This window comes from Trabulsiella guamensis ATCC 49490, assembly GCF_000734965.1.
GTDB lineage: Bacteria > Pseudomonadota > Gammaproteobacteria > Enterobacterales > Enterobacteriaceae > Trabulsiella > Trabulsiella guamensis.
In genome coordinates this window covers 57,672-108,428 of sequence record NZ_JMTB01000111.1, presented here as the reverse complement: position 1 = coordinate 108,428, position 50,757 = coordinate 57,672, and the positions used below count along the sequence as shown (strand labels likewise).

51 protein-coding genes and 1 tRNA gene (1 of these 52 cut by a window edge) are annotated in these 50,757 nt (G+C 54.1%); 22 read left to right on the top strand and 30 right to left on the bottom strand.

Annotation, left to right across the window (positions count from 1 at the left end; genetic code table 11):
• Nucleotides 1–523 precede the first annotated feature (523 nt).
• Genes phsC through phsA form a run of 3 tightly spaced genes read right to left on the bottom strand, consistent with a single transcriptional unit; the run spans nucleotide 524 to nucleotide 4,148 of the window.
• On the bottom strand, nucleotides 524–1,282 hold the full coding sequence (gene phsC / locus GTGU_RS19170) for a thiosulfate reductase cytochrome B subunit (protein WP_038160936.1): 759 nt from the start codon (nucleotides 1,280–1,282) through the stop codon (nucleotides 524–526).
• A complete protein-coding gene (locus GTGU_RS19165) occupies nucleotides 1,279–1,857 on the bottom strand; it encodes a 4Fe-4S dicluster domain-containing protein (protein WP_038160932.1) in 579 nt (192 codons plus the stop codon). The genes phsC and GTGU_RS19165 overlap by 4 nt, the downstream gene beginning before the upstream one ends.
• Nucleotides 1,858–1,871: 14 nt before the next feature.
• Nucleotides 1,872–4,148, bottom strand: a complete 2,277-nt coding sequence (gene phsA, locus GTGU_RS19160; RefSeq protein WP_038160929.1) for a thiosulfate reductase PhsA — start codon at nucleotides 4,146–4,148, stop codon at nucleotides 1,872–1,874.
• 526 nt (nucleotides 4,149–4,674) lie between these two features.
• On the opposite strand from phsA, the gene GTGU_RS19155 reads away from it, so the two are divergent.
• Nucleotides 4,675–6,147 carry a DASS family sodium-coupled anion symporter gene (locus tag GTGU_RS19155; RefSeq protein ID WP_038160926.1) on the top strand — a complete coding sequence of 491 codons (1,473 nt, stop codon included), beginning with the start codon at nucleotides 4,675–4,677 and terminating at the stop codon, nucleotides 6,145–6,147.
• A 169-nt stretch (nucleotides 6,148–6,316) separates the two neighbouring features.
• Here the strand turns inward: GTGU_RS19155 and GTGU_RS26145 are convergent, their stop codons facing one another.
• Nucleotides 6,317–6,484: a hypothetical protein gene (locus GTGU_RS26145; protein ID WP_169741188.1), complete on the bottom strand. Its 168-nt coding sequence runs from the start codon at nucleotides 6,482–6,484 to the stop codon at nucleotides 6,317–6,319.
• Nucleotides 6,485–6,726: 242 nt separating this feature from the next.
• Here GTGU_RS26145 and GTGU_RS19150 point away from each other — a divergent pair, with 242 nt between their 5' ends.
• The 4 genes from GTGU_RS19150 to GTGU_RS19135 are packed head-to-tail and all read left to right on the top strand — an operon-like array spanning nucleotide 6,727 to nucleotide 9,829.
• On the top strand, nucleotides 6,727–7,557 hold the full coding sequence (locus tag GTGU_RS19150) for an ABC transporter substrate-binding protein (RefSeq protein WP_425427498.1): 831 nt from the start codon (nucleotides 6,727–6,729) through the stop codon (nucleotides 7,555–7,557).
• 1 nt (nucleotide 7,558) lies between these two features.
• The gene (locus tag GTGU_RS19145; protein ID WP_038160923.1) at nucleotides 7,559–8,374 is read left to right on the top strand and encodes an amino acid ABC transporter ATP-binding protein; all 816 of its coding nucleotides are present in this window, start codon (nucleotides 7,559–7,561) and stop codon (nucleotides 8,372–8,374) included.
• Nucleotides 8,374–9,150, top strand: a complete 777-nt coding sequence (locus GTGU_RS19140; RefSeq protein ID WP_038160920.1) for an amino acid ABC transporter permease — start codon at nucleotides 8,374–8,376, stop codon at nucleotides 9,148–9,150. The genes GTGU_RS19145 and GTGU_RS19140 overlap by 1 nt, the downstream gene beginning before the upstream one ends.
• A complete protein-coding gene (locus tag GTGU_RS19135; protein WP_038160917.1) occupies nucleotides 9,134–9,829 on the top strand; it encodes an amino acid ABC transporter permease in 696 nt (231 codons plus the stop codon). The genes GTGU_RS19140 and GTGU_RS19135 overlap by 17 nt, the downstream gene beginning before the upstream one ends.
• Nucleotides 9,830–9,929: 100 nt before the next feature.
• Here GTGU_RS19135 and GTGU_RS19130 read toward each other — a convergent pair.
• The 6 genes from GTGU_RS19130 to rlmE form a co-directional block, all read right to left on the bottom strand.
• Nucleotides 9,930–10,016 (bottom strand) — tRNA-Leu (locus tag GTGU_RS19130).
• 9 nt (nucleotides 10,017–10,025) lie between these two features.
• The gene (secG, locus tag GTGU_RS19125) at nucleotides 10,026–10,358 is read right to left on the bottom strand and encodes a preprotein translocase subunit SecG (RefSeq protein ID WP_038160915.1); all 333 of its coding nucleotides are present in this window, start codon (nucleotides 10,356–10,358) and stop codon (nucleotides 10,026–10,028) included.
• 229 nt (nucleotides 10,359–10,587) lie between these two features.
• Nucleotides 10,588–11,925, bottom strand: coding sequence for a phosphoglucosamine mutase (glmM, locus tag GTGU_RS19120; RefSeq protein ID WP_038160912.1), 1,338 nt, complete (start codon nucleotides 11,923–11,925; stop codon nucleotides 10,588–10,590).
• On the bottom strand, nucleotides 11,918–12,766 hold the full coding sequence (gene folP, locus GTGU_RS19115) for a dihydropteroate synthase (RefSeq protein WP_038160910.1): 849 nt from the start codon (nucleotides 12,764–12,766) through the stop codon (nucleotides 11,918–11,920). The genes glmM and folP overlap by 8 nt, the downstream gene beginning before the upstream one ends.
• 98 nt (nucleotides 12,767–12,864) lie before the next feature.
• A complete protein-coding gene (ftsH, locus tag GTGU_RS19110) occupies nucleotides 12,865–14,799 on the bottom strand; it encodes an ATP-dependent zinc metalloprotease FtsH (protein ID WP_038160907.1) in 1,935 nt (644 codons plus the stop codon).
• Nucleotides 14,800–14,898: 99 nt separating this feature from the next.
• Nucleotides 14,899–15,528: a 23S rRNA (uridine(2552)-2'-O)-methyltransferase RlmE gene (gene rlmE / locus GTGU_RS19105; RefSeq protein ID WP_038160905.1), complete on the bottom strand. Its 630-nt coding sequence runs from the start codon at nucleotides 15,526–15,528 to the stop codon at nucleotides 14,899–14,901.
• A gap of 122 nt (nucleotides 15,529–15,650) precedes the next feature.
• On the opposite strand from rlmE, the gene yhbY reads away from it, so the two are divergent.
• Nucleotides 15,651–15,944: a ribosome assembly RNA-binding protein YhbY gene (yhbY, locus tag GTGU_RS19100; protein WP_038160901.1), complete on the top strand. Its 294-nt coding sequence runs from the start codon at nucleotides 15,651–15,653 to the stop codon at nucleotides 15,942–15,944.
• 151 nt (nucleotides 15,945–16,095) lie between these two features.
• On the opposite strand, the gene greA is transcribed toward yhbY, so the two are convergent.
• The gene (greA, locus tag GTGU_RS19095) at nucleotides 16,096–16,572 is read right to left on the bottom strand and encodes a transcription elongation factor GreA (RefSeq protein ID WP_038160898.1); all 477 of its coding nucleotides are present in this window, start codon (nucleotides 16,570–16,572) and stop codon (nucleotides 16,096–16,098) included.
• Between the two features lie 237 nt (nucleotides 16,573–16,809).
• On the opposite strand from greA, the gene dacB reads away from it, so the two are divergent.
• Nucleotides 16,810–18,243 (top strand): serine-type D-Ala-D-Ala carboxypeptidase, encoded by a 1,434-nt coding sequence (gene dacB / locus GTGU_RS19090; protein WP_038160895.1) that lies wholly within the window; start codon nucleotides 16,810–16,812, stop codon nucleotides 18,241–18,243.
• 32 nt (nucleotides 18,244–18,275) lie between these two features.
• On the opposite strand, the gene cgtA is transcribed toward dacB, so the two are convergent.
• The 4 genes from cgtA to rplU form a co-directional block, all read right to left on the bottom strand.
• A complete protein-coding gene (cgtA, locus tag GTGU_RS19085) occupies nucleotides 18,276–19,448 on the bottom strand; it encodes an Obg family GTPase CgtA (RefSeq protein WP_038160892.1) in 1,173 nt (390 codons plus the stop codon).
• A gap of 15 nt (nucleotides 19,449–19,463) precedes the next feature.
• Nucleotides 19,464–20,429, bottom strand: coding sequence for a DMT family transporter (locus GTGU_RS19080; protein WP_038160890.1), 966 nt, complete (start codon nucleotides 20,427–20,429; stop codon nucleotides 19,464–19,466).
• 98 nt (nucleotides 20,430–20,527) lie between these two features.
• The gene (rpmA, locus tag GTGU_RS19075; RefSeq protein ID WP_003861831.1) at nucleotides 20,528–20,785 is read right to left on the bottom strand and encodes a 50S ribosomal protein L27; all 258 of its coding nucleotides are present in this window, start codon (nucleotides 20,783–20,785) and stop codon (nucleotides 20,528–20,530) included.
• 19 nt (nucleotides 20,786–20,804) lie between these two features.
• Nucleotides 20,805–21,116, bottom strand: coding sequence for a 50S ribosomal protein L21 (gene rplU / locus GTGU_RS19070; RefSeq protein ID WP_003025032.1), 312 nt, complete (start codon nucleotides 21,114–21,116; stop codon nucleotides 20,805–20,807).
• A 257-nt stretch (nucleotides 21,117–21,373) separates the two neighbouring features.
• Here rplU and ispB point away from each other — a divergent pair, with 257 nt between their 5' ends.
• Both ispB and sfsB read left to right on the top strand, forming a co-directional pair.
• Nucleotides 21,374–22,345, top strand: a complete 972-nt coding sequence (gene ispB, locus GTGU_RS19065) for an octaprenyl diphosphate synthase (RefSeq protein ID WP_038160882.1) — start codon at nucleotides 21,374–21,376, stop codon at nucleotides 22,343–22,345.
• A 200-nt stretch (nucleotides 22,346–22,545) separates the two neighbouring features.
• Nucleotides 22,546–22,812 (top strand): DNA-binding transcriptional regulator SfsB, encoded by a 267-nt coding sequence (gene sfsB, locus GTGU_RS19060; RefSeq protein ID WP_038160878.1) that lies wholly within the window; start codon nucleotides 22,546–22,548, stop codon nucleotides 22,810–22,812.
• 60 nt (nucleotides 22,813–22,872) lie between these two features.
• Here the strand turns inward: sfsB and murA are convergent, their stop codons facing one another.
• From murA to mlaF, 7 genes are all read right to left on the bottom strand, one after another.
• A complete protein-coding gene (gene murA, locus GTGU_RS19055; RefSeq protein WP_038160875.1) occupies nucleotides 22,873–24,132 on the bottom strand; it encodes a UDP-N-acetylglucosamine 1-carboxyvinyltransferase in 1,260 nt (419 codons plus the stop codon).
• A gap of 53 nt (nucleotides 24,133–24,185) precedes the next feature.
• Nucleotides 24,186–24,440, bottom strand: a complete 255-nt coding sequence (gene ibaG, locus GTGU_RS19050; RefSeq protein WP_038160952.1) for a BolA family iron metabolism protein IbaG — start codon at nucleotides 24,438–24,440, stop codon at nucleotides 24,186–24,188.
• 126 nt (nucleotides 24,441–24,566) lie between these two features.
• A complete protein-coding gene (gene mlaB, locus GTGU_RS19045; protein WP_038160872.1) occupies nucleotides 24,567–24,857 on the bottom strand; it encodes a lipid asymmetry maintenance protein MlaB in 291 nt (96 codons plus the stop codon).
• The gene (mlaC, locus tag GTGU_RS19040) at nucleotides 24,857–25,492 is read right to left on the bottom strand and encodes a phospholipid-binding protein MlaC (protein WP_038160869.1); all 636 of its coding nucleotides are present in this window, start codon (nucleotides 25,490–25,492) and stop codon (nucleotides 24,857–24,859) included. Before mlaC ends, mlaB begins: the two co-directional genes overlap by 1 nt.
• 18 nt (nucleotides 25,493–25,510) lie before the next feature.
• On the bottom strand, nucleotides 25,511–26,065 hold the full coding sequence (gene mlaD, locus GTGU_RS19035) for an outer membrane lipid asymmetry maintenance protein MlaD (protein ID WP_038160867.1): 555 nt from the start codon (nucleotides 26,063–26,065) through the stop codon (nucleotides 25,511–25,513).
• A 4-nt stretch (nucleotides 26,066–26,069) separates the two neighbouring features.
• Entirely contained in the window at nucleotides 26,070–26,852 is a 783-nt protein-coding gene (gene mlaE / locus GTGU_RS19030; RefSeq protein WP_038160866.1) for a lipid asymmetry maintenance ABC transporter permease subunit MlaE, read from the bottom strand.
• Nucleotides 26,853–26,859: 7 nt separating this feature from the next.
• Nucleotides 26,860–27,675 carry a phospholipid ABC transporter ATP-binding protein MlaF gene (gene mlaF / locus GTGU_RS19025; protein ID WP_038160864.1) on the bottom strand — a complete coding sequence of 272 codons (816 nt, stop codon included), beginning with the start codon at nucleotides 27,673–27,675 and terminating at the stop codon, nucleotides 26,860–26,862.
• Nucleotides 27,676–27,887: 212 nt separating this feature from the next.
• On the opposite strand from mlaF, the gene GTGU_RS19020 reads away from it, so the two are divergent.
• The 11 genes from GTGU_RS19020 to npr are packed head-to-tail and all read left to right on the top strand — an operon-like array spanning nucleotide 27,888 to nucleotide 35,778.
• Entirely contained in the window at nucleotides 27,888–28,865 is a 978-nt protein-coding gene (locus GTGU_RS19020) for a calcium/sodium antiporter (RefSeq protein ID WP_038160863.1), read from the top strand.
• A gap of 14 nt (nucleotides 28,866–28,879) precedes the next feature.
• Nucleotides 28,880–29,866 (top strand): arabinose-5-phosphate isomerase KdsD, encoded by a 987-nt coding sequence (kdsD, locus tag GTGU_RS19015; protein ID WP_038160949.1) that lies wholly within the window; start codon nucleotides 28,880–28,882, stop codon nucleotides 29,864–29,866.
• Nucleotides 29,867–29,880: 14 nt separating this feature from the next.
• Nucleotides 29,881–30,447 carry a 3-deoxy-manno-octulosonate-8-phosphatase KdsC gene (gene kdsC, locus GTGU_RS19010; RefSeq protein WP_038160861.1) on the top strand — a complete coding sequence of 189 codons (567 nt, stop codon included), beginning with the start codon at nucleotides 29,881–29,883 and terminating at the stop codon, nucleotides 30,445–30,447.
• Complete coding sequence (gene lptC / locus GTGU_RS19005; protein WP_038160859.1) at nucleotides 30,444–31,019, top strand: LPS export ABC transporter periplasmic protein LptC; 576 nt, start codon at nucleotides 30,444–30,446, stop codon at nucleotides 31,017–31,019. Before kdsC ends, lptC begins: the two co-directional genes overlap by 4 nt.
• On the top strand, nucleotides 30,988–31,542 hold the full coding sequence (lptA, locus tag GTGU_RS19000; protein WP_038160856.1) for a lipopolysaccharide ABC transporter substrate-binding protein LptA: 555 nt from the start codon (nucleotides 30,988–30,990) through the stop codon (nucleotides 31,540–31,542). The genes lptC and lptA overlap by 32 nt, the downstream gene beginning before the upstream one ends.
• Nucleotides 31,543–31,548: 6 nt before the next feature.
• Nucleotides 31,549–32,274, top strand: a complete 726-nt coding sequence (gene lptB / locus GTGU_RS18995) for an LPS export ABC transporter ATP-binding protein (protein WP_038160853.1) — start codon at nucleotides 31,549–31,551, stop codon at nucleotides 32,272–32,274.
• 45 nt (nucleotides 32,275–32,319) lie between these two features.
• Nucleotides 32,320–33,753, top strand: a complete 1,434-nt coding sequence (rpoN, locus tag GTGU_RS18990; protein ID WP_038160850.1) for an RNA polymerase factor sigma-54 — start codon at nucleotides 32,320–32,322, stop codon at nucleotides 33,751–33,753.
• Nucleotides 33,754–33,775: 22 nt separating this feature from the next.
• Nucleotides 33,776–34,063, top strand: coding sequence for a ribosome hibernation promoting factor (gene hpf, locus GTGU_RS18985; protein ID WP_038160848.1), 288 nt, complete (start codon nucleotides 33,776–33,778; stop codon nucleotides 34,061–34,063).
• A gap of 57 nt (nucleotides 34,064–34,120) precedes the next feature.
• Entirely contained in the window at nucleotides 34,121–34,609 is a 489-nt protein-coding gene (gene ptsN, locus GTGU_RS18980; protein ID WP_038160845.1) for a PTS IIA-like nitrogen regulatory protein PtsN, read from the top strand.
• Between the two features lie 45 nt (nucleotides 34,610–34,654).
• Nucleotides 34,655–35,509 (top strand): RNase adapter RapZ, encoded by an 855-nt coding sequence (gene rapZ / locus GTGU_RS18975; RefSeq protein WP_038160842.1) that lies wholly within the window; start codon nucleotides 34,655–34,657, stop codon nucleotides 35,507–35,509.
• Nucleotides 35,506–35,778, top strand: coding sequence for a PTS phosphocarrier protein NPr (gene npr / locus GTGU_RS18970; RefSeq protein ID WP_038160839.1), 273 nt, complete (start codon nucleotides 35,506–35,508; stop codon nucleotides 35,776–35,778). Before rapZ ends, npr begins: the two co-directional genes overlap by 4 nt.
• A gap of 1 nt (nucleotide 35,779) precedes the next feature.
• On the opposite strand, the gene mtgA is transcribed toward npr, so the two are convergent.
• The 4 genes from mtgA to mnmL form a co-directional block, all read right to left on the bottom strand.
• Nucleotides 35,780–36,505, bottom strand: coding sequence for a monofunctional biosynthetic peptidoglycan transglycosylase (mtgA, locus tag GTGU_RS18965; RefSeq protein ID WP_038160836.1), 726 nt, complete (start codon nucleotides 36,503–36,505; stop codon nucleotides 35,780–35,782).
• Nucleotides 36,502–37,155: an isoprenoid biosynthesis glyoxalase ElbB gene (gene elbB / locus GTGU_RS18960; protein WP_038160834.1), complete on the bottom strand. Its 654-nt coding sequence runs from the start codon at nucleotides 37,153–37,155 to the stop codon at nucleotides 36,502–36,504. The genes mtgA and elbB overlap by 4 nt, the downstream gene beginning before the upstream one ends.
• Nucleotides 37,156–37,389: 234 nt before the next feature.
• A complete protein-coding gene (arcB, locus tag GTGU_RS18955) occupies nucleotides 37,390–39,726 on the bottom strand; it encodes an aerobic respiration two-component sensor histidine kinase ArcB (RefSeq protein ID WP_038160830.1) in 2,337 nt (778 codons plus the stop codon).
• Between the two features lie 93 nt (nucleotides 39,727–39,819).
• Nucleotides 39,820–40,743 (bottom strand): tRNA modification radical SAM protein MnmL/YtqA, encoded by a 924-nt coding sequence (gene mnmL / locus GTGU_RS18950; RefSeq protein WP_038160826.1) that lies wholly within the window; start codon nucleotides 40,741–40,743, stop codon nucleotides 39,820–39,822.
• A gap of 680 nt (nucleotides 40,744–41,423) precedes the next feature.
• Between mnmL and gltB the strand changes: the two genes are divergently transcribed.
• Nucleotides 41,424–45,884 carry a glutamate synthase large subunit gene (gene gltB, locus GTGU_RS18945; protein WP_038160823.1) on the top strand — a complete coding sequence of 1,487 codons (4,461 nt, stop codon included), beginning with the start codon at nucleotides 41,424–41,426 and terminating at the stop codon, nucleotides 45,882–45,884.
• Nucleotides 45,885–45,893: 9 nt separating this feature from the next.
• Complete coding sequence (locus GTGU_RS18940) at nucleotides 45,894–47,312, top strand: glutamate synthase small subunit (protein ID WP_038160821.1); 1,419 nt, start codon at nucleotides 45,894–45,896, stop codon at nucleotides 47,310–47,312.
• A 35-nt stretch (nucleotides 47,313–47,347) separates the two neighbouring features.
• Here GTGU_RS18940 and nanQ read toward each other — a convergent pair whose 3' ends face one another.
• The 4 genes in view from nanQ to nanA are tightly spaced (at most 32 nt apart) and all read right to left on the bottom strand, a layout consistent with a single transcriptional unit that may run on beyond the window.
• Nucleotides 47,348–47,815, bottom strand: a complete 468-nt coding sequence (gene nanQ, locus GTGU_RS18935) for an N-acetylneuraminate anomerase (RefSeq protein ID WP_038160818.1) — start codon at nucleotides 47,813–47,815, stop codon at nucleotides 47,348–47,350.
• The gene (nanK, locus tag GTGU_RS18930; protein ID WP_038160815.1) at nucleotides 47,812–48,687 is read right to left on the bottom strand and encodes an N-acetylmannosamine kinase; all 876 of its coding nucleotides are present in this window, start codon (nucleotides 48,685–48,687) and stop codon (nucleotides 47,812–47,814) included. Before nanK ends, nanQ begins: the two co-directional genes overlap by 4 nt.
• Entirely contained in the window at nucleotides 48,684–50,171 is a 1,488-nt protein-coding gene (locus GTGU_RS18925) for an MFS transporter (RefSeq protein ID WP_038160813.1), read from the bottom strand. Before GTGU_RS18925 ends, nanK begins: the two co-directional genes overlap by 4 nt.
• A 32-nt stretch (nucleotides 50,172–50,203) precedes the next feature.
• On the bottom strand, nucleotides 50,204–50,757 hold the 3' portion of the coding sequence (gene nanA, locus GTGU_RS18920; protein WP_038160810.1) for an N-acetylneuraminate lyase. The gene runs 355 nt beyond the window's last position; 554 of the gene's 909 nt are visible here — the last part of the coding sequence; the start codon falls outside the window, past its right edge; it ends in the stop codon at nucleotides 50,204–50,206.

Genomic DNA, 50,757 nt, shown 5'->3' with positions numbered 1-50,757 from the left:
TATATGACTCCAGATGTCATGCTATGAAACGTTCCACTCGAACAGGAAGTATGACCTTCCTTCTTTAAGCTGTTAAAGATGAGATATAAAAATTAATATTCAATGAGTTAATAAAGCACGCATCAGGACCACTTTACATAATTGCATGCCATATAAAGCATTAGCGCTTATAGCAAAGAAACAGCCAAATAAACACCATTCCAATAAAAAATAAGCATTATAGAGAAAAAATAATCAACCCCGTAATAGAAAATACGAACACCACCAGGGTTAAAAATTTATTTTGAAAATTATCCCTTCCAAATCACCATGAATAAATATAGGTATATGCAGATATATAATTTATCAAGTATCGGATGTTTATTTTTATAAAAACAAAACTCGCTTTATTGCCATGGTCGATTACATCGTAATCATTCATTACAATAAAAATACCCGCGTAGCCACCAGGGATATTACTCCCCAGCGACAGCGGGCATTGTTAACATAAGCTACAACAGCGTATTGCTATGCTTACTTGTTGCTACCGTTCTTGTCTTTCATGACTGCGGTGCCGATGGTAACCATCGATCATGCTGCGAAAAATTTGTGCTGGCGTATCTCCCAGGGTACAGAGATAGATGTGAACACAGATAAACATCAGCCCTGCGATGCCCAGCGCAAAATGCAACATCAGCATCATTGGCCCACCAAAACCCGCAACTGGCCAGAGACACAGCAGGCCAGTAATGATTAATAACGGCACCAGTAAATACATAATCGCCAGATACCCGAGCTGCTGCAGGGGGTTGAATTTTTGCGTTTCAGTGGCCTCAAACGGGTGCGGTTCCCCTTTCATAATGCCGTACAGATAATAACGAATCTGCAGAAAACAGCGAGAAATCATTCCGGCCAGACGTACCCGGTAATGTTGTCCGTTGCGACTGAACAGATTAATCAGGACAAAGACGAACCAGAAAGCCACTAACACAAACCCGCATATTCGGTGTACCTCCACCATAAAAGGCACCGACCCGACGGTAAAATGCCCCGCAAGGCCAGTCAGCAACAAAAGAATAAACAGCAAGGCATTTCCCCAGTGCCAGCAGCGGACGTAGAGAGGATAAAGATACTCGCGCACTTCAATTCCATCTTCCGCAGCTTTCGGCGCCAGAAAGCGACGTAATAAGGCATGTAATAGCAACCCGGCAATAAACAACAGGACGATGATCCCGGCATAAACGAGCCATAGTGGCCAGTAATCCGGTGCATAGTTTAGTTCCGCTCCCCAAATAGTATTCATTTGCGCACCTCCTGATGAACTTCTTTGTGCCGGAACAGGCTCACATCCCCACTTTGTTCATTCTGCTGACGATAAATATCGTTACGGGCTATCCAGCGCTGGATAGCCGGTTCATTCAGTTTTCCGAAAGTCAGAGCATCGGTCGGACAAACGGAGACACACGCCGGAGCCTCCCCTTCTGCAAGGCGAGTATCCGAACAGAAATTACATTTATCCGCAATACCGGTCCGGGGGTTAAGGTAACGCACATGGAACGGGCAGGCGGCCACACAATAATCGCATCCGATGCACTGCGATTTATCCACCTGGACAATGCCATTTTCGTCACGGAACGACGCTCCGGTCGGGCAAACGCTAACGCAGGGTGCATCTGCGCAATGCTGGCATGAAACCCTGACAAACTTGAAATGCGAGGAAGGGTTCTCTTCGGACTGTGGATGGAGGATCTGCACCTGCACGCGGCTGTATCCTTCCGGGATATCGTTCAGCACTTTACAGGCAACGGTACAGGCCTGACAGCCGATACACCGCTGCTCATCGTGTAACATAACATACTGATTATCTGAAGAATTCATCGTGAACTCCTTTTTCATACACGACGCAGGGTGACACCAGACGTATGCACAACCGTGCCGGTGACCGGACTCGTTACGTTTGGCAGCAAATTACCGCAGTGGATACCGTGAACCGTCGCGGCCGTTTTCGCACCCGCTTTTGAGCCAAACCCCATATAGACAAAGAGGGTGTCCTGGCGGATCGCGGAGGTAATAAGCGCCCTGCCTTTCTCTTTACCCGTACTGTTTTCCAGCCAGACCTCATCTCCGTTGCGAATGCCTCTTTGATTCGCAGTCTGGGGGTGGATCCAGACTGCGTTATCCCACATTAATTCGCTGAGCAGCGGCACATATTGCGTTGCGCCATTGGTATGAACGGCTACTTTGCCCTGAATAAAGTAGAGCTCTTCGTCATTTTTCAGCGCCAGAAGTCTTGCCCGTGGGATCCCATAGTCAGGCAGTAATTTTTCAAGTTGATCGGAGTAGAGCTCAATTTTTCCACTCGGCGTTTTAAACTTCAGTTGGTTGCCGTAAGTCCCGTCACCGTCAGCCATCACTGCGGAGGGGTACTTCTTCATGAAATTGCGGACGGACTCGGCCTCGCGATATAACAACGGAACGCCCCAGTTCAGATAGCCTTTCTCGTGGAGCGTGTTATATAAGCCATGATCGCCATTCAGTTGATGAAGTTGCCGTGTCTGCATATCCTGCCAGGGGTAATACTGTCCAAGACCAAGTTCCACGGCCAGCTCTTTCCAGATCTGCCAGCTCGGGCGGGCCTCCCCGACGGGGTCCACCACCTGCTGACGCAGCGCGTAAGCAGGGTTCAGGCCTGACATGTCCGTCACTTCTTCGTCACGCTCGAGGTAAGTACATTCTGGCAGCAAATAATCCGCATACGCCGCACTTTCACTCAGATAGACATCGCAACTGACCACCAGATCCATCTGTTCCAGTGTTTTGACCAGGTCGGGACGACAGGTCACCGTCTGCAGCGGGTTGTGGCGGGACATAATCCATCCTTTAAGGGGATAGGGTTTTTGGGTCAGCGAGGCATTAATGATACTCTGCAAAACCCCACCGCCAGCGGCGATAAACTTGTACTGAGGCTCGACCAGGTCGATACGCTTCGCCGCGATCTTCGCTACGTTACTGACGTCCGGACTGGCGAGCACTGGCGCAACCTTCACGCCCGCCAGCTTGTTATAGGTTCCGGCACCTTTTTTCTGATACATCCCACCTTCTTTCTCAATATTTCCCAGCAGGACGTTCAGGACAAAAATCATCCTGCGCATATCAATCTCTTCCTGGGAATACGTTGCCCGGTGTCCGGGGCTAACCAGTGCATGAGGGGCTTTTGCGGCGATTTCTCTTGTTATGCGAAAAATGACATCAGCAGGAACATCAGAATGCATCTCCGCCCAGGCCGGGGTGGTCTGGCTGACAGCATCACTCAGTGCGTCAAACCCGGTGGTATACTTTTCAACGAAAGAAGCGTCATACAATTTCTCAGTAATCATGACGTGACACATCGCCATCAGTACTGGCAAGTCGCCGCCGGGACGGATGGCGTACCATTCATCGGCCTTACTGGAGAGCACAGACAGTCGCGGATCAAAACTGACCAGCTTCGCCCCTTTAGCCTGTGCGTTCATCAGTTCATGGGTTTCAGCCACTTCGATGCCTTCGTACAGGTTGTGGCCAAACGAGAGGATATACTGCGAATTTGCGAGATCCATCGCCAGATCTCCTCCCGCCATGATCGTTGCGGCCACCGCTTTTCCGGCAGGGCAAGTGGATGCATGTGTGAAGGTATTTGGCGATCCAAAGACTTTTGCCAGATAGAACAGATGCCCGGCAAGCGAACCAGACTTCGAAGTAAAAGCGATGCTTTCGGCGCCGTACTGTGTTTTGATCGCCTTCATTTTCCCGGCGATTTCCTGATACGCCTGCTGCCAGCTGATGACCTGCCACTCTCCGCTGCCGCGTGGACCAGATCGTTTCATGGGTTTTACAATTCGATTCGGGTCATTGACGAGGCTGATACCGCTTCCGCCGCGGGCGCATACCCGGGTTCCCTGCAAGGGGGCCTCAGTATTTCCCTGTATAAATACCGCTTTGTTGCTGATGGTTTTTGCCTGAATTGGACAGCGATAGGAACACATCTCGCATAAACTTGGCGTAAATGTGGTTTTCCCGGTAATGGCTAACTGGGGATTACGGGCCAGCGCGCCGGGTGGAAAATTCCCGACAGCACAGACAGAACAGCCGATACCGATCCCCTGTAGAAAAGAACGACGACTAATGCCCATATAACCTCCAGCTATTTGAATATACCCACAAAGAATAAGTCTTTAAAAGTAAAAAAACATAGCGCCAATCACAAATTGAATATAAAGAATTTTACTAAATCACATTCCTGAAAATCATTAATCTTCACTTTCACTAAAAAAAGAAATAAATTCTTATCGCAGGGTCATTTTATCGCTTGATATTTATGCACGACGAAATCGACAGGAAATTTGAAACTGACTCACAGAAAAAATTACAGAAAATGATGTGACTCTAAGGCGACAGCAGAAATTACTGGAAAGGCAGGTAGCACGCGAGTTCACGTTAAGCGAATTCAGAAACTTTTTTAACTGATTATTATTTGGTGGTATTTTCTTCCAAATAAAAACGGCACAAACCGCAGAGAAAATATGACATTAAATCCTATCAACATGATTACAACTGATGATTTTTTGGTTTTGTGAGAGGACGGTGCGTTTTACCCTTACGAAGGGCCGATAGTATTAAAAGCGCATATTCATGTGCAGGAAACTCAAGGATTGATCCATGGAAAGATTAACCCCCATTCGCTCTCGGCCAGCCATCGTCTCAATTGTTATTACTCTGACCATCTGGTATGTCATCCCTTGCCCTGCGGACGTGACCTTGCAGGCATGGCATCTGCTGGCGCTGTTCATCGGCACTATCGCGGCCATTATCGGTAAAGCCATGCCCATTGGGGCGATTGCAATTGTGGCCATCATGCTGGTGGCTATTACCGGCGTGACGAACCCCGGTAAACCGTCTGCAGCGCTTAACGACGCGCTAAGCGGTTTTTCCAATCAGTTGATCTGGCTCATTGGCTTATCGATCATGCTGTCGCAGAGCCTGTTGAAAACGGGACTCGGTGCGCGCATTGGTTACGGTTTCATTGCGATGTTTGGCAAGAGAACCTTAGGTATTGCGTGGGCATTAACACTTGCCGAAACGCTGATTGCCCCCGTCACGCCAAGCAATACCGCGCGTGGTGGCGGGATTATCCACCCGGTCATGCGCGCGATAGCGGACAGTCTCGGCTCTCCGCCGGGTCATACTGAAAAAGGTTCAACGGGACGTTATCTGGCGCTGGTGAATTACAACATTAACCCAATCAGCTCGGCGATGTTTATCACTGCAACAGCGCCAAACCCACTGATTGTCAGCTTTCTGACAAAGGGGACGGATGGCGTACTGAATATGACCTGGGGAATGTGGGCGATTGCCGCACTCCTTCCCGCCGTGGTCTCGCTGATGGTGATGCCCGTCGTCATCTGGTGGCTCTATCCGCCAGCGATTACCCGTACGCCAGATGCACCACAATTCGCCCGGCAGAAACTGGATGCGCTTGGTCCCCTGTCGTTAGCTGAGAAGATAACGCTGGGGGTTTTCATTCTGCTGCTCTGTCTGTGGGCAGGCGTCCCTGCGATGATCATGGGTAACAGCTGGACCGTTAACCCAACCAGCGCGGCGCTCATCGGGTTATCGATTCTGTTGCTCACGGGTGTATTAACCTGGGAGGACATTCTTAAGTGTCGTGGCGCCTGGGATACCATCGTCTGGTTTGCGGCACTGGTGATGATGGCCGATTTTCTTAGCAAACTGGGGCTGGTGAGTTGGCTGGCAATGAGCATTGGAACGGCGATCGATCATCTTGGTGTTCACTGGAGTATCGCAACACTGCTGTTGATTCTGCTGTATGTCTATTCCCACTACTTTTTCGCCAGTACGACGGCACATATCACGGCCATGTTCTCTGCCTTTTTCATCGCAGGATTAGGCCTTGGCGCGCCGCCCGCCCTGCTTGGCCTGATGCTCGGCTTCGCATCCTCGCTGATGATGTCACTTACCCACTATGGCACAGGCACTGCGCCGATTATTTTTGGCTCTGGCTATGTCACGCTTGCGGAATGGTGGAAGACAGGGCTGGTGATGAGTGTGGTGAACCTGACAATCTGGGCTGTGACCGGGGCTTTCTGGTGGCACTTGCTGGGATACTGGTAACCCGGCGAGAGACAGGCACAGATTAAGCCTTACCGAAGTATGGAACCCGATGTGGCGTGTGCAACTTCATGCCACATTACGCTCCCAAAAAACAAGGCGGCACTGAGATGTTCAGAGGAGCAATGCAATGCACAGCTCATTCCAGTACATTTCACGCGTGCGGCGCAGTTCAGCGTGGCGTTTTATCATGGAACCACTCCGGATCAATGTTGGCTATATCCACACCATACAGGCTGGCGACAGGGAGTATTGACTCAAGAACACGTTGCGCGCTGTTCTCCGTATTCACTGGTCGGGTCGCAAAAAACCGCCGTAACGTGCTTATCCACTTTTTCATCGTCTTTACCCTCTCACTCAACCTGCTCTAAGTTAAATACCCAAAACCCGTGCAGGGGAAATATCAATATCGACTGTCGATGTGCAGGATTTGCAAATAGCCGCCCGTTTTTTTACCTGCTCTTAACACATTGTTCACTAATGCTTTTTTGCTAATAACAAAGAACGATTTCTTATTTGTCGATAGCTTTCGCTTATGGGAGCGTAACGGAACAAAACAAAAACACGGGATGATCAATGACTATGGCAGCAAACATGAAATGGTTTAAAAAACGGGCACTGGTGCTGGGATTACTGGCAGCTGGCAGCCTGCTTTCAACCCAGGCACAGGCTGATCAACTGGCTGATATTAAGGCTGCAGGAGTGGTAAAAGTCGCTACTTTTGATGCTAACCCGCCGTTTGGTTCAATAGATGCAAAAACCCATGAGATCGAGGGTTACGATGTGGACTTCGCCAAAGCACTGGCAAAAGCGCTTGGCGTGAAACTGGAACTGGTCGCCACCAACCCGGCTAACCGCATTCCATTGTTGCAGTCCGGAAAAGCTGATTTGATCGTGGCGGATATCACCATTACTCCGGAACGGGCGCAGGTGATTGATTTTTCCACCCCTTACTTCGTCACAGGCCAACAATTCCTGGTTCCGGCAAAATCACCGGATAAGCTTGATGACTATAGCCGGGCGCGAATCGGCGCGGTTAAAGGAACGACGGGCGAACAGGCGCTGCACCAGCGTTTTCCGCAATCCCGCGTGCTCTCTTATGACGACATTCCACTGGCGCTAACAGCGCTGCGCAATGGTAATGTGCAGGCAATCACCCAGGACAGCACGATTCTGGCAGGTCTTCTGGCACAGGCGCCGGATAAAGCGAACTTTAAAATCTTGCCCGATCTGCTCAGTAAAGAAGAGATTGGCGTTGGGGTGAAAAAAGGCGAAACGGCACTGCTAAAAGCGGTCAACAATGAGCTGGTCAATCTTGAGAAGAATGGTCAGGCGGCAAAAATCTACGATGTCTGGTTTGGTCCGGACACGCCTTCTCCACAACCTCGCGCCTTTAAAATAGAAGCCCAGTAATATGTTCTCAGCTTTATTTTCACACTCCGCGGCCAGTACCGCGGATTTTTCACATCTGGAACAGGCCAGCGTCGAATTTCGTGATGTAAACAAACGCTACGGTGACCATCAGGTTTTAAACGACATTAACCTCACCATTACGCCTGGTGAAGTGGTTGCCATCCTCGGCCCTTCGGGTTCCGGTAAATCCACCCTGATTCGTCTTATCAACCAGCTTGAAAACCTGAGTGGCGGGGAGATCCTGGTCGACAACAAGCCTACCGGGCGGCTTTCCGGTAACGGGCTACGTCAGTTGCGTAGCCGGGTCGGGTTTGTGTTCCAGCAATTCAATCTTTATGCCCACCTCACCGCCAGTCAGAACATCACTCTGGCGCTGGAGCATGTTCACGGCTGGAAGCCCCGGCCAGCTCAGGAGCGCGCGCTGACACTGCTGGAAAACGTCGGGATGCTGGAAAAAGCCCACCATTTCCCCGCTGAGCTTTCCGGCGGCCAGCAACAGCGGGTCGCAATTGCCCGTGCCCTGGCCTCATCGCCGCAAATCATTCTGTTCGATGAACCCACCTCTGCGCTGGATCCGGAGATGATTGGTGAAGTACTGTTGGTGATGAAAGCCCTCGCCCATAGTGGGATCACTATGATTGTGGTTACCCATGAGATGCAGTTTGCCCGGGAAATCGCCGACCGAATTGTTTTTATCGATGGTGGACAAATTCTTGAAACCGCACCGCCGGAGCAATTTTTCAGGCAACCATCACATCCACGTGCGCAACGGTTTCTGCAAAAAGTCCTGAACCCGTTGCATCAGGAGCTTCTGTAATGCCCGCCCTCGACTGGCAGGGCGTGCTGACCGGGCAGCCTCTGCAATGGATTTTATCCGGTTTTCTCACCACCCTGTGGGTTACGCTCGCCGGGGCGCTCCTGGCAAGCCTGCTTGCACTGCTTTTTCTTCTTCTGCGCCTCTCAGGCAGACGCTTCGGCAGCACGGTTGTCAATGGCTGGGTCTCGCTGTTTCGCAATACCCCGCTGTTGGTGCAACTGCTGTTCTGGTATTTCGCCGCCTGGAACTGGCTGCCCCAGGTGTTCAGAGATGTGGTGAATGCGGATCACAACTGGTCGATTTTGCCCGGTAGCGTCTGGTGGTTTACTCCCGAGTTTCTATGTTCTGCCTGGGGATTAGGGGTATTCATCTCGGCATTTTTAATTGAGGAGGTGGAGTCAGGATTACGTTCTGTCCCTGCCGGACAACGAGAAGCGGCACTCGCGCAGGGATTCTCCCCGTGGCGTTTGTTTCGTTACATCCTTCTGCCGCAGGGACTGGCTAACGCATGGCAGCCCGTTGTGGGGCAGTATCTCAACCTGATGAAGCTCTCCTCCCTCGCCAGCGGGATTGGCTTTGCCGAACTGACCTATCAGGTCAGGCAAATCGAAAGCTACAACGCTCATGCGCTGGAGGCTTTTACCATCGGTACTGTGCTCTATCTTCTGACGGGTGTAGTCATGGGGTCACTCCTGGTACGCATCGGTCCAGGAGCGAAACGCAAACGGCAGGCAATAGCCGCTACAGGGAGTGAACAACATGATTGCCGGGCTTAATGTCATTGCCGATAACCTGGATTATCTTCTGTGGGGACGCGCAGCCGCCGGTGAACCTGGTGGGGTATTGCTCTCGTTAATGATGGCATTCGGGGCCGCACTTTTTGCTCTGCCAGGCGGGATTGCGCTGGCGTGTTTGGCCTGGCGTTTTAGCGGGATCGTGCGCAAGGCGCTCTTTTTATGGGCAGAACTGATCCGCGGCATTCCGCTCATCTTTGTGATTTTCTGGATGTGGTATCTTCTGCCGCTTATCACCGGAAGCGATCTTCCGGGGGCGCTCACCGTGACACTTGCGCTGGCCTGGTTTACGGCGGCATCGGTGATGCATTCGGTATTAGCCGGTCTGAGAGCGTTACCGTCAGGGCAGTACGAAGCAGCCTTGTCTCAGGGATTCAGTACACGACAAACGTTGTGGCGTGTGCTGCTGCCGCAGACTTTGAGAAATATACTTCCGTCTCTGGTGGGGATTTTTATCAGCCTGCTGAAAGATACGTCACTGGCGTTCATTGTGAATGTGCCCGAACTGACCACGGTTGCAGGACAGGTAAACAACCGGGTACAAATTTACCCGGCAGCCATTTTTATCTTTACCGGCGTCGTCTATTACCTGCTCTGCTGTTCTCTGGAACAGTTTGCAAAGCGCTGGCGTTTCAAACGGCCAGCGCCGTTACCTGAATAACGTCGGGTCAGGAGAGTAGAAAACGAGGGAGAAAACCAGTAATTACGCAGGCTTCAGATACAAAAAAGAGACATCTTTGATGTCTCTTTTTCTGGAATATTGGTACCGAGGACGGGACTTGAACCCGTAAGCCCAATCGGGCACTACCACCTCAAGGTAGCGTGTCTACCAATTCCACCACCTCGGCACGACTGTATTAGCGCGGGATATCGCTGCTCGGCTGGGCCGGCGCTGCTGGCTGAGTCTGCTCAGTTTTCGCTGGCGCACTCAGAGATTCCCACTCGCTTCCTTTACTGGTTTTATTGGTATTCAGGTTACCCAGAACCAGGCTGATGATAAAGAACAGCGTCGCCAGTAATGCGGTCATACGGGTCATGAAGTTACCAGAACCGCTAGAACCAAATAACGTGGCGGAAGCACCTGCTCCAAAGGAGGCTCCCATATCAGCGCCTTTACCTTGCTGCAGCATGATCAGGCCAATCAGGCCAATCGCCACAATAAGGAAAACAACCAAAAGAGCTTCGTACATAATCAACCTGTTCCTTGCGGGGTGACCGCATGCCAATTGCTTCAACCAATAAAGCGGGGCGTTTTAACGTTTCCCACTGAAGCGGGTGTGAATACTAACCAAAGCGAATAACCTTCGCAAGGGCAAATTAAGCGCATTGTACCAACTGCGGAAAAAAACAGCAAAAAGCGGATAATTGCCGGAAAAAAAAGCGACTTGCGCCGCCTTTTTAAACACTTAGAAAGCCGTTTTACACCGCTTTTACTGCATCAGCGATACGGTGGGCAAAGGCAGTAACCTGAGCATCATCTTCGCCTTCCACCATCACGCGAATTAACGGTTCAGTACCGGATTTACGCAGCAGTACGCGGCCACGCCCCGCCAGCGCGGTTTCGACTTCCGCGGTGACACTCTTCACAGTGTCATTCTCCAGCGGGTTCGCGGAATCTGCGCTGTAGCGCACGTTGACCAGTACCTGCGGGAACATCTTCATTCCGCTACACAGATCGTACAGGCTCATATGGTTACGTACCATCGCCGCCACGACCTGCAGCCCAGCCACAATACCGTCGCCGGTGGTGGTTTTATCAAGCAGGATGACGTGACCAGAGTTTTCCGCACCAATGCGCCAGCCTTTCTCCTGTAGCAGTTCCAGAACATAGCGGTCGCCAACTTTGGCGCGTGCGAAGGGAATACCCAGCTGTTTCAGCGCCAGCTCCAGCCCCATGTTGCTCATCAGCGTGCCTACGGCGCCACCGCGCAGCTGACCCTGACGCAGCCCTTCGCGGGCAATGATGTAGAGGATCTGGTCACCATCGACTTTGTTGCCCTGGTGATCGACCATAATGACGCGGTCGCCATCGCCGTCAAACGCGATACCGAGATCGGCTTTTTCTGCCAGAACGCGGGTCTGTAACGCACGGACATCTGTTGCGCCCACGCCTTCGTTGATATTGACCCCATCCGGCTCGCAGCCCATGGTAATCACTTTCGCGCCCAGTTCGCGGAACACGCTCGGCGCTATGTGGTAGGTCGCGCCGTTCGCACAATCAACCACCACTTTCAGCCCGTTCAGGCTTAATTCGTTCGGGAAGGTCGCTTTACAGAACTCAATGTAACGACCCGCCGCATCCACAATGCGGCTCGCCTTACCAAGTTCGGCGGAATCCACGCAACTGATCTCTTTTTCCAGCTCGGCTTCGATGGCTTCTTCAACGTCATCCGGCAGTTTAGTGCCGTCGATGGAGAAGAATTTGATCCCGTTGTCGTAATACGGATTGTGGGAAGCGGAAATGACAATACCAGCTTCAGCGCGGAAAGTGCGCGTCAGGTAAGCCACCGCCGGTGTTGGCATTGGTCCGGTGAATGAAGCAGACAACCCGGCGGCTGCCAGTCCCGCCTCCAGCGCCGACTCCAGCATATAGCCGGAAATACGCGTGTCTTTACCGATAATCACTTTGCGCGATCCATGACGCGCCAGCACCTTACCCGCCGCCCAGCCGAGTTTCAGAACGAAATCAGGGGTAATTGGCGCGTCGCCAACACGCCCACGGATACCATCGGTGCCAAAATATTTACGATTACTCATAGCGTTTATTTTCCCTTGCTGACAGCGTCGCTTCGACTACGCGCATCGCTTCTACTGTTTCTTTTACATCATGGACGCGAATGATTTGTGCGCCCTGCATCGCCGCGATCACCGCACAGGCAAGGCTTCCACTCAAACGCTCAGACGGCCCCACATTCAACAACTGGCCCACCATCGACTTACGCGACATGCCCACTAACAACGGCAGGCCAAAGTGATGAAATTCAGACAGTCGTGCAAGCAGAGCATAATTGTGGGAGAGATTTTTACCGAAACCGAATCCCGGGTCGAGCAACAATTTCTCTTTTGCGATACCCGCCCGCTCACAGCGTGCGATCTGCTCAATAAAGAAACGATTTACATCGGTGAAAACATCATCGTAGTGTGGCGCTTCCTGCATGGTTTTGGGTTGACCCTGCATATGCATCAGGCAGACAGGTAGCCCCGTTTCTGCCGCCGCTTCCAGCGCGCCGGGCTCGGTCAGTGAACGAATGTCATTGATGATGTGAGCGCCCACTCTCGCGGATTCGCGGATCACTTCCGGTTTTGAGGTGTCGACGGAAATCCAGACTTCAAAGCGCTGTGCGATGGCTGCAACCACCGGGATGACGCGCGCCAGTTCTTCTTCAACACTCACATCTGCCGCACCCGGGCGTGTTGACTCCCCCCCCACGTCAATAATGGTCGCGCCAGCGTTAATCATCAGGTTGGCATGTTTGACCGCCTCTACCAGCGAGTTGTGCGTGCCGCCATCGGAAAAGGAGTCAGGCGTAACGTTAAGGATCCCCATGACATGAGGAAAATTGAGGTCAAGTTCTGCACCCTGGGCCGTCAGTTTCATGGTCTTTTCCCTGGTATTTTTATGGTTATTCGGATAAGAAAAACCCCGGAGCAAGCCCCAGGGTTTCAGACAGAGAACACATCATCAACAGCGATGACTTATTTGTCACCCAACTGTTCTGACATGGTATTGCCCGGGTTCGGCGTACGCGGTTCATCGACCGGACGCGGCGCACGCGGGGTGCCGTTATTGTCAGAATTGTTCGGCGTATTGGGATCTTCCCAGCCTGCCGGTGCGCGCACTTCGCGACGGGCCATCAGGTCGTCGATCTGCGGCGCATCGATGGTCTCATACTTCATGAGCGCATCTTTCATAGCATGCAGGATATCCATATTATCGTTCAGGATCTGACGAGCACGATTGTAATTACGTTCAATCAGCGCTTTCACTTCCTGGTCAATGATACGCGCCGTTTCATCGGACATATGCTTGGCTTTTGCCACGGAACGACCCAGGAAGACTTCGCCCTCTTCCTCTGCATACAGCAGCGGACCGAGTTTGTCGGAGAAGCCCCACTGCGTCACCATGTTACGCGCCAGGTTAGTCGCGACTTTGATGTCGTTAGACGCACCAGTAGACACATGTTCCACACCGTAGATGATCTCTTCCGCCAGACGACCACCGTACAGCGTTGAAATCTGGCTTTCCAGTTTCTGACGACTGGCGCTGATTGCGTCGCCTTCCGGCAGGAAGAAGGTCACACCGAGCGCGCGTCCACGCGGGATAATCGTCACTTTGTGTACCGGATCGTGTTCCGGTACCAGGCGACCGATAATCGCGTGACCGGCTTCGTGGTAAGCTGTAGATTCTTTCTGCGCTTCTGTCATCACCATGGAGCGACGTTCCGCGCCCATCATGATTTTATCTTTCGCTTTCTCGAATTCGACCATCGACACTACGCGTTTGTTGCCACGAGCGGCAAACAGTGCGGCTTCGTTCACGAGGTTAGCGAGATCCGCACCCGAGAAGCCTGGTGTACCGCGGGCAATAATCGCAGCATCAATGTCCGGCGACAGCGGTACGCGACGCATATGCACTTTCAGGATCTGCTCACGACCACGAACATCCGGCAGACCAACCACCACCTGACGGTCGAAACGGCCAGGACGCAGCAGCGCAGGATCCAGAACGTCCGGACGGTTAGTTGCGGCGATAACGATAATACCTTCGTTACCTTCAAACCCATCCATCTCAACCAGCATCTGGTTCAGAGTCTGCTCACGTTCATCGTGACCGCCACCAAGACCGGCGCCACGCTGACGGCCCACAGCATCGATTTCATCAATGAAGATAATGCAAGGTGCCGCTTTCTTGGCCTGTTCGAACATGTCACGCACACGAGAGGCGCCGACACCCACGAACATTTCAACGAAATCAGAACCAGAAATCGTAAAGAACGGTACTTTCGCTTCACCGGCGATCGCTTTCGCCAGCAGCGTTTTACCGGTACCCGGAGGGCCGACCATCAGCACGCCTTTCGGGATTTTACCGCCCAGTTTCTGGAAACGGCTTGGCTCGCGCAGGTATTCGACCAGCTCCGCCACCTCTTCTTTTGCTTCGTCGCAACCGGCGACGTCAGCGAAGGTGGTTTTGATCTGATCTTCTGTCAGCATACGGGCTTTGCTCTTACCGAACGACATCGCCCCTTTGCCGCCACCGCCCTGCATCTGGCGCATGAAGAAGATCCAGACGCCAATCAACAACAGCATCGGGAACCAGGAAATGAAGATAGAAGCCAGCAGGCTCGGCTCTTCCGGCGGTTCACCAACCACTTTGACGTTTTTGGTCAGCAGGTTATCAAGCAGCTTAGGATCGTTAACCGGAATGTAAGTCGTGTAACGGTTACTATCTTTCTTGGTAACGTTGATCTCACGTCCGTTGATACGCGCTTCGCGAACCTGGTCATTATTGACCTCTTGCAGGAAGGTAGAATATTCCACCTTACGGCCATTCGACTCGCTGGGCCCAAAGCTCTGGAACACTGACATCAGCACAACAGCAATGACCAGCCAGAGTATTAGGTTTTTCGCCATGTCACTCAAGGGATTAACCTCTTATTACAACTGTGTTAAAAACAGCGTCAGGATACTCTATATCCAGCGTCTTTCAAAATGTCGCCTGAAATTCACTGTCTAAGATTTTCGCCCGGTCGCTACAATGTACACTTCACGCGAACGTGCGCGAGAAGAGTCCGGCTTACGAACTTTCACTTTCGTAAACAGGGAGCGAATTTCCCTTAGGTACTCCTCGAAACCTTCGCCCTGGAACACTTTGACTACAAAACTACCGCCTGGCGCCAGTACATCCCGACACATTTCGAGCGCCAGTTCCACCAGATACATGGCCCGCGGGATATCCACCGCGGGGGTTCCGCACATGTTCGGTGCCATATCGGACATGACAACTTGTACTTTACTGTCACCCACGCGCTCAAGTAACGCTTTCAGGACTAATTCATCACGAAAATCGCCCTGAAGGAAGTCCACTCCAACGATAGGATCCATAGGTAAAAGATCGCACGCGATGATCCGGCCTGTTCCGCCGATTTGTGTGACCGCATATTGCGACCAACCACCGGGTGCCGCACCGAGATCGACCACCGTCATTCCCGGCTTAAAAAGCTTGTCACTTTGCTGTATTTCATCAAGTTTAAACCAGGCACGGGAACGCAACCCCTTTTTCTGTGCCTGCTGAACATATTTATCGCTAAAGTGTTCCTGGAGCCAGCGACTGGAGCTGGCAGAACGCTTTTTACCTGTCATTTAACTTTCCATCCGGTTTCATCGTATACACCGACGTAAATTTCGACGCGGCAATTTGGCGATATTAGGGAGATGGCGGTAGAATGTACCGTTTTCAATCCCAACGTAAGTAAAAATATACGATGAATCTGAGTACTAAACAAAAACAGCACCTCAAGGGTCTGGCACATCCGCTCAAGCCAGTTGTTATGCTTGGCAATAATGGTTTGACCGAAGGGGTACTGGCCGAGATTGAACAAGCGTTGGATCACCACGAGCTGATCAAAATTAAGATCGCCTCTGAAGACCGTGAGACGAAAAGCCTGATTGTGGAAGCTATCGTCCGTGAAACCGGCGCCTGCAATGTCCAGGTCATCGGTAAAACACTGGTTCTGTACCGTCCAACCAAAGAGCGAAAAATCTCATTGCCACGCTAAGAATATCCTAAAGTCGCACACAAGGTTGTGTAAAACGAGGGTTCCGCGAGCAGACGAGCAAAATGCCATGCTCTTTACGTTGTTAAAAGGCCGCATCGCGGCCTTTTTCTTATCTTTACAATCTTTCAACACGCCATGTGCTGAGGTGAAATCACAGATATTCCACCTTGATGATTTCATATTCGACGTCGCCACCTGGCGTACGGATGACCACGACGTCATCCTGCTCTTTGCCGATCAGGCCGCGTGCGATGGGCGAATTCACAGAAATCAGATTCTGCTTAAAATCTGCTTCATCATCTCCCACGATACGGTAGGTCTGCTCTTCGTCGTTGTCGAGGTTCAGAACGCTCACTGTCGCGCCAAATATCACCCGGCCGTTTTTCGGCATTTTGGTGATGTCGATGACCTGCGCGTTAGACAGCTTCGCTTCGATGTCTTTGATACGGCCTTCGCAAAAACCCTGCTGCTCACGCGCAGCATGGTATTCCGCATTTTCTTTCAGATCGCCGTGCTCACGGGCTTCGGCGATGGCCGCAATGATTTCAGGGCGACGAACGGATTTCAGGTACTCCAGTTCTTCGCGCAGTTTTTCGGCACCACGTAAGGTCATCGGAATAGCTTGCATTTGTTATACCTCTTTCATCATTCCTTCGAGGAACGGACTGACGCCGTTCCGGAGCTTCCGACCCGCAAATGGCGGGACAAAAGCAAAAGAAAACTGACCCGGGGGAAACCCCAGGTCAGCAGCAATTTTTTCATTTGATACGCATTTTAACCTGAAGTTCACTATGGGTCATCGTTTACTTTTCAGGGCAATGCGCCGTAGTATGGCGGCTGGTTTCCAGGTTGTTAGCGCGGGATTATGCGATTTTCCAGATTTATCATCGGATTGACCACCAGTATAGCGTTCGGTGTGCAGGCGGCGAATGTTGACGAATACGTTAACCAGCTTCCCGCAGGTGCCAATCTTGCGCTTATGGTTCAAAAAGTCGGCGCACCGTCGCCAGAAATTGACTATCACGCCCAACAGATGGCGTTACCGGCCAGTACACAGAAAGTGATTACGGCACTGGCGGCGCTACTCCAGCTTGGCCCGGACTTTCGTTTTACGACCACACTGGAAAGTAAGGGTAGCGTAGAAAGCGGCGTTCTGAAAGGCGACCTTATTGCCCGCTTCGGTGGCGATCCGACGCTAAAACGTCAGGATATCCGCAATATGGTTGCCGTTCTGAAGCGATCAGGCGTCGAAAAAATCGAGGGAAATCTCCTCATCGACACCTCCGTTTTCGCCAGCCACGACAAAGCCCCCGGCTGGCCGTGGAACGACATGACGCAGTGCTTTAGCGCCCCACCCGCCGCCGCGATTGTCGATCGTAACTGTTTCTCGGTGTCACTTTATAGCGCGCAAAAACCCGGCGATCTGGCGTTTATTCGCGTTGCGTCTTACTACCCGGTCACGATGTTCAGCCAGGTGCGAACGCTGGCGCGTGGTTCTGGCGATGCTCAGTATTGCGAACTCGACGTCGTGCCGGGCGATCTCAATCGCTTCACGCTGACTGGCTGCCTGCCGCAGCGCAGCGAACCACTGCCGCTGGCCTTCGCCATTCAGGATGGCGCGGCCTACGCCGGGGCTATCCTGAAAGACGAACTCAAACAGGCTGGTATAAGCTATACCGGCACACTGCTGCGCCAGACACTGCCCGGAGAAGCGGGTACCGTCATCGCCAGCAAGCAGTCGGCGCCGTTGCACGATCTGCTGAAAATCATGCTGAAAAAATCAGATAACATGATTGCCGATACCGTGTTTCGTATGATTGGCCATGCGCGTTTCGGCGTGCCAGGTACCTGGCGTGCGGGCTCTGATGCCGTACGGCAGATCCTCCGTCAACAGGCAGGCGTGGATCTGGGTAATACGATTATTGCCGACGGTTCAGGGTTATCACGCCATAATCTGCTCGCGCCGGCGACGATGATGCAGGTGTTGCAGTACATCGCCCAGCATGACAACGAACTGAACTTCATCACCATGCTGCCACTCGCTGGTCACGACGGTTCACTGCAATACCGTGCGGGTCTGCACGCGGCAGGGGTGGACGGGAAAGTCTCGGCGAAAACAGGGTCTCTGCAGGGGGTGTATAACCTCGCCGGTTTCATCACCACCGCCAGCGGTCAGCGCATGGCCTTCGTGCAATACCTTTCCGGCTATGCGGTAGAGCCCGCGGATCAACGAAACCGTCGAATTCCGCTGGTTCGCTTTGAAAGCCGGTTATACAAAGATATTTATCAGAACAACTAATGTAAAAGGCTCCCATCGGGAGCCTTTTCAACTTAACGCTTGTAGATAAATTCGACGCCTTCTTCGTCGTCTTCATCCCAGTCGTCGTCCCAGTCTTCATCGTCCTCGGCTTCAGCCTCTTCGAGCTGTTCGCGGTGATAGTCATCCCACATAAACTCAACTTTCTCTGCGACTTTCTCTTCTTCGGTCTGAACAATCGGATTTTCGATGATAAAGGTCATCACGTCCCAGCAGAGATCTTTGACGCCGACCTGACTTGCTGCAGAGATAAGATAATACTTATCTTCCCAGCCCAGGGCTTCCGCGATAGCTTTAGCCTTCGCTTCCGCAGTCGCTTTATCCATCAGGTCAATCTTGTTAAAGACCAGCCAGCGCGGCTTGGAAGCCAGTTTCTCACTGTATTTTTCCAGCTCGCCAGTGATGATGCGGGCGTTCTCCACCGGATCGGAACCGTCGATAGGTTCAATATCAATGAGGTGCAGCAGCACGCGACAGCGCTCAAGGTGCTTCAGGAAGCGAATACCCAGCCCCGCGCCTTCCGCGGCGCCTTCAATCAGCCCGGGGATATCGGCGACCACAAAGCTCTTCTCGTTATCCATACGGACAACGCCAAGGCTCGGTACCAGCGTGGTGAAGGGATAATCCGCCACTTTCGGTTTCGCCGCAGATACCGCGCGGATGAAGGTGGATTTACCGGCATTCGGCATCCCCAGCATGCCGACGTCCGCCAGCAGCATCAGCTCCAGTTGAAGGTCGCGCTTGTCGCCCGGCGTGCCCATCGTTTTCTGACGCGGGGTACGGTTGACGGAGGATTTAAAACGGGTATTGCCCAGGCCGTGCCAGCCACCCTTCGCGACCATCAGGCGCTGACCATGTTTGGTCATGTCGCCCATGACTTCACCGGTACCCTGATCGATAACGCGCGTTCCGACCGGCACCTTTACGGTGACGTCCTGACCACGTTTACCGGTACAGTCGCGGCTCTGACCGTTCTGCCCGCGCTCAGCGCGGAAGGCTTTTTCGAAACGATAGTCGATCAGCGTGTTGAGGTTTTCATCCGCCTCAAGCCAGACGTCGCCGCCGTCGCCGCCGTCGCCGCCATCAGGGCCACCTTTCGGAATGTATTTTTCGCGGCGGAAGCTGACGCAACCATTACCGCCATCACCTGCGACCACAAGGATCGTTGCTTCATCAACAAACTTCATTTTACTCTCCGTAAATCATTCGCCTGAGCGCGGCAATGGTATCACCGCTTCACGCTTGCGCCAGCGTCCCCAAAGACGATGACCAATGGCGGAATACATCGCGCCCGCAACCACGACAAACGCACCGAGATAACCTAAAAGGTTTAACATCGGTCTGGCGAAGAAATCGGGCCAGGCCAGTGACAATAAATCTGAAAATAACAGCGTAAATAACGGGGTAAGCGTGATTAACGCACTTACCTGCGCCGCCTGCCAGCGCGCCATGGCCTCAGCCAGCGCACCGTACCCTACCAGGGTGTTCAGGCCGCAGAAAATGAGACAGGCCAGTTGCCAGTTATTCAGCGCAAATACTTGTCCCGGCGCCGCCAGCGGCAGCAACGCTATTGTACATAAAGTGTACAGCAAAAAGAGGATCTGCTGTGACGCCAGACGGCGCAATAATACCTTTTGCGCGACGCCATAACTCACCCACACCGTGGCGGCGGCGACGCCAAAAATCACACCCCAGGTGTAATCCGTCAGGCGGGTAAAAATTTCAATCAGACTGGTGTTGAAGAACATCACCAGACCGCAGAGCAGCATCAACGCGCCGACCACCTGGGTGCCGCGCATCTTCTCTTTGAGGATGACGACGCTCGCCACCATCATGCCAACCGGTGACAACTGGCCAATCACCTGCGACGCTGTTGGACTAAGGTATTGCAGGGAAGAGCTGAACAGGATGAAGTTGCCGAATAAACCGCCCGTGGCAATGGCTAACAACAGCAGCCAACGCGGTTTTCGAAAAATACGCAGCGGCGGGAGTTTTCCTTTAACTGCGAGGATCGCCCCAAGGCCAATGCTTGCCATCAGAAAGCGATAGAACACCACTGTCGGCGGTTCCATCACTTCAAGCACCTGTTTCATGGCAATGGGCAACGCGCCCCAGCAAACCGCTGTGGTGAGCGCCAAAAGAATACCAATGCCTGCCTGCTGCTTCATGCCCGCTGTTTCCTGCAGAAATTTTTTACCGGACTTCTAATGTAAAAAGCCCCGCAACGAGTTGCGGGGCTTTAATCCGTTACCGGACCGAGAAAATCTTACTCAGCAACGATGCTGATGTATTTACGATTGTTCGGGCCTTTAACTTCGAATTTCACTTTACCGTCTGCTTTAGCAAACAGAGTGTGGTCACGACCGCAACCTACGTTAGTGCCAGCGTGGAATTTGGTGCCACGTTGACGAACGATGATGCTACCCGCCAGAACGGATTCGCCACCGAAACGCTTAACGCCCAGGCGTTTAGCTTCTGAATCGCGACCGTTACGAGTGGAGCCGCCAGCCTTTTTATGTGCCATTTAAATCTCTCCTCAGGTCTTAGGCGCTGATGCCAGTAATTTTCACGTCAGTGAACCACTGACGGTGGCCCTGCTGCTTACGGTAGTGTTTACGGCGACGAAACTTAACGATTTTAACTTTCTCGCCACGACCATGAGCAACAACTTCAGCTTTGATTACGCCGCCATCAACGAAAGGAACGCCGATTTTGACTTCTTCACCGTTTGCGATCATCAGAACTTCTGCGAATTCAACAGATTCGCCAGTTGCGATGTCCAGCTTTTCCAGGCGAACGGTCTGACCTTCGCTTACTCGGTGTTGTTTGCCACCACTTTGGAAAACCGCGTACATATAAAACTCCGCTTCCGCGCACGTAATCGTGTGATTCAGAGTGCGCTATAAATATTCACAATAGGGCGCGAATATTACGCAAAACGCACGCCTTTGACAAGTGTGATCGTCAATCCATGCAGAAAAAAAACACAACTGGCACGGCAACGTTTATCTGGCGCGTTTTTTCAGTACAATCATGTCTACAATTCTAAGGTAAACCCTACGCTTTCTCCTGAGAGTCAGCGGTAAACAGGACATTTAGCCCGGCTTTTGCGATGAATTTAGAAAAAATCAATGAGTTAACCGCGCAAGACATGGCGGGAGTCAATGCGACAATTCTCGAACAGCTCAATTCCGACGTGCAGTTGATCAGTCAACTGGGGTACTACATCATCAGCGGCGGCGGCAAACGTATCCGACCGATGATAGCGGTACTGGCTGCGCGCGCAGTGGGCTACGAGGGTAACGCTCACGTCACCATCGCTGCACTGATTGAGTTTATCCACACGGCTACCCTTCTGCATGACGATGTGGTGGATGAGTCCGATATGCGACGTGGTAAAGCCACCGCCAATGCGGCATTCGGTAATGCCGCCAGCGTACTGGTGGGCGACTTCATCTATACCCGCGCGTTCCAGATGATGACCAGTCTCGGCTCTCTCAAAGTGCTGGAAATCATGTCCGAGGCAGTCAACGTGATCGCCGAAGGGGAAGTCCTGCAGTTGATGAACGTCAACGATCCTGACATCTCGGAAGCGAACTACATGCGCGTCATCTATAGCAAGACCGCGCGTTTGTTCGAAGCGGCAGCACAGTGCTCCGGCCTGCTGGCGAACTGTACGTCAGAGCAGGAGAAGGGGTTGCAGGATTACGGTCGCTACCTGGGTACGGCGTTTCAGCTGATTGACGATCTGCTGGACTACAGCGCCGACGGCCAGACGCTGGGTAAAAACGTCGGGGATGACCTTAACGAAGGCAAACCGACGCTGCCATTGCTGCACGCTATGCATCATGGCACCGCTGAACAGGCGGCGATGATCCGCGGCGCGATCGAGCAGGGTAACGGTCGGCATTTACTGGAACCGGTGCTGGAAACCATGGCCGCCTGCGGTTCACTCGAATGGACGCGCACCCGCGCAGAAGAAGAAGCCGATAAAGCCATTGCCGCCCTTCAGGTTCTTCCTGATACGCCCTGGCGGCAGGCGCTTATCGCTCTCGCCCACATCGCCGTTCAGCGCGATCATTAATCGACACGTTCTCGTACAATAGTGCGAGAACGCTCCAGTAAATAAGCCATTACTTTCCTGTAGCTCCCTGATACCTTGATATTTTCCGAATCTTACATCATTTTACTTGAACTTTTTAGAACAAATCTTCTTCCAGCGTTATAGTAATCCTGCCGCAGTACGCGGCAACACTCTGATACGTCAATTACAGGGAGAATAAAATGGATAAGTTTATTGACTGGCATCCGGCAGATATCATTTCGGGATTACGCAAAAAAGGAACGTCACTGGCGGCGGAGTCCCGAAAAAACGGACTCAGCTCGTCAACGCTCGCCAATGCCCTGACCCGACCATGGCCGAAAGGTGAAGTGATTATCGCGACAGCACTTGAGACCGATCCCTGGATTATCTGGCCTTCCCGGTATCATGATCCGATCACGCATGAGTTTATCGACAGAACGCGCCTGATGCGGCAACGCAAGAAGTAATGTATGGCAGCAACCCCCTTCCAGCATGGCAGGGGGCTGTGTTTTGTGGTGAGAAGCGTGTTATTCGCCCTTCACTCGCTCGATGTTCGCACCCAGCGCACGCAGTTTGTCTTCAATGCGCTCATAGCCGCGATCAATATGATAAATGCGATCAACCACCGTGGTGCCTTCCGCAATACACCCTGCCAGCACCAGACTGGCCGATGCGCGCAGATCCGTCGCCATTACCTGCGCGCCGGACAGCGTTTCAACGCCATGGCAGATAGCGGTGTTGCTTTCGATCTCCGCATGCGCGCCCATACGAATCAGCTCAGGGATGTGCATAAAGCGGTTTTCAAAGATGGTTTCGGTGATCACGCCAGTACCTTCAGCCACCAGGTTCAGCAAAGTGAACTGAGCCTGCATATCAGTCGGGAACCCCGGATGCGGCGCAGTACGCACGTTAACGGCTTTCGGGCGTTTTCCACGCATATCGAGGCTGATCCAGTCTTCACCGGTTTCAATTTCCGCACCCGCTTCACGCAGTTTTGCCAGCACCGCATCCAGCGTATCCGGTTGGGCGTTGCGGCACAGGATTTTGCCGCCAGAGATGGCCGCCGCGACGAGGAACGTTCCGGTTTCGATGCGATCCGGCAATACGCGATAAACACCGCCGCCGAGACGCGCAACACCTTCGATGGTAATGCGATCGGTACCCTGACCGCTGATTTTCGCACCCAGCGTGTTGAGGAAGTTTGCGGTATCGACAATTTCCGGCTCACGGGCTGCGTTTTCGATGATGGTCGTTCCTTCCGCCAGCGTCGCCGCACTCATGATGGTAACGGTCGCGCCAACACTGACTTTATCCATGACGATATGTGCGCCTTTCAGGCGGCCATTCACAGACGCTTTAACGTAGCCTTCTTCGAGCTTGATTTCAGCACCGAGTTGCTCCAGACCGCTGATATGCAGATCCACCGGACGTGCGCCGATGGCACAGCCGCCTGGCAGAGAAACCTGGCCCTGGCCGAAACGCGCCACCAGCGGACCCAGTGCCCAGATGGACGCGCGCATGGTTTTGACCAGCTCGTAAGGAGCGCAGAAAACGTCGACCGGACCGGCGTCGATCCAGACGGAGCCGTTGCGTTCAACTTTGGTGCCAAGCTGGCTCAGCAGTTTCATCGTGGTGTCGATGTCTTTCAGCTTCGGTACGTTCTGGATCTCTATTGGTTCTTCCGCCAGCAATGCGGCGAAGAGGATAGGAAGCGCGGCGTTTTTTGCACCTGAGATGGTGACTTCGCCCTGGAGCCGCGTTGGCCCCTGCACACGGAATTTATCCATTAATTCTGGTCTCTGTTAAGAATTCACACTTGCCGGAACGCAGTCGCTCCAGCTCAAAAGCCATTCAGTTTGCGATCGCGTTCCCACTCTTGCGGCGTATACGCTTTGATCGACAGGGCATGGATACGGTTATCCGCAATGTACTCCATCAGCGGGCCATAAATGGTTTGCTGTTTCTTGACCCGGTTCATGCCGTCAAACAACTCACCCACAGCAATAACCTGAAAGTGACTGCCATCGCCAGAGACGTGGACTTCCTTTAGCGAGAGTGCGTTCATCAGCACTGTCTGAATTTCATGATTTTCCATGGGTTCAAATTTCATCTGGTTGGGTAAACAGCTCATCATCTTAGAGGAAAGTGGCGCTGTCTTAAACAAGCAAAAAGCCCCATTCTGAAAAACAATGGGGCTTTAAATAATAACGTACTGAAAGAATTACGGGATCATATCCGCAGGCAGGTTATATAACTGAGCCAGCGTCTGCACATTTTCGCTTTTTCCGCTGAGGCTGACGGTTCTGCCCTGGGCGCGAATATCCGCAATCAGATGGATCAACAACGCCAGTCCGGCAGTATCCACGCGGGTTACGCCCGCCAGATCGATAACCTCCACCTCTTTGATGGCGTCAGCGCGGGCATTCCACAGCGGCACCAGCCAGTCCTGATCCAGCTCGCCATACAACGACAGACGGCCGTTTTCGCGATTCCAGCTCAGTTCGTTTGCCATTATTTCTTCTGTTCCAGGGTGATCGGCTGTTTCGCGATAGACTGCAGTTGGGCCGTCAGACCGTCAATGCCTTTGGTACGCAACAGATCACTCCACTCGTTTTGCTTGGTGGTGATCATGCTGACGCCTTCTGCGATCATGTCATACGCCTGCCAGTTACCGCTCTGGCTATTTTTACGCCACTGGAAGTCCAGACGCACCGGCGGACGGCCGTTCGGATCGATAATGGTCACGCGGATCGGCACGATAGTCGCATCACCCAGCGGCTGTTCAGGCGCAATCTGGTAGGTCTGACCATGATACATCGCCAGCGCCTGGCCGTAAGCCTGCTTCAGGTATTCACGGAATGCCGCAAAGTACGCGTCACGCTGCGCTGGCGTCGCTTCTTTATAGTAACGCCCCAGCACCAGTGCGCCGGCATATTTCACCTGAACATACGGTAGCAACTCCTGGTCAACAACCTGACGCAGATAATCCGGGTTAGAGCGAATTTGCGGCTGTTCGTTTTTGAGACGATCGAAGGTCTTCTGCGCCGCCTCATTCATCATCTTGTAGGGGTTAGACTGGTCAGCTGCATTTGCAGCCATCAATGGCGCAAGCACCAACATGCCAACCATCAGTAAACGTTTAAACATGTCTTTATTCTCCTGAAATTATTTCGTCGTACCCGCTGCGGACGGTGCAGCGTCAGTATGTCCCTCACCGGCCCCTTGCGCATCGCCAGAATTCTTATTGTCATCACCTTTACTGTTGTAAAGGAACTGACCGATTAAGTCTTCGAGCACCATGGCGGACTTCGTGTCCTGGATGGTGTCACCTTCTTTAAGGATAGACGTTCCCAGTTCCGGGTCTTCAAACCCGACGTTGAGCGCCAAAAACTGCTCGCCGAGCAGGCCTGAGGTGCGAATCGCCAGTGAACTGGTATCCGGAATATGGTTGTAGCGTTGTTCGATATCCATCGCTACACGCGGCAGATAGGTTTTGGGATCGAGGGAAATATCTGCCACACGGCCAATCACCACACCGCCAATACGCACCGGGGAGCGCGCTTTCAACCCGCCGATGTTGTCGAACGTCGCATAGAGACGATAGGTCGGCTCGGTGTGCATCGACGTGACGTTTGCTGCTTTCAGGCAGATGAACAGCGCCGCCAACAGCGCGACCAGCAGAAACACACCCACCCAGATTTCACTTTTTTTCGTTTGCATGAACTCAATTCCCAAACATCAATGCTGTCAGCACAAAATCCAGTCCGAGGACCGCCAGCGACGAATGCACCACCGTGCGCGTCGTTGCCCGGCTGATCCCGGCTGACGTGGGGATCGCATCGTAACCGTTGAATAACGCAATCCATGTCACCGTAATGGCGAATACCAGGCTTTTGATCAGGCAGTTCACCAGATCAAGGCGCCAGTCGACGGCGTTTTGCATCGCCGTCCAGAAAAAACCTGCGTCGATGCCCTTCCAGCTCACCCCAACCAGCGAGCCGCCCCAGACACCTACCGCCACGAAAATGATCGTCAGCAGCGGCAAGGAGATGATCCCGGCCCACAGGCGCGGCGAAATCACCCGGCGTAACGGATCGACCGCCATCATTTCCATGCTGGAGAGCTGTTCCGTGGCGCGCATCAGGCCAATTTCGGCGGTCAGCGCTGATCCAGCACGACCGGCGAAGAGCAGCGCGGCGACCACGGGTCCCAGTTCACGCAGCAGCGACAGTGCCACCAGCATGCCGAGGCTGGTTTCTGCGCTGTACGTCGTCAGTACCAGATAACCCTGCAAGCCAAGCACCATCCCGATAAACACGCCCGAGACGATGATGATAAGCATCGACAGCACGCCCACGTTATACAGTTGACGAACCAGCAGCGGCGCGTGTTTGCGAAACTCAGGCTTGCCGACGACGGCGTTGAATAACATTAACCCGGCGCGACCAAAGGTGGCGGTGGTTTTAATTCCCCGTCGCCCGAGCGCAGCCAGTGCATTTAACAGCATGAGTCAGTTAACTCCCTGTGCCTGGTAAGAGATCTTGATGATAGTCGCCAGCAGGATAGCGGAACGGTACCGGACCGTCAGCGATGCCATCCAGGAACTGACGTACCCGGGGATCGCTGTTTTCCCGCAACGACTGCGCGCTACCCTGCGCGACAATTTTCTTGTCCGCCACGATGTAAGCGAAATCGGCGATGCTGAGTACTTCAGGGACATCGTGGGACACCACAATGCAGGTCACGCCCAGGATACTGTTAAGCTCAGAAATCAGCTTCACTAGCACGCCCATGGTGATCGGGTCCTGACCGACAAACGGCTCGTCGAACATAATGAGGTCCGGCTCAAGAGCAATCGCCCGTGCCAGCGCCGCCCGGCGTGCCATCCCGCCGGAGAGTTCCGACGGCATCAGTTTCGCCGCGCCGCGCAGCCCCACCGCTTCGAGTTTCATCATTACCGTGCTGTGCAGCAACGCATCCGGCAAATGCGTGTGCTCACGCAGCGGGTACGCGACGTTGTCGAAAACGTTCATATCGGTAAACAGCGCGCCGGACTGAAACAGCATACTCATGCGTTTACGCACGGTATAAAGGCGGGAACGCGACATTTGCGGCACATTCTCGCCATCAAAGAGGATCTCGCCCGAATCCGGCGGAATTTGCCCACCGATCAACCGCAGCAGCGTGGTCTTCCCGATCCCTGACGGCCCCATGATCGCAGTGATCTTTCCGCGCGGTACCGACAGCGAAATATCATCGAAAATCACGCGGTTGCCGCGGGAAAAGCTGACGCCTCGTATGTCGACTAAATTCGCCTCAGTCTGGCTCATAAGATCATCCTTTATAGACTTCATGAGACAAGCATGACGCGTTATCTCACCCGAAACCCAACATTTTTACAGAATCTTACCTGTGAGGGTTAGCGAAAGCTGGCATTTGTTTTACTTTTACGGCGCTTAAAGTCAAAATTAAGAGTTCGTTACGTTCTCAGGAACTGCCCTGCGCCGCGGACCGACGATTATACCCGAAGAAAGGATTTTAGATGCTATTAGCGACGGCTCTGTTAATTATTGGTCTCTTACTTGTGGTCTACAGTGCCGATCGTCTGGTTTATGCCGCGTCAATATTATGCCGGGCACTGGGGATCCCGCCGATTATCATCGGCATGACCGTTGTTGGCATAGGGACATCTTTGCCGGAGATCATTGTGTCCGTCGCCGCCTCCATGCATGGGCAGATTGATCTGGCGATCGGTACCGCCATTGGCTCGAACATCGTCAACATCTTATTGATCCTCGGTCTTGCTGCGCTGCTCCATCCTTTTACCGTGCATTCTGATATCCTGCGCCGCGAAATGCCGCTAATGTTAATCGTGAGCCTGCTGGCAGGCTGCGTACTGTATAATGGCGAGCTTTCCCGCGTTGATGGTCTGTTTTTGCTCGCACTGGCTGTGCTCTGGCTGCTGTACATCATTAAGATCGCACGCCTGGCGGAGCGACAGGGTAATGACAGTCTGACCCGGGAACAGTTAGAAGAACTGCCGCGCGACGGTTCGCTGCCGGTGGCGTTTCTGTGGCTGGGCCTGGCGCTGATCATTATGCCGATGGCGACCCGCATGGTGATCGACAACGCCACCGTGCTGGCAAACTATTTTGCCATGAGCGAACTCACCATCGGGCTGACGGTCATTGCCATCGGTACCAGCCTGCCTGAACTGGCAACGACCATCGCGGGCGCACGGAAAGGTGAGGATGATATCGCTATCGGTAATATCATTGGCGCCAATATCTTCAATATCGCCATTGTCCTGGGGCTGCCCGCGTTGATTGCGCCGGGGGCGTTTAACCCACAGGCGTTCACCAGAGATTATGGCGTCATGGTGCTGGTGAGCATCGTATTCGCACTTCTGTGCTGGCGCCGCCAACGGCAAATCGGCAAGGGCACAGGCCTGTTGCTGACGGGCGGTTTTATCGTATGGCTGGCGATGCTGTATTGGGTAGCACCGCTTTTAGTGGAATGAATCGGGAAATCAACATGTCGCAAATAGATTTGCAGCCGGGTTTTGACTTTCAGCAAGCAGGACGTGAAGTCCTGGCGATTGAACGTGAAGGTCTGGCACAGCTCGATCAGTACATAAATCAGGATTTCGCCCTCGCCTGCGAGAAAATTTTCTACTGCAGCGGCAAGGTTGTGGTGATGGGGATGGGCAAGTCCGGGCATATCGGGCGCAAAATGGCGGCAACGTTCGCCAGCACCGGCACCTCGTCATTCTTCGTGCATCCCGGTGAAGCGGCGCACGGCGATTTAGGCATGGTGACACCACAGGATATCGTCATCGCCCTGTCCAACTCCGGGGAATCGAATGAGATCCTGGCGCTGATCCCCGTTCTGAAGCGCCTTCAGGTGCCGCTGATTTGCATCACCAGTCGCCCGGAAAGCAGCATGGCGCGCGCGGCGGATATTCATCTGTGCGTAAAAGTGCCGAAAGAGGCCTGTCCGTTAGGACTTGCGCCGACCTCCAGCACCACCGCGGCGCTGGTGATGGGCGATGCGCTGGCCGTGGCATTGCTGGAAGCGCGCGGGTTTACCGCAGAAGACTTCGCGTTATCTCACCCCGGCGGCGCGCTCGGACGTAAACTGTTGCTGCGTGTGAATGACATCATGCACACCGGAGACGAAATCCCCCACGTCACGAAAGAGGCGTCGCTGCGCGATGCGTTGCTGGAAATCACCCGTAAAAATCTCGGGATGACGGCAATTTGCGATGACCAAATGCAAATCCTTGGTATCTTTACCGATGGCGACTTGCGCCGGGTGTTCGATACCGGTGCGGACATGCGTCAGCTCAGCATTGCTGATGTGATGACGCCGGGCGGTATCCGTATTCGCCCCGGCACGCTAGCGGTGGACGCGCTCAACCTGATGCAGTCCCGCCACGTGACCTGCGTACTGGTTGCCGATGGCGACCATTTGCTGGGTGTGGTACATATGCATGATCTCCTGCGCGCAGGCGTAGTGTAATTAAGGAAAGTAGAATGAGTAATGCTGGTGCAATGGTGTCGACCTGCTACGGCCCCGTGAGCGCAGAGGTCATCGCACGAGCGGAAAAAATCCGCCTGCTGATTCTGGATGTAGACGGCGTCCTTTCTGATGGCCTCATTTATATGGGCAACAACGGCGAAGAGCTGAAAGCGTTCAATGTGCGCGACGGCTATGGGATCCGTTGTGCGTTGACCTCCGATGTCGAGGTGGCGATTATTACTGGTCGAAAGGCTAAACTGCTGGAAGATCGCTGCGCAACACTCGGCATTACCCATCTGTATCAGGGGCAGTCCGATAAACGCATCGCTTACCGTGAGCTACTGGCAACCCTCTCGCTTTCCCCGGAACAGGTTGCCTACGTCGGCGACGATCTGATCGACTGGCCGGTGATGGCTGAGACTGGTCTGAGCGTCGCGGTCGCGGACGCGCACCCCCTGCTTCTCCCGCGCGCTGATTATGTTACGCGTATTAACGGCGGACGCGGAGCGGTACGGGAAGTTTGCGATTTGATACTATTGGCGCAGGGCAAGCTTGAGGAAGCCAAAGGTCAATCGATATGAGTAAAACCAGACGTTGGGTTATCATTCTGCTGTCGCTTGTCGTGCTGATACTGATCGGCGTGAATCTGGCGAGCAATGATGACTCTGAGCAGACTGTGACTAATACCAGCGATCCAACGTATAAGAGCGAGCACACCGATACTGTCGTCTACAGCCCGGAAGGCGCACTCAATTACCGCCTGATCGCCGAGCATGTCGAGTATTTTTCTGACCAGGCGATATCGTGGTTTACCAACCCGGTGCTGACAACGTTTGATACCGATAAAGTGCCGACCTGGTCAATTAAGGCAGATAAAGCCAAACTCACTAATGATCGTATGCTGTATCTGTACGGCCACGTTGAAGTTAACGCGCTGACGGCAGATTCGCAATTGCGGAAAATTACAACGGATAACGCCCAGGTTAACCTGGTGACTCAGGACGTAACCTCTGACGACCTGGTGACGCTGTACGGGACGACATTTAATTCCAGCGGCCTGAAAATGCGCGGAAATCTACGCAGCAAAAACGCCGAGCTGATTGAAAAGGTTAGAACCTCATATGAAATTCAGAACAAACAAACTCAGCCTTAAGCTTGTTATCGCCAGTACGTTGCTGGCTGCCAGCCTTCCTGCGTTGGCCTTAACGGGTGATACCGATCAGCCAATTCATATTGAGTCCGATCAACAGTCGCTGGATATGCAAGGCAATGTCGTGACCTTTACCGGCAGCGTTGTGGTGACGCAGGGCAGTATCAAAATCAATGCCGATAAAGTGGTCGTGACGCGTCCGGGCGGAGAGAAAGGCAAAGAAGTGATCGACGGTTTTGGTAACCCGGCCACCTTCTACCAGATGCAGGACAGCGGCAAGCCGGTCAAAGGCCACGCGTCTAAAATGCATTATGAACTGCAGAACGATTTTGTGGTGCTGACTGGTAACGCCTACCTTGAGCAGCTCGACAGCAACATCAAAGGCGACAAGATCACCTATCTGGTCAAAGAGCAAAAAATGCAGGCCTTCAGTGAGAAAGGAAAGCGCGTAACGACCGTGCTGGTTCCGTCTCAGTTGCAGGATAAGAGCAATAACCAGGCCCCGGCGCAAAAGAAGAGTAACTAATTCGTTATGGCAACATTAACTGCAAAAAACCTCGCCAAGGCCTATAAGGGCCGCCGCGTGGTGGAAGATGTCAGTCTGACCGTTAACTCAGGCGAGATTGTCGGCCTGCTTGGCCCGAACGGCGCCGGTAAAACCACCACTTTCTATATGGTGGTCGGCATTGTACCTCGCGATGCGGGCAATATTATCATTGATGACGAAGACATCAGTTTGCTGCCGTTGCATGCGCGCGCGCGCCGTGGCATCGGCTATTTGCCGCAAGAAGCTTCCATTTTCCGCCGTCTGAGTGTGTTTGATAACCTGATGGCGGTACTGCAAATCCGTGACGATCTGAGCAACGAGCAACGCGAAGATCGCGCGAACGAATTGATGGAAGAGTTTCACATCGAGCATCTGCGCGACAACCTCGGTCAGTCGCTCTCTGGTGGTGAACGCCGCCGGGTGGAGATTGCCCGTGCGCTGGCCGCCAATCCGAAATTTATTCTCCTTGATGAGCCATTTGCAGGCGTCGATCCCATTTCCGTTATCGACATCAAACGCATTATTGAGCATCTGCGCGACAGCGGTCTCGGCGTTCTCATTACCGACCATAACGTTCGTGAAACGCTGGCTGTGTGTGAACGCGCCTACATAGTAAGCCAGGGCCATTTGATCGCCCACGGCACGCCGCAACAGATCCTCGAAGATGAACATGTTAAGCGCGTCTATCTTGGGGAAGACTTCAGACTCTGATAGGGTAAGGGTAACTGGCAACATTCGGAGAATAATGACCTGAATATGAAGCAAGGTTTGCAGTTAAGACTCAGCCAACAGCTCGCCATGACGCCGCAGCTGCAACAGGCCATCCGCTTGTTGCAGCTGTCGACGCTTGAGCTTCAGCAGGAACTTCAGCAGGCGCTGGAGAGTAATCCGCTGCTTGAGCAAACCGATCTTCATGAGGAAGTGGATACTGCCGACGAGCAGGACAACGAATCGCTGGATACCGTTGACGCCCTGGAGCAAAAAGAGATGCCGGACGAGCTGCCGCTTGACGCCAGCTGGGACGAAATCTACACCGCCGGAACGCCTTCCGGCACCAGCGCCGACTACATTGACGACGAACTACCCATTTATCAGGGTGAAACCACCCAGACGTTGCAGGACTACCTGATGTGGCAGGTCGAACTGACGCCGTTTTCCGATACTGATCGGGCGATTGCCACCTCGATTGTTGATGCCGTGGATGACACCGGCTATCTGACGGTGCCTGTCGAGGATATCCTCGACAGCATGGGTAACGACGAACTTGGTCTTGATGAAATCGAAGCGGTGCTCAAGCGTATTCAGCGATTTGATCCGGTGGGCGTCGCGGCGAAAGATCTTCGTGACTGCCTGCTAATCCAACTGTCGCAATTCGCCAAAGAAACGCCCAGGCTGGAAGAGGCGCGTCTTATCATCAGCGATCATCTCGATCTGCTCGCGAACCACGATTTCCGTACCCTGATGCGCGTTACCCGCCTGAAAGAAGAGGTACTGAAAGAGGCGGTCAATCTGATCCAGTCGCTGGATCCACGCCCGGGCCAGTCGATCCAGACCGGTGAACCGGAATACGTGATCCCCGACGTGCTGGTGCGCAAAATCAACAACCGCTGGGTCGTTGAGCTTAATTCCGACAGCATCCCCCGTCTGCAAATTAACCAGCACTACGCGGCAATGTGCAACAACGTACGCAGCGAAACTGACGGCCAGTTCATTCGCAGCAACCTGCAAGAAGCGAAGTGGCTGATCAAGAGCCTGGAAAGCCGTAACGATACCCTCCTGCGCGTCAGCCGTTGCATTGTCGAGCAGCAGCAGGCATTTTTTGAGCAGGGCGAAGAATATATGAAACCGATGGTGCTGGCGGATATCGCTCAGGCCGTCGAGATGCACGAGTCCACCATTTCACGCGTGACCACGCAAAAATATCTGCACAGTCCGCGCGGCATTTTTGAGCTTAAGTATTTTTTCTCCAGCCACGTGAACACCGAAGGTGGCGGCGAAGCCTCATCAACGGCGATTCGTGCACTGGTGAAAAAATTAATCGCCGGGGAAAACCCTGCGAAACCACTGAGTGACAGTAAGCTTACGTCCATACTGTCTGAACAGGGCATTATGGTTGCGCGCCGTACTGTCGCGAAGTACCGAGAGTCTCTGTCCATTCCGCCGTCAAACCAGCGTAAACAACTGGTGTGACATAACTGATAAGGAAGACACTATGCAGCTCAACATCACAGGACACAACGTCGAAATTACCGATGCTCTGCGCGAGTTCGTCACCACGAAATTTGCCAAGCTGGAACAATATTTCGAAAGGATCAATCAGGTCTATATTGTGTTAAAAGTGGAAAAAGTGACGCATGTCTCTGATGCCACTCTGCATGTTAATGGAGGCGAAATTCATGCCAGTGCGGAAGGTCAGGATATGTATGCGGCCATTGACGGATTAATCGACAAACTGGCGCGACAGCTGACTAAACATAAAGATAAACTGAAACAACACTAATTGTCCGGGTGTTCGCCTGATGTGGCGTTCCGCATCAGGCGATGCTTAGGTGAATTTATGATGAACAACGATTCGGCTCTACCCTTGAGCAATGTCCTTAACCAGGAATGTACCCGTAGCGGCGTCCACTGCCAGAGTAAAAAGCGGGCGCTGGAAATCATCAGCGAACTGGCCGCTAAACAGCTGAGTCTGCCTCCGCAGGTGGTGTTTGAAGCGATTCTCACCCGCGAAAAAATGGGCAGTACCGGGATCGGCAATGGCATCGCCATTCCCCACGGAAAACTGGAAGAGGATACGTTGCGCGCTGTTGGCGTTTTTGTACAGCTCGAAACCCCGATCGCGTTTGACGCGATCGACAACCAGCCAGTGGATCTCCTGTTCGCCCTGCTGGTGCCGGCCGATCAGACCAAAACGCATCTGCACACGCTCTCGCTGGTCGCTAAGCGTCTGGCGGACAAAACCATCTGTCGCCGTTTGCGCGCCGCGCAAAGCGATGAAGAACTGTATCAAATCATCACTGAAACAGAAGGCAGTGATGATGCATAACAGGCAGATGTGTATTCCCTTTGTCGTACTGAGGAGAAACGGTACATGGTACTGATGATCGTCAGCGGCCGCTCAGGTTCGGGAAAATCCGTGGCTCTGCGAGCGCTGGAAGATATGGGTTTTTACTGTGTAGATAACCTGCCGGTCGTGTTGTTGCCTGAACTGGCAAAGACGCTGGCGGAGCGGCAGATCTCCGCCGCCGTTAGCATTGACGTGCGCAACATGCCTGAATCGCCTGAGATTTTCGAGCAGGCGATGAAAAATCTGCCGGACGCGTTCTCCCCTCAATTGCTTTTCCTTGATGCTGACCGCAACACGCTGATTCGTCGCTACAGCGATACCCGCCGGTTGCATCCGCTCTCCAGCAAAAACTTGTCGCTGGAAAGCGCTATCGACGAAGAGAGCGATCTGCTTGAGCCGCTGCGCTCACGGGCGGATTTGATCGTCGACACCTCAGAAATGTCTGTTCACGAACTGGCAGAAATGCTGCGTACACGCCTGCTGGGCAAACGTGAACGTGAACTGACAATGGTCTTTGAATCCTTCGGCTTCAAGCACGGTATTCCTATTGATGCTGACTATGTGTTTGATGTGCGATTCCTGCCTAACCCGCACTGGGATCCCAAACTGCGACCGATGACAGGTCTGGACAAACCGGTGGCCGCGTTCCTTGACCGGCACACAGAAGTTCACAATTTTATTTACCAGACCCGTAGCTATCTTGAGCTATGGTTACCGATGCTGGAGACCAACAATCGCAGCTACCTGACGGTGGCGATCGGTTGTACCGGCGGTAAACATCGTTCGGTTTATATTGCTGAACAACTGGCCGATTACTTCCGTTCACGCGGTAAGAACGTCCAGTCTCGTCACAGGACGCTGGAAAAACGTAAAACATGACCGTAAAACAGATTGTTGAGATCACCAATAAGCTGGGCATGCATGCCCGCCCGGCAATGAAACTCTTCGAACTGGTTCAGGGATTTGACGCAGAAGTTCTGTTAAGAAATGACGAAGGCATTGAAGCGGAAGCCAGCAGCGTGATTGCGCTGTTGATGCTGGATTCCGCCAAGGGCCGGCAGATCGAGATCGAGGTCAGCGGTCCGCAGGAAGCGGAAGCGATGGCAGCCGTCATCGCGCTGTTTAATGCCGGATTCGACGAAGACTGACTCAGTCGAGCTCATTCTTCCGCATAAAGCTTTCGCCGCCTAATTGCCGCATCTGGCGTAATATCCATGCCTGACGACTGCGGACATACCCCGATGGCGCACTGGCTTTAAACCGCAGCGGATTTGGCAGCACGGCGGCCAGCAGCGCGGCTTCCGACATCGTTAACTGGCTGGCGGGCTTATGAAAATAGCGCTGCGCTGCCGCCTCAACACCGAAAATCCCTTCCCCAAATTCCGCAATGTTCAGATAAACGGTCAGAATCCGCCGTTTGGTCCAGAGAGTTTCAATGCCCACCGTAAGCCCGGCTTCCAGCCCTTTACGCAACCAGCTCCGTCCGTCCCACAGGAACATATTTTTCGCCGTTTGCTGCGACAGCGTCGATGCGCCGCGGATCCGCGTTTCGTGACGTTCATTGTGGCTCAACGCTTTTTCGATTGCCGCCATATCAAATCCCCAGTGTTCGGGGAATTTCTGATCTTCGGCGGCAATCACCGCCAGGCCCATCCATGGTGAAATCTCATCCATGCTGACCCAGTCTGAATGAGCGACGTAGCCAAAATCACCGCGTAGCCAGGCGCCCATCTGCCGCTCCACCATGACCGCCGAAAACGGCACCGGCATGATGCTGAAAAGCAGAATACCGCCTCCCCACAGCACAGCGAGCAGCAGTACTGCGCGCAGCAGCAGGCGCTTCACAAACTTCAAAGAGAACCGGCGTTGACTCATTCTGTCAGAACCAGGACACGCTCAACCAGCTTGTCGATTCCGGCGGCGGCCTCTGCGATGTTCTGCGCCAGCATATACGCAGGCGTGGTCACGACTTTGTTGTCTTCATCCACCACGATGTCATCCACCGGGCACGGCACGTGTTCAGCACCCATCTCTTCCAGCACTTCCGCCGTATCGATGTCGGTACCGATGGTGATACGCAGCGGGAAATCGAAAATTTTTGGCAGCATTGCCGGGGCGATACACATAAAGCCAACCGGTTTTCCTTCGCGATGCATCGCCAGCGTCAGCGCTTTTAAATCAGCATCCACCCCACACTCACTGCCCTGTGAGGCAAAATTGCTCAGGTTTTTCGCCGCGCCAAAACCACCAGGGACGATCAATGCATCCAGATCGGCTGAACGCGCCGCCGCCAGCGGCGCTATGTTTCCGCGAGTGAGACGCGCCGCTTCGATCAGCACATTACGCGTTTCTGGCAAAGATTCACGGGATAAATGATTAATCACGTCAGACTGGCTTTTGTCGGGGGCAAAACAGACCGCCTGCGCGCCGTTGCGGGCAATAGCCAGCAGGGTTAACACGGTTTCGTGGACTTCAGAACCGTCATAAACACCGCAGCCACTGAGCACCACACCGATTTTTTTCATATCACTGTTCCTTTGTTGCATTTGGGCGAAGCTAAGTAAAAATGCTGATTTACTCGCTATGCTTCACACATTTTACTGATTCACGTAACAAAATATTTAAGATTTGCTATCTTAATGGGCGTGCAACCCAAATTCTCAGGTTGCGTCCGTGCTAAAACCTCTTAAAACGATTCCGGCGCAGCCACGTTTTCCCTGGTGTTGGCGCAGTATTCGCGCACCCCGGTTCATCCGGGGTCATTTTTTTTCTGCGTTTGCTACCCAGGCCTTCAGCGCCTCGACATCGTGCTGCCACTCGCTCTTCATCTCTTCGACCCATTCCCCGACGTTATCCCACCATGCCGGAAGGTCTGGCGACTGAATCTGCTGCCCTAACTGCTGTATATGGCGTAATCCCACGGAACCCGCCGCACCTTTAATTTTATGTCCCTCTTCGACGATCCCTTTCTGGTCGCGGGCGGTAAGATTGGATTCCAGTACCGCCAGATACCCGGGCATCATCTTCTCGAACACCGCCAGACCGTCGGTGATAAGCTTCGGCCCGACCAGTTCGATATACTGCTCAAGCATCGCGATATCCAGTAACGTCTGTGACTTGCTTTGATCAGGTTTGGCCATATCGTCATCCTCATCTGCGTGGGTATCCCAGAACTTCTTAATCATGGCGGTCAACGCCGGAACAGAGAGCGGCTTGCTCAGCACATCGTCCATTCCTGCATCCAGGTACTCTTTTTTGTCCTTCAGCACGTTGGCGGTCAATGCCACCAGCGGTGGCAGATCGTCCGCATGGTATTTCTGTTTCAGTTCACGGGAGATATCCAGCCCGGTCATGTCCGGCAGCTGGATATCCAGCAATACAAGGTCATATTCGCCAGGTGTGAACATCTCCAGCGCCGCCTTGCCAGTCATCGCAACATCAACGCTGTTGCCCAGCTTTTCCAGCACTGAACGCGCCACAATCACGTTCAGCTCGATATCCTCCACCAGCAGGACGTGAAGCGCCGGTAATGGCAGGTCATCATCGGCCAGCGTATCGTCAACCTCTTCCGCCAGCGCGGGAGCCTGTACGGTCAGGGTAAACACCGAGCCATGACCCGGTTTGCTGGAAACCGTGATGTCGCCGCCCATGTTTTTCGCCAGGCGACGCGAAACAGCAAGCCCGATGCCCGTCCCGGTGGCTGGTTTTCCACCGTGGCTGTCTTTCACCTGGTAGTACATGGCGAAAATTTTATCCTGCTCATCCTGCGGAATGCCGATGCCGGAGTCTTCCACTTCAAAGCGCAGCATATTGCCTTTTTCATAGCTCACGCGGACAGTCACCTGCCCCTGCTGGGTAAACTTGACGGCATTGCTGATCAGATTCCACAGGATCTGCCGCAGTCGGGTGCCATCAGTCACCACTTTATGCGGTAACGGCAGCGTCGGTTCCATCACGAAACGCAGCCCTTTCTGCTGCACCTGCAGGCCAGAGAGGTTTTCCAGGTCGGCAAGGAAACTGGTGAAATCGACCGGCTGATTATCGAGTTGTACCTTGCGGCGCTCCATCTTATCCATGTCGATGATGTCATTGAAAATATTCCCCAGCGTCACGGCGGAGACATGGATTGTTTTGAGATACTTTTCCTGTTCCGTCGTGAGCTCGGTATCCAGCAGGATACGGCTCAGTCCGACGATGCCATTGAGCGGCGTACGCAGTTCATGACTGATGGTAGAGATGAAGGTGGTTTTATCGCGGCTCGCGCGTTCCAGTGCATCCTGATAACGCTTACGCTCAGTGATGTCGCGGCCAAAGCCCATCAGACCATGACGTTTCCCCACGCGGTCGTAATAAGGTACTTTACGGATTTCAAAACAGGCTTTGCGGCCATCCGGGTAATCCAGCCACTGTTCATAGGTCAGCGACACGTTATGGCGGAACACTTTTTCATCCGTCTCAATCACTTTCGCTGCTGCTTCTTCGCTGTAAACATCGTGCGGTTTCAGGTGGATCAATTGCTTCTCGCTTTTGCCAGTGAGCAGTTCCATCGCCCGGTTACAGCCGGAAAACTCTTTATCCTCATTGCGATAGAACACCAGGTCGGGAGAGGCATCAAGGAAAGAACGTAAGAATGAGGATTGTTGTTCGAGCTGCAGTTGTGTCTCTTCGCGCTCTTTCATCTCAATTTTCAGCCGCTCCAGCGTCGCCTGACGTTCGGCTTCGGCCTTTTCGCGATCGCTGATTTCCTGGTTCAGTTGCGCAATATTGTCCTTGAGCTGGACGTTGAGCTTCAGGTCACGCTCACGCATTTCTTCCAGCTTTTCGACCAGCCGCGACAGCCGCTGGCGCGACTCTTCGAGCTGCTCAACCACCACCGACAGAAAATAGACCGCCCAGGGAGTGATCAGCAGACCAAAGAAGATAGAGCGGATCACATCGATGCTTTCCACCTGGCCGTGCAGCACCATGGTCACCGCCATCTGCACCACAATGGCCAGTACCACCAGCGCAAGGGCCAGTAGCATCGAAAAACGCACCAGGCCCAGTTTCATCATCAGGTCGACATAATACTGCGCCAGTAAACGGATTTGCTTCATAAAGAATTCCTTCGCGACATCACCGCTCAATAATACTCAATTCTGAGCGAGGCGTTGCAGGAAGTTGCAGCGATGTGACCTGGACGTTGCACTTCAGCGCGGAACCCACTCGCGCCCCAATGCTGACCCCTGTACCCCATGCGTGTTCAGGTACTTGTCGAGTTCCACCATGCCCGTCCAGCGGTTTTCACACCACAGCGGCGCCAGCAGCGTCGGGCGACGGGCGCTGGCGGAAATGCGGTGAAAAACCACCTCCGGCGGCGTATGGCGGATCATCTCGCCTGCAGTGACGGTATAGTCATCAAGTTCAATGCCGCTTAACCGTCCGGCGGCCCAGGCTTTCGCCATCGTGCTGCCTTTTACAATATGTAGCGGATGCAGTTTGATACCGTCAACGCCGGTATCAACCACCCGTTCCAGCGTTTGCAGGCATTCCGTCTGCCCTTCGCCGGGCAGACCGACAATCAGGTGCGTGCAGACTTTCAGGCCACGCTCGCGCGCCAGGCGCGTCGTCTGCTGATAGCAGGCAAAGTCATGACCGCGATTAATACGGCGCAGGGTTTTATCGTGTGCCGACTGTAAACCCAGTTCCAGCCACACTTCATAGCCCTGCGCGCTGTAGTCGGTCAATAAATCCAGCACCGCATCAGGCACGCAATCCGGACGAGTACCGACGCACAGCCCGACGATACTCGCCTGCGCCACGGCCTGTTGATACATCGAACGCAGCACCTGAACTTCGGCAAAGGTACTGGTATAGGCCTGAAAGTACGCCAGATAGCGTCTGGCGCGATTGACCAGTTGCGCCTGATGCGCAAGCTGCTCAGCGATGGAACGATGCTGCTGCGTTTCATCGGCAAAGGAGGCCACATTACAGAAGGTACAGCCACCGCGCCCGATGGTGCCATCGCGATTCGGGCAGCTAAACCCGCCGTGCAGCGTCAGCTTATGAACCTTTTCGCCATAACGGCGCGCAAGATCCCCACCAAACATATTGACTAATTTCTGTAACTGCATAATCTGATAGACCGGCCTGGAGAAAAGGGCCAAGCCTGCCACTTTTAGTCTGTTTCGGCGATGACCTGGATCAATCGCCCGGAGAGGCTTTTATCTATTGAATATTCATTCACTTTATTTGCAAATTAATTCACTCCCGCCGCGATTATTTTTGCTTATGGTTTCGCGTTTTTTTTCATTCTTCCTTTCATTGCCATAAAACAGAGCCATTAAGCGGACTTACCGCCATTTGCAGAATAAAAATCTAGCTAAAATGTCGTACTCAGCACACTAAAGTCATTACAGCGCAATCATATAGTGAGTCAGATCACACTCACTCGGCGGTTTTCGTTGGGTGCAAACAACCTGAAACATGATAAAAAATCTTAATTATCAAGAAATTATGTTGCACATAGCACATTTTTGTATAAATAAGATTGCCATTTGACCTGTGTGTCGATTCCCGATAACTTGGAAATCCGCTGGAAGCTTTCTGGATGAGCACTCTGCTCATCATATTTATGCAGTTATAAGATTCCCTCTAAAAAGCAAGTCCTCAAACTTGTTTACCGTTGCGAAAAGGATAAAGAGGGCGAATGCGAGGCAGGCGTATGAAACGCCCAGCCCCGTCGCCAGGCTCTTGCTGCGCCTGTGCGCAACGGTCCGAGGGTGTCACGTAGAGCCTGGGGAGGTTCACTGATATGTTGTACGATAAATCCCTTGAGAGGGATAACTGTGGTTTCGGCCTGATCGCCCACATAGAAGGCGAACCTAGCCACAAAGTGGTGCGCACCGCTATTCATGCGCTGGCCCGCATGCAGCACCGCGGCGCGATCCTCGCTGACGGTAAAACTGGCGATGGTTGCGGCCTGCTGTTACAAAAGCCGGATCGTTTCTTTCGTCTCGTGGCGGAAGAGCGCGGCTGGCGTTTAGCTAAAAATTACGCCGTCGGGATGATTTTCCTGAATCAGGATCCTGAACTGGCAAGCCGCTCACGTCACGTTGTAGAAGAAGAGCTGCAACGCGAAACCCTCTCCATTGTCGGCTGGCGCGATGTCCCCACCAACGACGGTGTGCTCGGTGAAATCGCCCTCTCCTCCCTGCCACGCATTGAACAAATCTTTGTGAATGCCCCGGCGGGCTGGCGCCCGCGCGATATGGAGCGCCGCTTGTTTATCGCCCGTCGCCGCATTGAGAAGCGCCTGCTCGACGATAAAGACTTCTACGTCTGCAGCCTGTCGAATCTCGTGAACATCTATAAAGGTCTGTGTATGCCGGCGGATCTGCCGCGCTTTTACCTGGATCTGGCAGACTTGCGCCTGGAATCATCCATTTGCCTGTTCCACCAGCGCTTTTCCACCAACACCGTGCCGCGCTGGCCGCTGGCGCAGCCGTTCCGCTACCTGGCGCATAATGGCGAAATCAACACCATCACCGGTAACCGTCAGTGGGCACGTGCCCGTACCTATAAATTCCAGACCCCGCTGATCCCTGACCTACAGGACGCCGCACCGTTCGTCAACGAAACGGGCTCTGACTCCAGCTCGCTGGATAACATGCTTGAGCTGCTGCTGGCAGGCGGGATGGACATCGTGCGTGCCATGCGTCTGCTGGTACCGCCTGCCTGGCAGAACAACCCGGATATGGATCCGGAACTGCGCGCCTTCTTCGACTTTAACTCTATGCACATGGAGCCGTGGGATGGCCCGGCGGGCATCGTAATGTCCGACGGTCGTTTCGCCGCCTGTAACCTCGACCGTAACGGTCTGCGCCCTGCGCGCTACGTTATCACCAAAGACAAGCTCATTACCTGCGCATCTGAAGTGGGGATCTGGGACTATCAGCCGGACGAAGTGGTTGAGAAAGGCCGCGTCGGTCCTGGTGAACTGATGGTGATCGACACCCGTTCTGGCCACATTCTGCACTCCGCGGAGACTGACGACGATCTGAAAAGCCGTCACCCGTATAAAGAGTGGATGGAGAAAAACGTCCGCCGCCTGGTGCCATTTGAAGATCTGCCAGACGAAGAAGTGGGCAACCGCGAGCTGGATGACGATACCCTCGCCAGCTTCCAGAAACAATTTAACTACAGTTCAGAAGAACTGGATTCCGTCATCCGCGTACTCGGTGAAAACGGTCAGGAAGCGGTCGGCTCAATGGGGGATGACACGCCGTTCGCCGTGCTCTCCAGCCAACCGCGTATCATTTATGACTACTTCCGCCAGCAGTTTGCGCAGGTAACCAACCCGCCGATCGATCCGCTGCGTGAAGCGCACGTGATGTCGCTGGCGACCAGCATCGGCCGCGAAATGAACGTCTTTTGCGAAGCGGAAGGCCAGGCGCACCGTCTGAGCTTTAAATCGCCGATTCTGCTTTACTCCGATTTCAAACAGCTCACCACCATGAAGGAAGAGCACTACCGCGCCGACACGCTGGATATCACCTTCGACGTCAATGAAAGCACGCTCGAAGAGACCGTAAAAGCGCTGTGCGATACCGCCGAGCAGATGGTACGTAACGGTACCGTGCTGCTGGTGCTCTCTGATCGCAATATCGCCAAAAACCGTCTGCCGGTCCCGGCACCGATGGCGGTGGGCGCTATCCAGACGCGACTGGTAGACAAGAGCCTGCGCTGCGATGCCAACATCATCGTGGAAACCGCCAGCGTCCGCGACCCGCACCACTTTGCGGTACTGCTGGGCTTCGGCGCGACGGCTATCTACCCGTACCTGGCGTATGAAACGCTGGCGAAGCTGGTCGACAGCAAGGCGATTGAAAAAGATTACCGCACCGTGATGCTGAACTACCGTAACGGCATCAACAAAGGGCTGTACAAGATCATGTCCAAGATGGGCATCTCGACGATCGCCTCCTATCGCTGCTCGAAGCTGTTCGAAGCCGTTGGCCTGCACGCTGACGTTGCCGGTCTGTGCTTCCAGGGCGTGATTAGCCGTATCGGCGGCGCTAATTTTGACGACTTCCAGCGGGATCTGCTGAACCTGTCGAAGGTGGCCTGGCTGGCGCGTAAGCCACTGTCGCAGGGCGGACTGCTGAAATACGTCCACGGTGGCGAATATCATGCCTACAACCCGGACGTGGTGCGTACGCTGCAACAGGCGGTGCAGAGCGGTGAATACCGTGATTATCAGGAATACGCAAAACTGGTGAACGAACGCCCGGCGGCCACGCTGCGCGACCTGCTGGCGCTGAATCCGGGTGATGAAGCGGTCAGCATCAATGACGTTGAACCGGCCACCGAATTGTTTAAGCGCTTCGATACCGCAGCAATGTCCATCGGCGCACTGAGCCCGGAAGCCCATGAATCGCTGGCAGAAGCCATGAACAGCATCGGCGGTTTCTCCAACTCCGGTGAAGGCGGTGAAGATCCGGCGCGCTACGGCACCAATAAAGTCTCGCGCATTAAACAGGTGGCTTCCGGTCGCTTCGGCGTTACCCCGGCGTACCTGGTCAATGCTGATGTCATCCAGATCAAAGTCGCCCAGGGCGCGAAACCGGGTGAAGGCGGTCAGTTACCGGGGGATAAAGTCACCCCGTATATCGCCCGTCTGCGCTACTCTGTGCCGGGCGTGACGCTGATTTCACCACCGCCGCATCACGATATCTATTCGATTGAAGATCTGGCGCAGCTGATTTTCGACCTGAAACAGGTCAACCCGCAGGCGATGATCTCCGTGAAGCTGGTCTCCGAACCGGGTGTTGGCACGATTGCCACTGGTGTGGCGAAAGCCTACGCAGATCTCATCACCATTGCCGGTTACGATGGCGGCACTGGCGCCAGCCCGCTGTCATCGGTGAAATATGCCGGTTGTCCGTGGGAGCTTGGTCTGGTGGAAACCCAGCAGGCGCTGGTGGCTAACGGTCTGCGCCACAAGATTCGTCTGCAGGTGGATGGCGGACTGAAAACCGGGCTCGACATCATCAAAGCGGCGATTCTCGGCGCGGAAAGCTTCGGTTTCGGCACCGGGCCGATGGTAGCGCTGGGCTGTAAATACCTGCGTATTTGCCACCTGAATAACTGCGCCACTGGCGTCGCGACGCAGGATGACAAGCTGCGTAAGAACCACTACCACGGCCTGCCGTTCAAAGTGACCAATTATTTTGGCTTTATCGCGCAGGAAGTCCGTGAGCTGATGGCGCAGCTGGGCGTTACGCGTCTGGTGGATCTGATTGGCCGCACCGACCTGTTAAAAGCGCTGGACGGATACACCGCGAAGCAGCAGAAGCTGGACCTGACAAAACTGCTGGAGACCGCTGAACCACATCCGGGCAAAGCGCTCTACTGCACCGAGCACAACCCGCCGTTCGATAACGGTGTGCTCAATGCGCAACTGTTGCAGCAAGCGAAACCGTATGTTGATGACAAGCAGAGCAAAACGTTCTGGTTTGATATTCGCAACACTGACCGTTCTGTTGGCGCATCGCTGTCGGGTTATATCGCCAGGACACATGGCGATCAGGGGCTTTCCGCTGATCCGATTAAAGCGCACTTCAGTGGTACCGCGGGCCAGAGTTTTGGCGTGTGGAACGCGGGCGGCGTGGAGCTGTACCTGACCGGCGATGCCAACGACTATGTCGGCAAAGGCATGGCGGGCGGGTTGCTGGCGATACGTCCTCCGGTCGGTTCTGCTTTCCGCAGCCACGAGGCAAGCATCATCGGCAACACCTGTCTGTATGGCGCGACCGGCGGTCGGCTGTATGCTGCGGGTCGTGCAGGTGAGCGTTTTGCGGTGCGCAACTCCGGGGCGATCACCGTGGTGGAAGGTATTGGCGACAACGGTTGTGAATACATGACCGGTGGCATTGTCTGCATTCTCGGTAAAACCGGTGTTAACTTTGGCGCGGGCATGACCGGTGGTTTCGCCTACGTGCTGGATGAAGATGGAGACTTCCGTAAACGCGTTAACCCGGAGCTGGTGGAAGTGCTGGCCGTTGATTCGCTTGCCATCCACGAAGAGCATCTGCGTGGACTGATTACCGAGCACGTACACCACACCGGTTCGTCACGTGGTGAAGAGATCCTCGCTAACTGGCCGGCGTTCTCTGCAAAATTCGCGCTGGTGAAACCGAAGTCCAGCGATGTTAAAGCCCTGTTGGGTCACCGTAGTCGTAGCGCAGCTGAGCTGCGCGTGCAGGCGCAGTAAGGAGTCCAGATGAGCCAGAACGTATATCAATTTATCGACCTGCAGCGCGTTGACCCGCCGAAAAAAGCACTAAAGATCCGCAAAATTGAATTTGTGGAAATCTACGAGCCGTTTTCCGAAGGGCAAGCCAAAGCGCAGGCAGACCGCTGTCTGTCCTGTGGCAACCCGTACTGCGAGTGGAAATGCCCGGTCCATAACTACATCCCTAACTGGCTGAAGCTGGCGAACGAGGGGCGTATTTTTGAGGCGGCGGAACTGTCGCACCAGACTAACACGCTGCCGGAAGTATGCGGTCGTGTCTGCCCGCAGGACAGACTGTGTGAAGGATCCTGTACGCTGAACGACGAATTCGGCGCGGTGACTATCGGCAACATTGAACGCTATATCAACGATAAAGCGTTTGAGATGGGCTGGCGCCCGGATCTCACCGGCGTGAAACAAACCGACAAACGCGTCGCTATTATCGGCGCTGGCCCGGCTGGTCTGGCATGCGCCGACGTACTGACCCGCAACGGCGTCAAAGCGGTGGTGTTTGACCGTCATCCGGAAATCGGTGGTCTGCTGACCTTTGGCATTCCGGCCTTTAAGCTGGAAAAAGAGGTAATGACTCGCCGTCGTGAAATCTTCACCGGTATGGGTATTGAGTTCCAGCTGAACACCGAAGTGGGTCGCGATGTGCAGCTCGAGGATCTGCTGAAAAACTATGATGCCGTGTTCCTCGGCGTCGGCACTTATCAGTCGATGCGCGGTGGGCTGGAAAACGAAGACGCCGATGGCGTATTTGACGCGCTGCCGTTCCTCATCGCGAATACCAAACAGATCATGGGCTACGGTGAAACGGTGGACGAACCGTACGTCAGTATGGAAGGTCGTCGCGTGGTGGTGCTCGGCGGTGGCGATACCGCGATGGACTGCGTGCGCACTTCCGTTCGTCAGGGCGCAACGCATGTCACCTGTGCCTACCGCCGTGACGAAGAAAACATGCCTGGCTCAAAACGCGAAGTGAAAAACGCGCGTGAGGAGGGCGTGGAGTTCCAGTTTAACGTCCAGCCGCTGGGCGTTGAGGTCAATGCCAACGGTAAAGTGTGCGGCGTGAAAATGGCGCGCACCGAAATGGGCGCCCCGGATGCCAAAGGCCGCCGTCGTGCTGAAATCGTGCCCGGCTCGGAGCATGTGGTTCCAGCCGATGCCGTCGTTATGGCGTTTGGTTTCCGCCCGCACAGCATGTCGTGGCTGGAAAAACACAGCGTTGAACTGGACAGCCAGGGCCGTATTATCGCCCCGGAAGGCAGCGAAAACGCCTTCCAGACCAGCAACCCGAAAATCTTTGCGGGCGGCGACATTGTACGCGGTTCTGACCTGGTGGTGACGGCGATCGCCGAAGGTCGTAAGGCTGCTGACGGGATCCTGAATTACCTCGAAGTGTAATAAAAAACCCGGCGGTATTTTACCGCCGGGTTTTTTCAATATTCCACTGCGTGACGGTGCAGCTTGATCACCACTTTACGGATCGTGTGTGCCTCGCTGACATGGCAGCCCGGTTTATGTGGTTCGCCTGGCATAAACACCGCGAACATTCCTGGTCTGAGCGTTAACGTCTGTTCACCGTCAATGGCGTCGCACAGCTGATAATCCCCCTCTTCGTTCCAGGCGTCACACTCGCGCGCACTGCCACGCAGTCCGTAACGGATCTGCTCTTCGCCTTCCAGTAGTACCTGAATGTCGAGATAGTCACGATGCAGTTCGGCGCGCTTCTCCTGCGGCAGTTGCGTGGCAAACTGCATCACATTCATGAATAACGTCTCACCCTGCAACGGATACTGCCCGGTCTCTTTATGCTCCGGTCTGGCGGCCAGCGCCTGCGTCAGCGCGTCGGCAATCGCCTGCGGTAACCCTGCCGCCTCAGGTTGATGAATATCGCCCGTGATCATGGCATCGCTCCTTCTGCCCATAGTGCCGCACCCAGCAGCCCGGCGTCGTGGCGGAAACAGGCTTCGTGTAATGCGGTCTGATACGCCTGTGGCTCTTCGGCAAGGAATGCTTTCACCTGCGCCAGATACCCCTCCGCCAGCCCGACGCTGCCGCCAATGACCACGCATTCGCAATCGGTCACCGCTTTTACGTCAGCAATCAGGCGGGCCAGCGTTAGTGCTGAGTGCGTAATCAGTTCAGTTGCCTGCATATGCCCCTGCTGCGCACGTGCGAAGATCGTTTTCGCATCCAGCCCCTGTAAATCACCGCGTGCTGCGGCTGCAATGCCGCGCCCGGAGGCGATCGCTTCCACACAACCGATGCGCCCGCAACCGCAGCGCGGCCCGTGAGGATCAGCCAGCGTATGACCGATATGCCCCGCCAGACCGCCCTCGCCGGTCAGCAGTTTGCCGCCGCTGACAATCCCGCCGCCGACGCCAGTTGAAACGGTGATAAACACCATCACTGGCACCGGGGCGCACAACGCATAATATTCCGCCAGCGCCGCGGCCTGCGCGTCGTTCAACGCCACACACGGCAAACCGGTGATGCGCGACAGCGTTTCCACCAGCGGAAAGCGGGCCAGACCGCCGAGGTTTGCCGGGTTAATCGACGTCAGTATGCCGTCATGAATAATCCCGGTGGAGGCCACCGCCACCCGCGTTGCGCCCGGCAACAGCGGTTGTACCAGCTGACGTAAGGCTTCCGCTAACGCCTCCGGCGTCTTGCTGGCAGGCGTTGGCATTTCGCAGCGTTCCGTTATCTGCCGGTCGCCGCTAACGCGCCCGGCCGCCAGTTTCGTTCCGCCGATATCAATCGCCAGTATGGTCATGAACGCATCCTTACGTCGCTTTTATGGCCCCCCAAAGGCACGGCGCCGCTGAAGGGTTTGCCATCGATGGCATCATGCGTGCGCAGCGCTTCCGGGCGGATCCAACGCTGAACCCGCGACGGCATATCCAGACCAATCAGCAGGATCACCACGAACGTCAGGCCGAAGGAGAGCGATCCCAGTGCGGTACCCAGATCCAGTTTCTGAGCGATCAGCGCCCCGATCACTGGCGCCAGTGCACCACCCAGCGCGCCGACGTTATAGGTGAAGCCGAGACCGGCCGCACGCTGGTCGGTATCAAAATAGCCACCGATCAGCTTCGGCAGGATCCCGGAGATCCCCTGCCCCAGCATCTGCTGGAAGAAAAGTAACAAGCCCAGCACCCAGACGCTGGTACCGCCAATAGCAAATACCGGGATAATCAGCACCTGCGAGGCCAGCAGGCTACAGACGTAAGCCTTGCGGGTACCGAGCCAGTCGCCGAGGAAACCCCCGACACAGCAGCCGACTGCCGCACCAAAGCCGCTAAAGAACAGCACACGAGCGACAGTGGAAGGATCGTAAGCCAGTTCTGTTTTCAGATAAGTCGGCAGCAGTGCCTGAATCGGCCAGGAGTAGAGGAAAGCAAACAGCACGACGACCATCAGCATCACCCCGGTCGGCCAGCGCTTGCCGCTGCTCTGCACCATAAAACTGATGAAGATCGCCGCGCATACCAGACCGAGGATCGCGACCATCGCTGCGGTACGCATATCGCCCGCAAAACAGTACCAGAGCGACGCGGCGGCCACAGCCGTCATGATGATGTTGATAAGCCGATGCTTGCCACGGTAGAGAATATCAACCATCGTCCGTACCGGCGCTTTGCCTTCGTGTTTTTCTTTCCAGTCTTCCGCTTCGGGAATGTTTTTCCGCAGCCACAGCGCAAAGGCAATTGGCAGAATGCCGATGAAAAACAGCGCGCGCCAGCCCCAGACCGGCACCACCAGACTGTAGACCTGCGCCGCCACCACGGCGCCAACGGAGAAGCCCGAAATCAAAAAGCCGCTGGCTTTATTACGCAAATGCTTCGGCCAGCTTTCAATGACGTAAGTGGCGCTGGAGCCATACTCGCCCGCCATTCCCATGCCGATCACCAGACGGGCGATAAACATGGTGGTAAAGCCGGGCGCCAGACCGCAGGCCAGCGTCCCGACGGAAAACAGGACGATGCTGCTGACCATCGCCAGCCGGCGGCCATAGCGGTCGCCCATGGCGCCTAACATCAGACCGCCAAACCAGCGGGAAATAAAGGCCGCTGAGATGAGGCTCGCCGCCTGCACCGTCGTCAGACCAAACTCACTCTGAATTTCAGTGAGCACCAGGGCAATCAGAACAAAATCGAAACCATCTAATAAATACCCCAACCAGGCGGCGGAAAATGCGCGCCACTGTTCTTTGTTGAGATAGCGGTACCACGGGATGCTTTGCGTTGACATACTCATATCACTCTCCCGACGCTCGTCGTTTCGTTGTTTTACCCGGCTACACGCTGGCGCATCTCAGCCTGCAGCTGATTTGCCAACGCCTTCAGTTCCGGCAGGTACTTTTCTTCCACCGGGGCAAACGGCTTACGACACAACGGAACAGAAACCACATCCATGTAATGGAGCACGGTTTTCAGACCGCGGAAAACGCCGGTTTTGATCAGCAGATCGATGACCTTATTACATTCACTTTGCAGTAGCTGCGCTGTTTTGATATCCCCCGCCTGTAATGCCTTCACAATAGTAAGGTAGCGCCAGCCCATGATGTTGTAGGTGCTGCCGATCCCACCATCTGCACCGGCAAGCAGACCGGATGCAAAGATTTCGTCATAACCGTTGTAGAGCACCAGATCCGGATGCGCGCGGCGGATCTGCTCCATCTGGAAGAGATCCCCTGATGTCTGCTTCAGCGCACCGACGCCTGGCAACGTCACCAGGGTGTTAATCTGTTCAAGGCTGAGCTTCACGCCACTCAGCGCCGGAATGTTGTACACCACCATCGGTAACCCATCAGCGGCATCAATGACGGCACGGTAGTGATCGC

Coding starts and splice junctions, on each gene's coding strand:
- folP (WP_038160910.1), bottom strand. CDS start 12,766: ATGAAACTGACGGCCCAGGGTGCAGAACTTGACCTCAATTTTCCTCAT.
- mlaE (WP_038160866.1), bottom strand. CDS start 26,852: ATGCTGTTAAATGCACTGGCTGCGCTCGGGCGACGGGGAATTAAAACC.
- rapZ (WP_038160842.1), top strand. CDS start 34,655: ATGGTACTGATGATCGTCAGCGGCCGCTCAGGTTCGGGAAAATCCGTG.
- GTGU_RS19150 (WP_425427498.1), top strand. CDS start 6,727: ATGGCAGCAAACATGAAATGGTTTAAAAAACGGGCACTGGTGCTGGGA.
- dacB (WP_038160895.1), top strand. CDS start 16,810: ATGCGATTTTCCAGATTTATCATCGGATTGACCACCAGTATAGCGTTC.
- GTGU_RS19165 (WP_038160932.1), bottom strand. CDS start 1,857: ATGAATTCTTCAGATAATCAGTATGTTATGTTACACGATGAGCAGCGG.
- ptsN (WP_038160845.1), top strand. CDS start 34,121: ATGATGAACAACGATTCGGCTCTACCCTTGAGCAATGTCCTTAACCAG.
- hpf (WP_038160848.1), top strand. CDS start 33,776: ATGCAGCTCAACATCACAGGACACAACGTCGAAATTACCGATGCTCTG.
- mlaF (WP_038160864.1), bottom strand. CDS start 27,675: ATGAGCCAGACTGAGGCGAATTTAGTCGACATACGAGGCGTCAGCTTT.
- mlaC (WP_038160869.1), bottom strand. CDS start 25,492: ATGTTTAAACGTTTACTGATGGTTGGCATGTTGGTGCTTGCGCCATTG.
- GTGU_RS19145 (WP_038160923.1), top strand. CDS start 7,559: ATGTTCTCAGCTTTATTTTCACACTCCGCGGCCAGTACCGCGGATTTT.
- mtgA (WP_038160836.1), bottom strand. CDS start 36,505: ATGAGTCAACGCCGGTTCTCTTTGAAGTTTGTGAAGCGCCTGCTGCTG.
- mlaD (WP_038160867.1), bottom strand. CDS start 26,065: ATGCAAACGAAAAAAAGTGAAATCTGGGTGGGTGTGTTTCTGCTGGTC.
- murA (WP_038160875.1), bottom strand. CDS start 24,132: ATGGATAAATTCCGTGTGCAGGGGCCAACGCGGCTCCAGGGCGAAGTC.
- ibaG (WP_038160952.1), bottom strand. CDS start 24,440: ATGGAAAATCATGAAATTCAGACAGTGCTGATGAACGCACTCTCGCTA.
- secG (WP_038160915.1), bottom strand. CDS start 10,358: ATGTACGAAGCTCTTTTGGTTGTTTTCCTTATTGTGGCGATTGGCCTG.
- npr (WP_038160839.1), top strand. CDS start 35,506: ATGACCGTAAAACAGATTGTTGAGATCACCAATAAGCTGGGCATGCAT.
- GTGU_RS26145 (WP_169741188.1), bottom strand. CDS start 6,484: ATGAAAAAGTGGATAAGCACGTTACGGCGGTTTTTTGCGACCCGACCA.
- kdsD (WP_038160949.1), top strand. CDS start 28,880: ATGTCGCAAATAGATTTGCAGCCGGGTTTTGACTTTCAGCAAGCAGGA.
- lptA (WP_038160856.1), top strand. CDS start 30,988: ATGAAATTCAGAACAAACAAACTCAGCCTTAAGCTTGTTATCGCCAGT.
- GTGU_RS19080 (WP_038160890.1), bottom strand. CDS start 20,429: ATGAAGCAGCAGGCAGGCATTGGTATTCTTTTGGCGCTCACCACAGCG.
- GTGU_RS19020 (WP_038160863.1), top strand. CDS start 27,888: ATGCTATTAGCGACGGCTCTGTTAATTATTGGTCTCTTACTTGTGGTC.
- nanQ (WP_038160818.1), bottom strand. CDS start 47,815: ATGATCACGGGCGATATTCATCAACCTGAGGCGGCAGGGTTACCGCAG.
- GTGU_RS18940 (WP_038160821.1), top strand. CDS start 45,894: ATGAGCCAGAACGTATATCAATTTATCGACCTGCAGCGCGTTGACCCG.
- mlaB (WP_038160872.1), bottom strand. CDS start 24,857: ATGGCAAACGAACTGAGCTGGAATCGCGAAAACGGCCGTCTGTCGTTG.
- lptC (WP_038160859.1), top strand. CDS start 30,444: ATGAGTAAAACCAGACGTTGGGTTATCATTCTGCTGTCGCTTGTCGTG.
- greA (WP_038160898.1), bottom strand. CDS start 16,572: ATGCAAGCTATTCCGATGACCTTACGTGGTGCCGAAAAACTGCGCGAA.
- GTGU_RS19140 (WP_038160920.1), top strand. CDS start 8,374: ATGCCCGCCCTCGACTGGCAGGGCGTGCTGACCGGGCAGCCTCTGCAA.
- rplU (WP_003025032.1), bottom strand. CDS start 21,116: ATGTACGCGGTTTTCCAAAGTGGTGGCAAACAACACCGAGTAAGCGAA.
- kdsC (WP_038160861.1), top strand. CDS start 29,881: ATGAGTAATGCTGGTGCAATGGTGTCGACCTGCTACGGCCCCGTGAGC.
- arcB (WP_038160830.1), bottom strand. CDS start 39,726: ATGAAGCAAATCCGTTTACTGGCGCAGTATTATGTCGACCTGATGATG.
- GTGU_RS19135 (WP_038160917.1), top strand. CDS start 9,134: ATGATTGCCGGGCTTAATGTCATTGCCGATAACCTGGATTATCTTCTG.
- mnmL (WP_038160826.1), bottom strand. CDS start 40,743: ATGCAGTTACAGAAATTAGTCAATATGTTTGGTGGGGATCTTGCGCGC.
- ispB (WP_038160882.1), top strand. CDS start 21,374: ATGAATTTAGAAAAAATCAATGAGTTAACCGCGCAAGACATGGCGGGA.
- rlmE (WP_038160905.1), bottom strand. CDS start 15,528: ATGACAGGTAAAAAGCGTTCTGCCAGCTCCAGTCGCTGGCTCCAGGAA.
- gltB (WP_038160823.1), top strand. CDS start 41,424: ATGTTGTACGATAAATCCCTTGAGAGGGATAACTGTGGTTTCGGCCTG.
- nanK (WP_038160815.1), bottom strand. CDS start 48,687: ATGACCATACTGGCGATTGATATCGGCGGAACGAAACTGGCGGCCGGG.
- elbB (WP_038160834.1), bottom strand. CDS start 37,155: ATGAAAAAAATCGGTGTGGTGCTCAGTGGCTGCGGTGTTTATGACGGT.
- cgtA (WP_038160892.1), bottom strand. CDS start 19,448: ATGAAGTTTGTTGATGAAGCAACGATCCTTGTGGTCGCAGGTGATGGC.
- yhbY (WP_038160901.1), top strand. CDS start 15,651: ATGAATCTGAGTACTAAACAAAAACAGCACCTCAAGGGTCTGGCACAT.
- lptB (WP_038160853.1), top strand. CDS start 31,549: ATGGCAACATTAACTGCAAAAAACCTCGCCAAGGCCTATAAGGGCCGC.
- ftsH (WP_038160907.1), bottom strand. CDS start 14,799: ATGGCGAAAAACCTAATACTCTGGCTGGTCATTGCTGTTGTGCTGATG.
- phsA (WP_038160929.1), bottom strand. CDS start 4,148: ATGGGCATTAGTCGTCGTTCTTTTCTACAGGGGATCGGTATCGGCTGT.
- GTGU_RS18925 (WP_038160813.1), bottom strand. CDS start 50,171: ATGAGTATGTCAACGCAAAGCATCCCGTGGTACCGCTATCTCAACAAA.
- glmM (WP_038160912.1), bottom strand. CDS start 11,925: ATGAGTAATCGTAAATATTTTGGCACCGATGGTATCCGTGGGCGTGTT.
- phsC (WP_038160936.1), bottom strand. CDS start 1,282: ATGAATACTATTTGGGGAGCGGAACTAAACTATGCACCGGATTACTGG.
- rpmA (WP_003861831.1), bottom strand. CDS start 20,785: ATGGCACATAAAAAGGCTGGCGGCTCCACTCGTAACGGTCGCGATTCA.
- GTGU_RS19155 (WP_038160926.1), top strand. CDS start 4,675: ATGGAAAGATTAACCCCCATTCGCTCTCGGCCAGCCATCGTCTCAATT.
- sfsB (WP_038160878.1), top strand. CDS start 22,546: ATGGATAAGTTTATTGACTGGCATCCGGCAGATATCATTTCGGGATTA.
- rpoN (WP_038160850.1), top strand. CDS start 32,320: ATGAAGCAAGGTTTGCAGTTAAGACTCAGCCAACAGCTCGCCATGACG.